The organism is Alcanivorax sp. VBW004 (assembly GCF_009718865.1).
Classification (GTDB): Bacteria; Pseudomonadota; Gammaproteobacteria; order Pseudomonadales; family Alcanivoracaceae; genus Alcanivorax.
This window is the reverse complement of sequence record NZ_WNHC01000001.1, coordinates 1,304,648-1,362,318: the sequence shown is the minus strand read 5'-3', so window position 1 is coordinate 1,362,318 and position 57,671 is coordinate 1,304,648. Positions and strand designations below refer to the sequence as shown.

At 57.0% G+C, this 57,671-nt stretch carries 53 protein-coding genes, 1 tRNA gene and 1 pseudogene (2 of these 55 running past the window's edge); 22 read left to right on the top strand and 33 right to left on the bottom strand.

Translation table 11 applies throughout. The annotated features are described in order from the left end of the window. The 3 genes in view from F1529_RS06210 to F1529_RS06200 are tightly spaced (at most 15 nt apart) and all read left to right on the top strand, a layout consistent with a single transcriptional unit that may run on beyond the window. Positions 1 to 681: the 3' portion of a TolC family protein gene (locus tag F1529_RS06210; RefSeq protein ID WP_062817553.1), read on the top strand. It extends 612 nt beyond the left edge of the window; 681 of the gene's 1,293 nt are visible here — the last part of the coding sequence; its start codon lies beyond the left edge, outside the window; the stop codon is at positions 679 to 681. Between the two features lie 15 nt (positions 682 to 696). Then, positions 697 to 1,650: an efflux RND transporter periplasmic adaptor subunit gene (locus tag F1529_RS06205; RefSeq protein ID WP_062817554.1), complete on the top strand. Its 954-nt coding sequence runs from the start codon at positions 697 to 699 to the stop codon at positions 1,648 to 1,650. Positions 1,651 to 1,662: 12 nt separating this feature from the next. Next, positions 1,663 to 4,776, top strand: coding sequence for an efflux RND transporter permease subunit (locus tag F1529_RS06200; RefSeq protein ID WP_062817555.1), 3,114 nt, complete (start codon positions 1,663 to 1,665; stop codon positions 4,774 to 4,776). Positions 4,777 to 4,935: 159 nt separating this feature from the next. Here F1529_RS06200 and lspA read toward each other — a convergent pair whose 3' ends face one another. After that, positions 4,936 to 5,445: a signal peptidase II gene (gene lspA / locus F1529_RS06195; protein ID WP_063508760.1), complete on the bottom strand. Its 510-nt coding sequence runs from the start codon at positions 5,443 to 5,445 to the stop codon at positions 4,936 to 4,938. A 3-nt stretch (positions 5,446 to 5,448) separates the two neighbouring features. Further along, positions 5,449 to 6,345, bottom strand: coding sequence for a cation transporter (locus F1529_RS06190; RefSeq protein WP_063508761.1), 897 nt, complete (start codon positions 6,343 to 6,345; stop codon positions 5,449 to 5,451). A 95-nt stretch (positions 6,346 to 6,440) separates the two neighbouring features. Here F1529_RS06190 and cadR point away from each other — a divergent pair, with 95 nt between their 5' ends. Beyond that, a complete protein-coding gene (gene cadR, locus F1529_RS06185) occupies positions 6,441 to 6,848 on the top strand; it encodes a Cd(II)/Pb(II)-responsive transcriptional regulator (protein ID WP_004364961.1) in 408 nt (135 codons plus the stop codon). A gap of 64 nt (positions 6,849 to 6,912) precedes the next feature. Here the strand turns inward: cadR and F1529_RS06180 are convergent, their stop codons facing one another. From F1529_RS06180 to merR, 7 genes and pseudogenes are all read right to left on the bottom strand, one after another. Continuing rightward, complete coding sequence (locus tag F1529_RS06180; protein ID WP_230457727.1) at positions 6,913 to 7,083, bottom strand: BlaI/MecI/CopY family transcriptional regulator; 171 nt, start codon at positions 7,081 to 7,083, stop codon at positions 6,913 to 6,915. 266 nt (positions 7,084 to 7,349) lie between these two features. Next, entirely contained in the window at positions 7,350 to 10,478 is a 3,129-nt protein-coding gene (locus F1529_RS06175) for an efflux RND transporter permease subunit (RefSeq protein WP_062817558.1), read from the bottom strand. Continuing rightward, a complete protein-coding gene (locus F1529_RS06170; protein ID WP_063508763.1) occupies positions 10,475 to 12,214 on the bottom strand; it encodes an efflux RND transporter periplasmic adaptor subunit in 1,740 nt (579 codons plus the stop codon). Before F1529_RS06170 ends, F1529_RS06175 begins: the two co-directional genes overlap by 4 nt. Further along, positions 12,204 to 13,499 (bottom strand): TolC family protein, encoded by a 1,296-nt coding sequence (locus F1529_RS06165; protein ID WP_063508764.1) that lies wholly within the window; start codon positions 13,497 to 13,499, stop codon positions 12,204 to 12,206. Before F1529_RS06165 ends, F1529_RS06170 begins: the two co-directional genes overlap by 11 nt. A gap of 724 nt (positions 13,500 to 14,223) precedes the next feature. Next, positions 14,224 to 14,358: pseudogene (locus F1529_RS06160) on the bottom strand (Cd(II)/Pb(II)-responsive transcriptional regulator); the annotation flags it as partial. A 129-nt stretch (positions 14,359 to 14,487) separates the two neighbouring features. Next, positions 14,488 to 15,798, bottom strand: a complete 1,311-nt coding sequence (locus tag F1529_RS06155) for an ISL3 family transposase (protein ID WP_155132999.1) — start codon at positions 15,796 to 15,798, stop codon at positions 14,488 to 14,490. A gap of 78 nt (positions 15,799 to 15,876) precedes the next feature. Continuing rightward, positions 15,877 to 16,323: an Hg(II)-responsive transcriptional regulator gene (gene merR / locus F1529_RS06150; RefSeq protein ID WP_006911920.1), complete on the bottom strand. Its 447-nt coding sequence runs from the start codon at positions 16,321 to 16,323 to the stop codon at positions 15,877 to 15,879. Positions 16,324 to 16,396: 73 nt separating this feature from the next. On the opposite strand from merR, the gene merT reads away from it, so the two are divergent. From merT to merA, 5 genes are all read left to right on the top strand, one after another. Continuing rightward, positions 16,397 to 16,747, top strand: coding sequence for a mercuric ion transporter MerT (gene merT, locus F1529_RS06145; protein ID WP_027965778.1), 351 nt, complete (start codon positions 16,397 to 16,399; stop codon positions 16,745 to 16,747). A 13-nt stretch (positions 16,748 to 16,760) separates the two neighbouring features. Then, positions 16,761 to 17,057: a mercury resistance system periplasmic binding protein MerP gene (merP, locus tag F1529_RS06140; RefSeq protein ID WP_022519794.1), complete on the top strand. Its 297-nt coding sequence runs from the start codon at positions 16,761 to 16,763 to the stop codon at positions 17,055 to 17,057. Positions 17,058 to 17,059: 2 nt separating this feature from the next. Then, the gene (gene merF, locus F1529_RS06135; protein ID WP_033988342.1) at positions 17,060 to 17,317 is read left to right on the top strand and encodes a mercury resistance system transport protein MerF; all 258 of its coding nucleotides are present in this window, start codon (positions 17,060 to 17,062) and stop codon (positions 17,315 to 17,317) included. Positions 17,318 to 17,390: 73 nt separating this feature from the next. Further along, positions 17,391 to 17,627: a mercury resistance system transport protein MerF gene (locus tag F1529_RS06130; RefSeq protein WP_062817350.1), complete on the top strand. Its 237-nt coding sequence runs from the start codon at positions 17,391 to 17,393 to the stop codon at positions 17,625 to 17,627. Further along, the gene (merA, locus tag F1529_RS06125) at positions 17,620 to 19,269 is read left to right on the top strand and encodes a mercury(II) reductase (RefSeq protein ID WP_082051506.1); all 1,650 of its coding nucleotides are present in this window, start codon (positions 17,620 to 17,622) and stop codon (positions 19,267 to 19,269) included. The genes F1529_RS06130 and merA overlap by 8 nt, the downstream gene beginning before the upstream one ends. A 156-nt stretch (positions 19,270 to 19,425) precedes the next feature. Here merA and F1529_RS17510 read toward each other — a convergent pair whose 3' ends face one another. The 6 genes from F1529_RS17510 to F1529_RS06100 all read right to left on the bottom strand — a co-directional run bounded on the left by F1529_RS17510 (position 19,426) and on the right by F1529_RS06100 (position 26,871). Continuing rightward, on the bottom strand, positions 19,426 to 19,890 hold the full coding sequence (locus F1529_RS17510) for a hypothetical protein (RefSeq protein ID WP_062817351.1): 465 nt from the start codon (positions 19,888 to 19,890) through the stop codon (positions 19,426 to 19,428). A gap of 9 nt (positions 19,891 to 19,899) precedes the next feature. After that, positions 19,900 to 22,209 carry a heavy metal translocating P-type ATPase gene (locus F1529_RS06120; RefSeq protein WP_063508766.1) on the bottom strand — a complete coding sequence of 770 codons (2,310 nt, stop codon included), beginning with the start codon at positions 22,207 to 22,209 and terminating at the stop codon, positions 19,900 to 19,902. 30 nt (positions 22,210 to 22,239) lie between these two features. Further along, positions 22,240 to 23,592 carry an APC family permease gene (locus tag F1529_RS06115; RefSeq protein WP_082844683.1) on the bottom strand — a complete coding sequence of 451 codons (1,353 nt, stop codon included), beginning with the start codon at positions 23,590 to 23,592 and terminating at the stop codon, positions 22,240 to 22,242. A 129-nt stretch (positions 23,593 to 23,721) separates the two neighbouring features. Then, positions 23,722 to 24,471 (bottom strand): copper resistance protein B, encoded by a 750-nt coding sequence (locus tag F1529_RS06110; RefSeq protein WP_011588644.1) that lies wholly within the window; start codon positions 24,469 to 24,471, stop codon positions 23,722 to 23,724. Continuing rightward, entirely contained in the window at positions 24,468 to 26,249 is a 1,782-nt protein-coding gene (locus F1529_RS06105) for a copper resistance system multicopper oxidase (RefSeq protein ID WP_063508768.1), read from the bottom strand. The genes F1529_RS06110 and F1529_RS06105 overlap by 4 nt, the downstream gene beginning before the upstream one ends. A gap of 88 nt (positions 26,250 to 26,337) precedes the next feature. Continuing rightward, positions 26,338 to 26,871: a plastocyanin/azurin family copper-binding protein gene (locus F1529_RS06100; protein ID WP_022985569.1), complete on the bottom strand. Its 534-nt coding sequence runs from the start codon at positions 26,869 to 26,871 to the stop codon at positions 26,338 to 26,340. Between the two features lie 203 nt (positions 26,872 to 27,074). Between F1529_RS06100 and F1529_RS06095 the strand changes: the two genes are divergently transcribed. The 8 genes from F1529_RS06095 to F1529_RS06060 all read left to right on the top strand — a co-directional run bounded on the left by F1529_RS06095 (position 27,075) and on the right by F1529_RS06060 (position 34,176). Continuing rightward, positions 27,075 to 27,743 carry a response regulator transcription factor gene (locus F1529_RS06095; RefSeq protein WP_007151491.1) on the top strand — a complete coding sequence of 223 codons (669 nt, stop codon included), beginning with the start codon at positions 27,075 to 27,077 and terminating at the stop codon, positions 27,741 to 27,743. A gap of 19 nt (positions 27,744 to 27,762) precedes the next feature. Then, positions 27,763 to 29,097 (top strand): ATP-binding protein, encoded by a 1,335-nt coding sequence (locus F1529_RS06090; RefSeq protein ID WP_011588647.1) that lies wholly within the window; start codon positions 27,763 to 27,765, stop codon positions 29,095 to 29,097. 674 nt (positions 29,098 to 29,771) lie between these two features. Further along, the gene (locus F1529_RS17585; protein WP_230457875.1) at positions 29,772 to 29,966 is read left to right on the top strand and encodes a hypothetical protein; all 195 of its coding nucleotides are present in this window, start codon (positions 29,772 to 29,774) and stop codon (positions 29,964 to 29,966) included. 82 nt (positions 29,967 to 30,048) lie between these two features. Continuing rightward, entirely contained in the window at positions 30,049 to 30,543 is a 495-nt protein-coding gene (locus F1529_RS06080) for a RadC family protein (RefSeq protein ID WP_062817356.1), read from the top strand. A gap of 99 nt (positions 30,544 to 30,642) precedes the next feature. Beyond that, entirely contained in the window at positions 30,643 to 31,611 is a 969-nt protein-coding gene (locus tag F1529_RS06075; protein WP_063508769.1) for a DUF932 domain-containing protein, read from the top strand. A gap of 84 nt (positions 31,612 to 31,695) precedes the next feature. Next, complete coding sequence (locus F1529_RS06070; RefSeq protein WP_230457726.1) at positions 31,696 to 32,196, top strand: hypothetical protein; 501 nt, start codon at positions 31,696 to 31,698, stop codon at positions 32,194 to 32,196. Further along, positions 32,193 to 33,200: a YqaJ viral recombinase family protein gene (locus F1529_RS06065; protein ID WP_063508770.1), complete on the top strand. Its 1,008-nt coding sequence runs from the start codon at positions 32,193 to 32,195 to the stop codon at positions 33,198 to 33,200. The genes F1529_RS06070 and F1529_RS06065 overlap by 4 nt, the downstream gene beginning before the upstream one ends. A 94-nt stretch (positions 33,201 to 33,294) precedes the next feature. Beyond that, entirely contained in the window at positions 33,295 to 34,176 is an 882-nt protein-coding gene (locus F1529_RS06060) for a hypothetical protein (RefSeq protein WP_063508771.1), read from the top strand. On the opposite strand, the gene F1529_RS06055 is transcribed toward F1529_RS06060, so the two are convergent. Next, entirely contained in the window at positions 34,173 to 34,502 is a 330-nt protein-coding gene (locus F1529_RS06055) for a helix-turn-helix domain-containing protein (protein WP_230457725.1), read from the bottom strand. The genes F1529_RS06060 and F1529_RS06055 overlap by 4 nt on opposite strands. A gap of 250 nt (positions 34,503 to 34,752) precedes the next feature. On the opposite strand from F1529_RS06055, the gene F1529_RS06050 reads away from it, so the two are divergent. From F1529_RS06050 to F1529_RS06040, 3 genes are all read left to right on the top strand, one after another. After that, positions 34,753 to 35,313 carry a DUF4339 domain-containing protein gene (locus F1529_RS06050; RefSeq protein WP_063509630.1) on the top strand — a complete coding sequence of 187 codons (561 nt, stop codon included), beginning with the start codon at positions 34,753 to 34,755 and terminating at the stop codon, positions 35,311 to 35,313. Between the two features lie 39 nt (positions 35,314 to 35,352). Next, a complete protein-coding gene (locus F1529_RS06045; RefSeq protein ID WP_063509631.1) occupies positions 35,353 to 36,141 on the top strand; it encodes a hypothetical protein in 789 nt (262 codons plus the stop codon). 84 nt (positions 36,142 to 36,225) lie between these two features. Further along, positions 36,226 to 36,582, top strand: a complete 357-nt coding sequence (locus tag F1529_RS06040; RefSeq protein WP_063508260.1) for a hypothetical protein — start codon at positions 36,226 to 36,228, stop codon at positions 36,580 to 36,582. A 233-nt stretch (positions 36,583 to 36,815) separates the two neighbouring features. Here the strand turns inward: F1529_RS06040 and F1529_RS06035 are convergent, their stop codons facing one another. The 3 genes from F1529_RS06035 to F1529_RS06025 all read right to left on the bottom strand — a co-directional run bounded on the left by F1529_RS06035 (position 36,816) and on the right by F1529_RS06025 (position 39,535). Then, the gene (locus F1529_RS06035) at positions 36,816 to 37,013 is read right to left on the bottom strand and encodes an AlpA family transcriptional regulator (RefSeq protein WP_063508261.1); all 198 of its coding nucleotides are present in this window, start codon (positions 37,011 to 37,013) and stop codon (positions 36,816 to 36,818) included. 49 nt (positions 37,014 to 37,062) lie between these two features. Then, positions 37,063 to 37,773, bottom strand: coding sequence for an inovirus Gp2 family protein (locus F1529_RS17775; protein ID WP_082844632.1), 711 nt, complete (start codon positions 37,771 to 37,773; stop codon positions 37,063 to 37,065). 376 nt (positions 37,774 to 38,149) lie between these two features. Beyond that, positions 38,150 to 39,535, bottom strand: coding sequence for a winged helix-turn-helix transcriptional regulator (locus tag F1529_RS06025; RefSeq protein WP_230457724.1), 1,386 nt, complete (start codon positions 39,533 to 39,535; stop codon positions 38,150 to 38,152). 152 nt (positions 39,536 to 39,687) lie between these two features. Here F1529_RS06025 and F1529_RS06020 point away from each other — a divergent pair, with 152 nt between their 5' ends. Beyond that, positions 39,688 to 40,386, top strand: coding sequence for a hypothetical protein (locus tag F1529_RS06020; protein ID WP_035249049.1), 699 nt, complete (start codon positions 39,688 to 39,690; stop codon positions 40,384 to 40,386). A gap of 346 nt (positions 40,387 to 40,732) precedes the next feature. Here the strand turns inward: F1529_RS06020 and F1529_RS06015 are convergent. The 10 genes from F1529_RS06015 to guaB form a co-directional block, all read right to left on the bottom strand. Beyond that, positions 40,733 to 40,809, bottom strand: a tRNA-Pro gene (locus tag F1529_RS06015). A gap of 365 nt (positions 40,810 to 41,174) precedes the next feature. Then, the gene (locus F1529_RS06010; protein ID WP_007149838.1) at positions 41,175 to 41,534 is read right to left on the bottom strand and encodes a MerR family transcriptional regulator; all 360 of its coding nucleotides are present in this window, start codon (positions 41,532 to 41,534) and stop codon (positions 41,175 to 41,177) included. Beyond that, a complete protein-coding gene (ihfA, locus tag F1529_RS06005; protein WP_007151347.1) occupies positions 41,515 to 41,817 on the bottom strand; it encodes an integration host factor subunit alpha in 303 nt (100 codons plus the stop codon). Before ihfA ends, F1529_RS06010 begins: the two co-directional genes overlap by 20 nt. 25 nt (positions 41,818 to 41,842) lie before the next feature. Beyond that, positions 41,843 to 44,233: a phenylalanine--tRNA ligase subunit beta gene (gene pheT / locus F1529_RS06000; RefSeq protein WP_155132996.1), complete on the bottom strand. Its 2,391-nt coding sequence runs from the start codon at positions 44,231 to 44,233 to the stop codon at positions 41,843 to 41,845. A gap of 33 nt (positions 44,234 to 44,266) precedes the next feature. Beyond that, positions 44,267 to 45,286 (bottom strand): phenylalanine--tRNA ligase subunit alpha, encoded by a 1,020-nt coding sequence (pheS, locus tag F1529_RS05995; protein ID WP_007150288.1) that lies wholly within the window; start codon positions 45,284 to 45,286, stop codon positions 44,267 to 44,269. Between the two features lie 165 nt (positions 45,287 to 45,451). Next, positions 45,452 to 45,811, bottom strand: coding sequence for a 50S ribosomal protein L20 (rplT, locus tag F1529_RS05990; protein WP_007151143.1), 360 nt, complete (start codon positions 45,809 to 45,811; stop codon positions 45,452 to 45,454). Positions 45,812 to 45,836: 25 nt separating this feature from the next. Then, complete coding sequence (gene rpmI / locus F1529_RS05985; protein WP_007149690.1) at positions 45,837 to 46,031, bottom strand: 50S ribosomal protein L35; 195 nt, start codon at positions 46,029 to 46,031, stop codon at positions 45,837 to 45,839. 38 nt (positions 46,032 to 46,069) lie between these two features. Further along, complete coding sequence (infC, locus tag F1529_RS05980; RefSeq protein WP_039927233.1) at positions 46,070 to 46,615, bottom strand: translation initiation factor IF-3; 546 nt, start codon at positions 46,613 to 46,615, stop codon at positions 46,070 to 46,072. Positions 46,616 to 46,979: 364 nt separating this feature from the next. After that, positions 46,980 to 48,551 carry a glutamine-hydrolyzing GMP synthase gene (guaA, locus tag F1529_RS05975; protein ID WP_155132993.1) on the bottom strand — a complete coding sequence of 524 codons (1,572 nt, stop codon included), beginning with the start codon at positions 48,549 to 48,551 and terminating at the stop codon, positions 46,980 to 46,982. Between the two features lie 176 nt (positions 48,552 to 48,727). Continuing rightward, on the bottom strand, positions 48,728 to 50,209 hold the full coding sequence (guaB, locus tag F1529_RS05970) for an IMP dehydrogenase (protein WP_039926277.1): 1,482 nt from the start codon (positions 50,207 to 50,209) through the stop codon (positions 48,728 to 48,730). Between the two features lie 170 nt (positions 50,210 to 50,379). Between guaB and xseA the strand changes: the two genes are divergently transcribed. After that, the gene (xseA, locus tag F1529_RS05965) at positions 50,380 to 51,726 is read left to right on the top strand and encodes an exodeoxyribonuclease VII large subunit (RefSeq protein WP_155132990.1); all 1,347 of its coding nucleotides are present in this window, start codon (positions 50,380 to 50,382) and stop codon (positions 51,724 to 51,726) included. Here xseA and F1529_RS05960 read toward each other — a convergent pair. From F1529_RS05960 to der, 4 genes are all read right to left on the bottom strand, one after another. Continuing rightward, complete coding sequence (locus F1529_RS05960; protein WP_230457723.1) at positions 51,683 to 53,623, bottom strand: ATP-binding protein; 1,941 nt, start codon at positions 53,621 to 53,623, stop codon at positions 51,683 to 51,685. The genes xseA and F1529_RS05960 overlap by 44 nt on opposite strands. Further along, complete coding sequence (locus tag F1529_RS05955) at positions 53,620 to 54,489, bottom strand: hypothetical protein (protein ID WP_050760121.1); 870 nt, start codon at positions 54,487 to 54,489, stop codon at positions 53,620 to 53,622. Before F1529_RS05955 ends, F1529_RS05960 begins: the two co-directional genes overlap by 4 nt. 4 nt (positions 54,490 to 54,493) lie before the next feature. Next, on the bottom strand, positions 54,494 to 56,536 hold the full coding sequence (locus F1529_RS05950; RefSeq protein WP_155132987.1) for a TonB-dependent siderophore receptor: 2,043 nt from the start codon (positions 56,534 to 56,536) through the stop codon (positions 54,494 to 54,496). Between the two features lie 128 nt (positions 56,537 to 56,664). Continuing rightward, a protein-coding gene (gene der / locus F1529_RS05945; RefSeq protein ID WP_007150450.1) for a ribosome biogenesis GTPase Der crosses the window boundary here: on the bottom strand, positions 56,665 to 57,671 show its 3' portion. The gene runs 403 nt beyond the window's last position; 1,007 of the gene's 1,410 nt are visible here — the last part of the coding sequence; its start codon lies beyond the right edge, outside the window; its stop codon occupies positions 56,665 to 56,667.

The window sequence follows — 57,671 nt, the reverse complement described above, 5'->3', positions numbered from 1 at the left end:
GAGCAGTCCCGCGTGTTAAGCGAATACGAGAGCCGGAAAATAGCTCTGGCTTCGCTCTGGGGTGATACCCGTCCGGACTTTCAGAGTCTGGAGGGCGACCTGTTCCAGTTCGGGTCCTCCGACAGTTTCGAGATCCTGTACCAGCGGGTCAGTGAGAGCCCGGCCATTCAAATCTATGCCAGCGAGCGGCGCGTCCGTGAGGCGGAAGTCCAATTGGCACGGAGCCAGTCCGAGAGCGATATCCGCTGGCAGGTGGGTGTCCGGCAGTTCGAGGAGACGGATGACTCGGCGCTGGTCGGCGGGTTTTCCGTACCGCTGTTTTCCGGACGGCGCAATCGCGGCGAAGTGCAAGCCGCTCTGGCGGCGCGGGATGAAGTCCGGTACCGCCGGGAGGACACCCTGCTTCGCCTCCACTCGCGCCTGTTCGAGGCTTACCGACAGCGGCAGCAAAACATCGAGGCGGTTGAGCAGATTCGCGGCCAAGTGCTTCCCGATCTGAGTGATGCCCTCAGCCAGACCCGCGAGGCCTACGAGAAAGGTCGCTACAGCTATGTGGAGTGGACCGCCGCGCAGCGGGAATTGCTCTCCGCCCGGCAGGCGCTGGTCGACGCCGCCACCACGGCGCTGCTCAACCAGTCGCTGATCGAACAACTGACGGCGCAGCCTCTGGCTGGCCGCTGAACAAGGATTACTACCATGAAAGTCGTTAACTATTTACTCATACTTGCCAGCGTTTATGTGCTGACGGCCGGACCGACTCATGCCGCGGAAGATGATCACAGTGATGATTCGCATGCGCACGGTGACGTCAACGAAGAGCGCGGCGAGCACGAGGAGTCGGAGAGCACTCACGCGGAAATCTCCGCCGAGATGGCGGAGCAAGCCGGTATCCGAAGCAAGGCCGCAGGTGCCGGCATCCTGGAGCGCACCATCAGCAGTTATGGCCGCCTTGTTCCCAATCCCGACGGGATTGCCCTGATCAGGGCACGCTTCCCGGGTCAGGTTACGAAAATCAATGCCAGTCTCGGTGACGCGGTCAAGGCTGGCGAGCCACTGGCCAGCATCGAATCCAACGACAGCCTCCAACCCTACACCTTGCGTGCGCCTTTCGCCGGTACCGTTATCCAGCGCAATATCAACGTCGGCGAGCTGGCCGGGGAGCAGGCGCTGTTCACCATCGCCAAGCTCGACCCGCTATGGGTGGAATTGAAAATCTTCCCGGGGCAGCGCCGCGAAATCGCACCAGGACAGCTGGTGCGAATTGACACCGGAGATGCCCAGCACGAGTCCAGGATCAGTCATATCGTGCCGCAGAACAGCGGCTCGCCCTACGTCATTGCCCGGGCAGAAATTGCCAACGCAGAGGAGCTGCTTTCACCGGGCCGGCTGGTTTCGGCGAGCATCGTGGTAGAGCGTATCGAAGTGCCGCTGGTGATAGAAAATCGGGCCCTGCAGTTGCTCGACGAATCCCAGGTCGTGTTTGTGCAAGAAGGCAATAGCTTTGAGCCCCGGCCTGTCGAGTTGGGCCGCACGGATGGCCAGTTCACCGAAATACTTTCTGGCCTGAAGCCCGGCGAACGCTACGTGGTGGAGAACAGCTATCTCATCAAGGCGGATATCGAAAAATCCAGCGTGTCAGACGACGATTAACAGGAGGCCACTATGATCGACGCTATCGTGCGCCTCTCTGTAGAACGGCGCTATCTCATGCTTTCGCTGATTCTGGTGCTGATCGGTGTCGGTGTCTGGAGTTTCCAGCGCCTGCCCATCGACGCGGTACCTGATATCACCAATGTCCAGGTGCAGATCAACACCGAGGCACCCGGTTATTCACCCCTGGAGACAGAGCAGCGCATCACGTTCCCGGTGGAGACGGCGCTGTACGGCCTGCCCAGCCTGTCCTACACCCGATCCCTGTCCCGTTACGGCCTGTCCCAGGTGACCGTGGTGTTCGAAGAAGGCACGGACATCTATTTCGCCCGCAACTTGATCAACGAGCGCCTTGGCGCCATCAAAAGCGTCCTTCCGCCTGGGCTGGAGCCGGAGATGGGCCCCATCGCCACCGGGTTGGGCGAGATTTTCATGTACACCGTGGATGCGGCGCCCGGCGCCACCCGGGAAAATGGTGAGCCCTGGGATGCCACTGCCCTGCGGGAAGTGCAGGACTGGATCATCAAACCTCAACTGGCCCAGGTGCCCGGGGTGATCGAAATCAATTCCATCGGCGGCTACGACAAGCAGTATCACGTCACGCCCTCCCCGAAAAAATTGTTGGAGCTCGGCGTCAGCCTCGAGGACTTGGTGGCGGCACTGAGGGCCAACAACGCCAACCGTGGCGCTGGCTATATCGAACGCAATGGCCAGCAGCTGCTGGTGCGCTCCCCCGGCCAACTGAAGACCATCGGCGACATCGAACAAGTAGTGATCGCCAACCGCGATGGCGTGCCCCTCCGGGTGAAGGATGTCGCGGAAGTGGCCATTGGCAAGGAGCTGCGCACCGGGGCTGCCACCCGCGACGGCGTGGAAACGGTGATCGGCACCGCCATGATGTTGATGGGAGAAAATTCCCGTAGTGTCGCCCGGGCCGTTAGCGAGCGGCTGGAGGATATCCGGCCATCCCTGCCCGAGGGCATTCGCGTGGAAGCCGTCTATGACCGCACCACTCTGGTGGACAAGGCCATCGCCACGGTGGAGAAGAATCTGCTTGAGGGTGCGCTGCTGGTGATCGTGGTGCTGTTCCTGCTGCTGGGCAACCTGCGGGCCGCCCTTATTACCGCGGCGGTGATCCCCCTGTCGATGCTCGCCACCATCACTGGCATGGTGAGGACCGGCGTTTCCGCCAACCTGATGAGCCTGGGGGCACTCGACTTCGGGCTGATTGTCGATGGCGCGGTGATTATCGTGGAGAACTGCATCCGGCGCCTGGCCGGGTCTCAGCAGGCTACGGGTGCGCGCCTGCCGCTCAAGGAACGGCTGCAGGTCGTCTATGAAGCCACGACCGAGGTGATACGTCCGAGCCTGTTCGGGGTGGCGATCATTACCGTAGTTTACATCCCCATCTTCTCCCTCACAGGGGTAGAGGGCAAGATGTTCCATCCCATGGCCGCCACCGTGGTCATGGCCCTGGTGTCAGCCATGGTGTTTTCGCTCACCATCGTCCCCGCCGCCGTTGCGGTGTTCCTCACAGGCAGGATCCGCGAAAAGGAAAGTGCCGCCATCAGTGCGGCCAAAGGGATCTATCGCCCGGCGCTGGAGCTGGCCCTGAAATTCCGCTGGCCGGTACTGGGGGGCGCCGGCGCCCTACTGGCGGTCTGTATCTGGCTAGCAACCACCCTGGGGTCGGAATTCATCCCCCAGCTCAGCGAGGGTGATATGACTGTGCAAGCCCTGCGCATTCCCGGCACAGGTCTGGAGCAATCCATTGCGATGCAGAAACCTTTGGAGCGGCGCATCAAGGCCTTCCCCGAGGTAGACAAGGTATTCTCGCGAATCGGGACACCGGAGGTGGCCACCGACCCCATGCCACCGAATATCGCGGACAGTTTCGTGATTCTCAAGCCGCGCGAGCAATGGCCGAACCCGGACAAACCGCGAGATGAGCTGATTGCCGAGATTCAGGCGGCGGTCGGGCAATTGCCCGGGAACAACTACGAGTTCACCCAACCCATCGAGATGCGCTTCAACGAACTGATCTCCGGTGTGCGGGCGGACCTGGGCATCAAGGTATTCGGGGACGACCTAGACCAGATGCTCAATGCCGCCAATGTGGTGCTCGAAGTCGTGGAGTCAGTGGAAGGGGCCACCGATGCCCGGGTGGAGCAAATCACCGGGCTGCCCATGCTGTCGGTGCACCCCAAACGCATGGCGCTATCCCGCTACGGCCTGACCGTGGATGATCTTCAGGATCTGGTGGCAGCGGGTGTAGGTGGCGAAAACGCCGGCCTGATCTACGAAGGGGATCGCCGCTTCCAACTGGTGGTGCGCCTGCCCGAGGTCATCCGCCGGGATGTGGACAGCCTGGCGGATCTGCCGGTGCCCCTGCCGGGAGGCGGCTATGTGCCACTGTCAGAAGTGGCGGCGCTGGAGTTGGCTCCGGCCCCCAACCAGATCAGCCGGGAGAACGGCAAGCGACGGGTGGTGGTCACCGCCAATGTCCGGGATCGCGATCTGGGCGGCTTTGTGGAGGAGATCAAAGGAAGAGTTCGACAGGAAGTGGATCTGCCCGCCGGGTACTGGCTGGATTACGGCGGTACCTTCGAGCAACTGGAATCCGCCAGCCAGCGCCTTGCCATTGTCGTGCCCGTGACCCTGGCGATCATCATTGCCCTGCTGGTGATGGCATTCAGATCGCTGAAAGATGCGCTGATCATCTTCAGCGGCGTCCCCCTGGCCCTGACCGGTGGCGTGCTGCTACTGTGGCTGCGGGACATGCCGCTGTCGATCTCCGCCGGTGTGGGCTTTATAGCCCTGTCGGGGGTGGCGGTACTCAATGGTCTGGTGATGGTGGCGTTTATTCGGGATCTTTGGCACAACCAGGGTGATCTGGTTTCCGCCGTGGTGGAAGGTGCTCTTATTCGTTTGCGTCCGGTCCTGATGACCGCACTGGTCGCCAGTCTTGGCTTCGTGCCCATGGCCCTCAATACGGGTACCGGCGCTGAGGTTCAAAGGCCGCTGGCCACAGTGGTGATAGGCGGGATTATCTCATCGACGCTACTGACGCTGTTTGTACTGCCAATTCTGTACACATTGCTGCACCGCCAGGATGAAAAGGTGTAATTGCATCCGGGTAGCCCGCTCTTGGCCGCCATTTGGCCGGGAGCGGGTCGTTTTCGAGAAACAAGTTCGGCATTGATTGCCGGCCAGGAAATGCAGCCTTACCGACTGGCAAGCACGGTCAAACCGAGCGCATTTTTAAGGCTTTTTTCCGCTAAGGTTTCAGGAAGATCCATCCAACTCGGCATTGGGATTTTCTTTTCGCAGTAAGCCTACGAAAACGAGAAGCAATGCACCGAGGACAATTGCAATATCGGCAAGGTTGAAGGCTGGCCAGTGCCAGTCTCGCCAATAGAAATCGAAGGCATCTACAACATAGCCGCGAAAGATCCGGTCAATCAGATTGCCCATGGCGCCACCGAGGATAAGACTGTAAGCGATGGCGTCTCCATTATGACCTTTTTCACGAATCAGCTTGATCAGCACGACCGAGACCACTACCGCGATTCCGATAAAAAAATAGCGCTGCCAGCCCCCAGCATTTGCGAACAGACTGAATGCGGCACCGGTGTTCCATACGTGCACCCAGTTAAAGAACGGGGTCACCGCGATCGACTCGCCATAAGCCATTGTTTGTTGAACCAGCCATTTTACAGTTTGGTCCGATGCTGCTATCAGGCCGGATATGGAAAACAGGACATACGGCGAGAGATTGTTGCCAATAAAGGGCATGCTTTAACCCTTGAGCGCCAGAATGCGCCTGGCACCGTTAAGCACGACGAGCCCCGCGATGCTACCGATAACCAGATCCGGATAATTGGAGCCGGTCCACGCGACCAGAACGCCGGCGGTAATGACCCCCAGGTTGATCACCACGTCGTTGGCCGAGAATATCCAGCTTGCCTTCATGTGCGCTCCGCCCTCCCGGTGTTTGGCTATCAGCAGCAGACAACTGGTATTGGCAATCAACGCGACGAATGCGATAGCCATCATCACCAGCGATTCAGGCTCACTACCGAATACAAAGCGTCTCACCACCTCTATGAGTACGCCAACAGCCAAGATCAGTTGCAGGACACCCGCAAGATGGGCAGCACGTAGCTGCATTTTCACGCTGTGACCAACCGCATAAAGGGCAAGCCCGTACACGGCCGCATCGGCAAAATTATCCAGGGACTCTCCAATCAGGCCGGTGGACTGGGCGATCAGACCGGCAGTCATTTCCACCACGAACAGAAGTGCATTGATGCCGAGCAACCAGCGCAGGGTCCCGGATTCTTGCTTAGCAGAAGCTGCCGAAAACTCGGCGGCCTTGATGGTCTCCGGATTTGCAGCGACGGTTTCCTGAAGCGAGGCGCCTAGCCCCAAGGTCTTCAGTTTCGAGGTGACGGGCTCGACCTCGCCGTCATGCACGACCTTCAGCCGGCGGTTCGACAAGTCGAAGGACAGCGCCCGAATCTCCTCAAAGCCGTTCAGGGCTAGGCGAATCATTCGTTCTTCTGATGGACAGTCCATCTTCGGCACGGCATAAACACTGACCCATCTCCCTGGCGCCTCGGAGGAGGCCTGTATATCGGTATCCGCTGCGGACGTTGCATCACCGCCACAGGCGCCACCACAGGATTTGCTCATGATACGACTCCACTTGAACAATGTTGTGGTACCATTTAAAACTATAAAGCTACTATAAGGTCAATAGAGTAAAGAATCCGTTGGGGAGGAGGCTGATGCGCATTGGTCAGTTGGCGCAGTTGGTAGGGGTCGAAACACAGACGATCCGCTTCTATGAACAGCAGGGCTTGTTGCCGCCGCCTGATCGGCAGGACAACGGTTACCGTGTCTATACCGAGAAGCATGGTGAGGGGCTGGCCTTCATCCGTCGCTGCAGAATCCTGGGCCTGTCACTGGCTGAGATTCACGAACTACAGAGCTATCAGGACGACCCTCATCAGCCTTGTACCGCCGTCAACGCCTTGCTCGATGATCACATCTCTCATGTGCGGTCGCAGATAACCGCTCTGCAAGCGCTTGAGAAACAACTCGTTTCACTGAGAGCGAGTTGCAACGATGACCGGGAAGTTGAGGCGTGTGGGGTTCTTGCTGGAATTAGCGAAGGAAACATGCACCAGCAGTAGGTGAAGCATCAACCAGATAATCCGATGAGATGCCGGTCTGTCTCACTCTCATGCAAAGGTAAGATCAACCATTTAATCCGCTTACCCTCTTGAACAATCGATCCAGCGTGCTCTGGATAGTATTCAAGGTACCTCCGCGCTGCTTCTCGAAATGCGCATAGACAGATTTTGCGTCTGCCGTGCGCCCCTTCCAGAAGTATTGCAAGACTTGCTTTTCTAGTTCACCCAGCTGCATGAATCCTGACCACTTAGAGATTATCAATCTGGCAATCAGACTGACACACATAAAACCGATCGTCAATCGGCTTTTGTATGGCTAGCCCCCCCCCTCCCAGCATCACACGGAAAAATTTTGTCTTTAACACCTGTAACCCCCGCCGATTATTAGTGTCAGATCAGTGCTGATCTGACACTAAGCAGGGTGCCAAGACCAAAAGATTGCGATCCTTATGTGCTCTATTTACTTATTCACAATCGCAACCACCCAAGCTTTAAGCTTGGTTAACCCGGATTCCTGTTGCGTCGTTGCATCAGCAGATAGGCTGCGGGCAGCACGAAAAGTGATAACAAAGGTGCTGTTACCATCCCTCCTACCATGGGCGCAGCAATGCGGCTCATGATCTCGCTACCTGTGCCTCCCCCCCAGAAAATCGGAAGAAGACCGGCAATAATAACAGCTACAGTCATCGCCTTAGGTCGAACACGTAATACCGCGCCATCACGGATAGCACCCATCAAGGCAGCTTCATCCTTTTGGCCCTGCTCCTGCCTCTCCTGCCACGCCTGCTTTAGGTACAGCAACATGATCACGCCAAACTCGGCAGCGACACCCGCCAGGGCGATGAAGCCGACACCAGTAGCCACCGACAAGTTGTAGTCCAGCAGATACAAGAACCAGATACCGCCGGTCACCGCAAACGGTAACGTAGCCATAATCAGCAAGGCTTCACCGATACGGTGAAAGGTCAGGAATAACAGTACGAAAATAATCAGTAAGGTCGCCGGCACCACCACTTTCAGTCTCGCATTGGCCCGCTCCAGGAACTCAAACTGACCGGCAAAGGACAAGCTGACCCCCTCTGGCAGCCTGACTCCATCATTCACTGAGGCACGTAGATCATCCACTACCGAGGCTAGGTCACGCCCCCGAACATCGATATACACCCACCCAGACAGTCGGCCATTCTCACTTTTTAACATCGGTGGCCCATCGGTAATCTTGATATCCGCCACGGTTCCGAGGGTAATTTGTTTTCCTTCGGGAGTGACTATGGGCAAATCGCGTAAGCGATGCACCGTGTCGCGCCACTCGCGAGGATATCGAAGGCTGATCGGGTAACGCTCCAGCCCTTCCACTGTCTCACCGATGTTTTCACCACCAATCAAACCACTGACAACCGACTGAATATCCGCGATGTTGAGGCCATACTGAGCCGCAATGCCACGCCGAATATCGATATCCACATAACGACCACCAGTCAACCGTTCAGCCAATGCTGAGGAAACACCGGGTACTTGTTTGGCTACCTGTTCGATTTGACGACTCACCTGGTCAATGATCTCTAGGTCATTACCCGCTACTTTGATGCCAATTGGGCTCTTGATGCCAGTGGCAAGCATGTCGATACGATTGCGTATCGGAGGAATCCAGATATTTGCCAGTCCAGGCACGCGTACAATACGGTCCAGCTCCTCGACAAGCTTCTCCGTTGTCATGCCTTCACGCCATTGGTCCTTGGGTTTGAAACGGATGGTGGTTTCAAACATCGTCAATGGTGCAGGGTCAGTCGCTGTCCGCGCACGCCCCGCCTTGCCGAACACCTGCTCCACCTCAGGCACCGTTTTGATCAACCTATCGGTCTGCTGTAGAAGCTCGGTAGCTTTTTGTGCTGACAAGCCTGGTAAGGCACTTGGCATATACAGCAAATCGCCCTCATCCAGCGGTGGCAAAAATTCACCACCAAGCTGACTTAGCGGCCAAAAGGCGGTAACAAAAACTAAACCGGCAACCAGCAAGGTGGTTTTCGGCCACGCCAAGACTCGCTCTAGTACGGGTTGATAACAACTAATCAAAAAGCGACTGATTGGATTACTTTCCTCGGAAGGTATCTTTCCCCGAATCCAGTACCCCATTAACAGTGGAACCAATGTCACCGATAGGCCGGCTGCCGCCGCCATAGCCCAGGTTTTGGTAAATGCCAGTGGGCCAAATAGCCGCCCTTCCTGTGCTTCCAAGGTAAAGACAGGAATAAACGACAAGGTAATAATTAGCAACGAGAAGAACAGCGCTGGCCCCACTTCGACAGCTGCTTGCTCTATGACTCGCCAATGCGCATTACCAGTCAGAGATTGCCCTGGGTTATCCCGATGCCAAATCTCAATTTTCTTGTGAGCGTTCTCGATTAACACCACTGCTGCATCCACCATAGCGCCGATAGCGATAGCAATGCCGCCAAGCGACATGATATTGGCATTGATGCCCTGGTAACGCATCACAATAAAGGCAGCAAGGATTCCCAGCGGTAGGGAAATGATGGCCACCAGTGACGAACGCAAATGGCCAAGAAACAATACGCACACCAGTGCAACTACAATGAACTCTTCAATCAATTTGTAACTGAGGTTTGTTACCGCTCGATCAATCAGCTCACTTCGATCATAGGTGGTGACGATCTCAACCCCTTCCGGCAAGCTTTCCCGCAGTGTCTCAAGTCGCTCATGCACGGCAGATAGCACGGCGCGGGCGTTCTTGCCTGAACGCAGAATGACGACCCCGCCGACGACTTCCCCTTCACCGTCCAGCTCGGCAATACCACGCCGCATCTCCGGACCAAGGCGAATCTGCGCCACATCTCCAAGCTGTACTGGCACTCCATCAACCAGTTTTAGTGGGATTTTTCGGAAATCCTCGAGTGACTGAAGGTAGCCACTGGAGCGCACCATGAACTCCGCTTCGCCCAGCGTCAGCACTGCTCCCCCGGTTTCCTGGTTAGCTTGTTCTATCGCCTTGCGTACTTGTTGATGACTGATCCCATGGCTGGCGAGTTTGACCGGGTCAGGGACTACCTGATACTCACGTACCATGCCGCCTATGGTTGCCACTTCTGCAACGTCAGGCAGAGTCTGCAGCTCGTATTTTAGAAACCAGTCCTGTATCGAGGTTAGCTGCGATAGATCATGCTGGCCGGTGCGATCGATCAATGCGTACTGATAAATCCAGCCGACACCGGTAGCGTCTGGCCCAAGTGATGGTCGTGCTGTACGCGGCAATTCAGACTGGACCTGACTAAGGTATTCCAACACCCGTGAGCGTGCCCAATACAAGTCGGTACCATCTTCAAACAACACGTAAACATAACTATCACCGAAGAACGAGTAACCACGTACTGTGCGCGCACCTGGCACGGCCAGCATGGTGGTGGCAAGTGGATAGGTAACCTGTTTTTCCACCAGCTGCGGTGCCTGACCTGGGTAACTGGTGCGGATAATCACCTGTACATCGGACAGATCCGGTAAAGCATCTACGGGGGTATTGTTGATAGACCAGATTCCCCACGCACTCATGAACAGCGTCGCCAGCAGCACCAAAAATCGGTTAGCCAACGACCAGCGAATCAGGGTAGCGATCATGGTGCAACCTCCTGTTTGTCGAGAGACACCACAGTCAAGCCATTATCGGTATCTTTGACGCCGACGCGCACACGATCGCCCACTGCTATATCGCTGGCCACCTGTTCGCTGGCAAGACGAAAGCGCATGGTCATGCCAGGCATACCGAGCGTCTTAAAAGGACCGTGTTTAAGCTTGACCTTGCCGTCGGATAGCCCCTCGATAACCCCCTCGGCGTAATGCAACGAATTCACTTGGGTGTCTTTTTGTTCCGCCACCTGCTTTTCTAGGCGCTCCACAATCAACCCTTTGTCTGTATCACGAATGCCAATGCGCACGCGATCACCTACCGATATCCCTTTGCCTACTTGTTCATTCGCCAGGTTAAAACGCATGGTCATGGCAGGCATGGACAAGCTCTTGAAAGGGCCATGGTCCAGCATTATTTTGCTGCCATTCAGTTGCTCGACAACACCTTCGGCATAGTGCAGTGCGTTCATCATTTCCGTCTCATCTGACATAGCCAGCTCCTGAACGGCAATGCCTTGCAGGCTGGCTTCGGAATCGAGCAGGAACTGACCACTGACAACCACCTTCTGGTCTTCCTTCAGCCCTGCCAGGATCAGCGTTTGGTCTCCCAGCTCGCCCCCCGGCAACACTGCCTGCGGACGATATCGACCCTCCCCCTCATCAAGCATCACCAGGCTGCGCTTTCCTGTATGCAATAAGGCTGCGGTTGGTACGGCCAATGCTTTCTGTGTGGCTTCGCCATGAATGCGTACCTGAGCGCTCATGCCCGGACGCAGATCACCCTCGTCATTGGACAAGGTCACTCGCACCGGCACAGTTCGGCTGGACTGATCCACCAGAGGCAGAATGTCGGCAACTTGCCCCTCACGCAGTGCTGGCTTCACTCCTTGAACGGTCACGTCAACAGCGTTACCACTACTGACTTGCCCCAATTGGCGTTCCGGGACTGCTATCTCCACCCACACGGGGTTGAGTGACTGAATCTCCGCCACGGGAGCACCGGCCGACAGCGTCATGCCAGCACGAGCATTGAGACTGCGTATCACGCCATCATGCGGAGCTGTCACCGTCCAGGTTTCCAGCGGTTTACGTTGGCGTTCAATACTTCGGATCAGGGATGCAGGCATGCCCAATGACAACAGGCGCTCCCGCCCGGCGACGATCAGTTCGTTGTTGCCGCTGCCGAGCACGGCCAGCCATTCATGCTGAGCTCCAGTCCAGGCCGGAACTCTCAATTGCATCAGCGGCTGACCACTGGAGATGGTGTCGCCCTCAGCCAGAGGCCAGACCTTGTCTACGAAGGAAGGCGCGGGGCTTTGCAGGCGTGTCAGGGCGCGGTCGTTGTAAGCAATCAACCCCGTGACATCAAGCTGAGATTGTGACTGAGCCACGACCACCGAGGCACTGCGAATTCCCAGATTTTGTACCATGGCTGCATCAATACGGACCGTTGGCTGATCGCCATCATCACCACCATTGGCATAACGGGGCACCAACTCCATATCCATGAAAGGTGAGGGCCCGGGCTCGTCAAAGTGCTGCTGGGGATACATAGGGTCATACCAGTACAGCACTTCCTTTTCATCCGCTTTGCTGTTGGTTTCACTGCTGTCCATCGCCATCGATATACTGCTCTGCGAAGGGGTGACGTAACGGCCCAAATATATTCCGGCTAGCAACAACAGCGAGGCAGCCAAACCGATCAAGGCATTGCGTTTAATGTTCATCATCTTGCTCCTCGCCCACCATGCCGTGGTGGTCGTAGGTAAAATGGAGGGCGGCTGCCTGCTGGTCATACTGCCCGCTGAGATCAATTTCTTTCAGTTTGGCGTCCAGCCATTCGCTACGTGCCCGTACAAGATCGGCCAAACTGCCATCACCGCCGCGCCAAGCTGCCCTAGCCAATCCCACTTTCTCTTTTGCGAGAGGCACCAGTTGCTCCCGTTGCCGGGCAAGCGTGCGTTCCTGGCGTTCATATTCGGCCAGATCGCTCTGCAGCATCGCTTCATGTTCGCGACGTACCGCCTCTGCACGAGATTCCAGTGCTTGCCACTCAGCTTCCGCCGAGGCAATGCGAGGCCCCTGGCGCGACCGGCTGAACAATGGCAGGTCCACATTGACCTGTAGCATCGCCATGTCACTGAATTCTTCACGATTCATATAAGCCAGAGTTAAAGCCCAGTCCGGCTTCTTGGCGGCACGAGCCTCGTCCGCGTTAGCCTGGGCGACAGAAGCCTGACGCGACGCTATCTCAAGTTCAGGGTGCTTATGCAGGCTATTCAGTAACTGTTCAGCATTGATGGCGAAATCAGGTGCTTGGCCAGCCGGTGATTGCCGGCCGGCTTCCCCCAGCCAGCGTATTAAACGAGCCTTAGCCTGGCGTTGCCTGGCCAGAAGAGCATCTCGCCGATCCAGTAATGTCACGGCTTCCTGCCTGGGTGCCACGCTATCAATAGCCTTTCCTTGACCCGATGAAAGTCGGGCACGCACTGCCTTGTCGAACAAACGATTTTCAGCAATGAGTTCTTCCAGCAGGACTAGTTGACGATCCAGAGTGTGGAGCTCGATCCAGGCTTGAGCGGTCTGACGCAGCACGGCCAGACGAGTCGCCTCTTTCGTGGCCTCCGTTAAGCCGATTTGCTGTCTGGCACCTTCTGCCCTTGCTGTGCGTTTGCTGCGATTGGGGAAACGCTGGGTTACACCAATACGCTGCATGGTCATGAAATCACTCGACAGGCTGTAACGATCGGCACCATCCACAGGTACATTGTCGAGGCCAAGAATCAGGGTGGGATCAGGCAAAGCATCGGCAGGCCCTTCTGCCTGCTGAGCGGCCTCGACGCGGGCCGATTCCGCCCGCAGTTCCGGTGATTGACGTAAGGCGAGCTGTAGCGCCTGATTAAAAGTCAGGCCTTCTGCCCCAAACGCCTGGACACTAGCTAGCAGCAGGGAGGGCGCTAGCCAGCCGAGTGCGCGCCGATACCGGCCGGCGCTCAGAAATATCCAATACATGTGTCACTCCAACACGGATCATGGCGCGCAACGCGCCCTCAGTGGGCCCAGACCAGGCCGGACCCCGAAAAGATCAGTGAGAAAGTGCTAGTGGCGGTCGCCAGATGGTAGATAAGGCAAGGGGGAGATAGAGAGGGTCAGAAAAATGAGGGGCAGCCGGATTTGCTGCCTGAAAAGAATTCGCCGGTGGCGTATTCATGATCGAGAGCTGCCCAGCATGGCACTCCTGACCAGGCTTGCAAACCGGGCCACTGTGCGTGCTGGATTGACCATCCAGACAACAATCGTTTTGTGGCATGGCGGACATCATGCTGCAACGGTCATCCATGTCTGCCTGCATCATGGTCTGTTCCATGGGGCAAGGCTGCACCAATTGCACCGCTGCCATCCCCTGCAAGGAGATGCTAAGCAGAAATAGGCAGCTAATGAATAACCGGGCAATAAACATATGGTGTCAGCATAGTCCGAAGTGATGTGCTGTAGGCAACATAAACCTTGGGGTAACCCCCATGTCAACGTTTAATATCGAGCTATATAACTATTGATCACCAGCTCTGCTCCCTCTGGCATGCTCTTCTCTACGCCACAGCCTTCAATAGCATTACTTGATGAAGCGTGAAAGTGTCTCTCGATGCCATTCCAGGCGCCTGTTGGCATGCTGGGTACCGAGGCTTATGTCGACAGGTGGCGGCGTGGTTAAGAACTATAAAATCGACACTTTGATCTATTGCGGTTGTAAGATGCCCTCGCTGATGCCAGCAAGAACCCCGCAAGCATCAACTTCACGGCCATCGTTGCACCTCGCTCTCAGGGAAACGAGTTGCTTCTCAAGCGATTGCAAAGCCGTTATCTGCGACCGCGCATCAGCAGACTTCCTGTTATAAGCAACCTGTTGGCTTTACACACCTAGAGAGTTAATCACAATGAGTTGGATTAAAGGGGTATCCGGATTAAGTGGTAGATGGAGCCCCCTTGCTCCTTCGAACCCTTAACTCTCCCAGAAGGTTGATAGATCGACGCCGTAGTTTTTCTCAGGCTCGGGAAGACCCATGCTGTAGGTCATGGTGGCCTTGCCCAGGAAGGGGGATTCCTTGATCTGCGGCACCTTCTTCTTGTGCTTGGTGGTGTAGAGCATCCGGGCCCGCATCACCTCGAATGAGTAGCCCCGGCCATCGCGGTTCTTGTCCTTGGCCAGCCGATTGATCGACTCCGTGAAGGCGTTGGTGATTGGGGTGTCGGTTTCGAAGTAGGCCAGCACCTCCTCGCGCCATCCGCTGACGGCGCTGACGGCGCTGACGAGATCCTTCCACACCTCTTTCTGCCCCTGTGGAATGTCGTCAATCCAGCGGGCCAGCGCCTTTTCGGCATCACGCCGGGTGGTGCTGTCCCAGATGTGGTAGAACCGCTCCTTGTGCTCGTAGGCCGCCAGGAGCTGAGGGAAGGCCCCTGTCCATGTCTCCATGATAAGCCGCTCGCGATCTGAAACGTCGTGGGCACGCTTCAGCAGGATCTTCCTATCGCCCTTGAGGGTCCGCCGCTGGTTTGGCTTCAGATCCTTCCTGAGTCCCTTACGCACCTTCTCCAGGGCTTCGTTGGCCATCCGCACCACATGGAACTTATCGACCACAATGCGAGCCTGCGGCAGTACCGCCTGGACAGCACGGCGGTAGGGTTTCCACATATCCATGCTGACGATCTCGACCTGGTGGCGCTCGGTCATGCTCATGAGGCGCCTCGTCACCGCGTCCTGCTGGCGACCGGGCAGCAGGTCCAGTAGGGTACGCTCCTCCAGGTTGGTCAGGATGCAGCGGTAGCGGCGGTTCAGGTACAGCTCGTCGATCCCCAGGCAGCAGGGTGTCTCGAAACGATGCCAGGCTGCCAGGAACTCAGCCTTCTTCTTGAATATCTCGCGGACAGTCTTCTCGTCGAGGCCCGTGGTATCAGCCACGTAGGCGTAGGGGTGATTGAAGGCTTCCTTCTCGACGTGGTTGTAAAGCCTCCGCGTCATGCGGTGATCGTCTACCATTTCCGGAAGAGCTGGCCGGAACGTCCTTCCACACGCCCGGCAGGTGTAGCGGCGACGGACCACCCAGAGGGTGACCCGCTTTCCGTGGATGGGTAGGTCGCGATAGGCCACATCGCGCTTGCCGAACCTGACAAACTCACTCTCAACGCCGCATTCCTCGCAAGCTAGAGGCTCAGGAGCTTCGACCTGGTAGTGGAGATCATGCTCTTCCATCTTGGTGCCTAGGACGTGGTACTCGGGAAGGTGAAGGATGTTGTCAGGCAAGCTAGTCATGCAAACTTTCCTTGTCGACATGGTCCATAGATGATCGCGACTCTTTGACCGCGTTGTTTTCAACGAACTGAAGGTGAGTTACTCCCTTGGGTCTTCTGCTTCTCTGAGCCCTTCATGCAATGACGCAATTAGCGGGCAAGTGATATTGCCTTGTTGTGCATGGCATCTGTCGACCATTTCGCTCAGCACCTTCTCAATTCTTTCAAGCCTGTCGATCTTCTCGCGAACGTCCCCTAACTTGTGCTCTGCGAGAGCACTGGCTTCTTGACAGTGGGCGCCATCTTCCAGCCGAAGTAGGTCACTGATCTCATCCAGACTAAAGCCCAGCTGCTGCGCCGTTTTCACGAACGTCAACCTGTCGATATCGGCGGCACTATAGCGTCGAATACCTCCGGGAGGGCGTTCGGGCTCCGATAATAGCCCTCGTCGCTGGTAATAGCGGATTGTCTCGACATTGACGCCGGCCGCCTTGGCCAGGCCGCCAATGGTCATGGTGTCCGCCACTTTATCTGCATGTCTCTTCATGATGCTTGACTCCGTACCAAGCTACGGAAGTAACCTTATCGTAGCTCCCCCCATCCCGAAAGGAGAATCGTCAATGCGGACATCTAAAACGGGGCGAGGGCCCCTGGCCGCCGGAGGAGTCGCGGCCCTCCTGGCCTCGGCGTGTTGCCTCGGCCCGCTGGTGCTGATCACGCTGGGCGTTTCCGGCGCCTGGATCAGCAATCTGGCGGCGTTGGAGCCCTATCGCCCGCTCTTTATCGGCGTCGCGCTGGTGGCGATGTTCTTCGCCTGGCGTCGCGTCTTTCGGCCAGTGGAAAAGTGCCAGCCGGGAGAGGTGTGTGCCGTGCCACGGGTCAGGACGGGCTACAAGGCGATCTTCTGGCTCGTATCGCTGCTGGTGCTAATCGCCCTGGTATTCCCCTACATCTTGCCCCTGTTCTATTAAAAGGAGATCTACCATGAAAGCTCGTTTCGCCTTCATCGCGCTACTCGCCCTGCTCAGCACGCCCGCCTTAGCGGCCCTGCAGACCGTGACGCTGTCGGTGCCGGGCATGACCTGTGCCGCCTGCCCGATCACCGTCAAGGCCGCCCTCAACAAGGTGGACGGCGTCTCGCAAGTCGACGTGAGCTACGCGGATCTCGAGGCCGTGGTCACCTTTGACGACGCCCGAACGTCGGTGGAGGCATTGACCGAGGCCACCATCAACGCTGGGTATCCATCAACCCCGACATCCTCGCAAGCGGATCGAGAGTGATCATGAAGAATCCCAAGCCCCTGCTGCGCGTGAGCGTGATCGGCACCGTCCTGGTGGCATTGTGCTGCTTTACGCCGATCCTGGTGATCCTGCTTGGCACGGTGGGCCTGGCGGGGCTGACGGGCTATCTCGACGTTGTGTTATTGCCGGCCCTGGCCTTCTTCATCGGCCTGACCATTTATGCGATTTGGCGTAAGAAGCAGTTCGACGCCTGTTGTGACAACGGCTCTATCAAATCAAGGAATACGCCCCCTGAGTGACATCAAGCAGCTGCACATCGCGGTCATCGGGTGAGTTGTTTACGAGCTTGCCCGCCACGGTGAAGGAATAAGCGTGAAAGATTCGCAGAAATTTTTAAGCGTCGTGCTTGGCACCGGGTTGATGGTGCTGTGTTGCGCGCCAATCGCCCTGGTGCTATTCGGTACGGCGGGCCTGGCCGCGTTGGCAGGCTATCTCGATTACCTGCTGTTTGCCGCCCTGGCCATCGGCTTACCTCTCTACGCGCGATACCACAAGCGGAAGCAGGATGCCGGCTTTACTAATGAAGACTCGGAGAAACGTGATGATTGAACTCAACGTGAGTGGCATGACCTGTGACCGCTGTGCGGATCATGTCAGGGAAGCCCTGGAGAAGCTGCCCGGCGTGCAGTCGGTGGAGGTATCCTATCCTCAGGGGACGGCATCGGTAGCCGTTGATCCGGAGACACCGGCCTCGGCGTTGACGTTTGCCGTGACCCGACTTGGCTACCAAGCTCGACTGGCCAACAGTGGGCCCACTTCCCCGGCAGGCGCATCGGTGTCCAAGGGCCGTGATGAAGACGCCCCGCACATCGCGGTGATCGGCAGCGGCGGCGCCGCCATGGCGGCGGCCCTGAAAGCCGCCGAGCGCGGCGCCCGGATCACCCTGATCGAACGCGGCACCGTCGGCGGTACCTGTGTCAATACAGGCTGTGTGCCTTCGAAGATCATGATTCGCGCGGCCCATATTGCCCACTTGCGTACGGAAAGTCCCTTCGATGCAGGCCTGAGCGCCCAGGCGCCGGTGGTGGATCGGGCCAAGCTGCTCGAGCAGCAGCAGCGACGTGTCGAGGAACTGCGTGACGCCAAGTACGAGGGGATTCTGCGCGACCACCCGGCCATCACGGTCCTGCACGGCGAGGCCCGGTTTATCGATGCCCATAGCCTGATGGTCAAGCTGAACGAGGGCGGCGAGCAGGTCGTCCACTTCGACCGCGCCTTAATCGGTACTGGCGCCCGACCGGCAGTACCGCCGATCCCGGGTCTTGCCGACACCCCCTACCTGACCTCTACCAGTGCGCTGGCCCTGGACACCCTTCCCGAGCGGCTGATTGTGATCGGCGCCTCGGTGGTGGCCCTGGAACTGGCCCAGGCCTTCGCCCGGCTGGGCAGCCGGGTCACGGTGCTGGCCCGCAGCCGCCTGCTCTCCCAGGAAGACCCGGCGGTAGGGGATGCGGTGGAGGCGGCGTTTCGCCGCGAGAGCATCGAGGTCCTCAAGCAGACCCAGGCGAGCCGCGTGGACTACACCGACAATGAATTCATTGTCGACACCAACGCCGGCACCTTGCGGGCGGATCAACTGCTGGTGGCCACCGGACGGACACCCAATACCGAGGCCCTGAACCTGGCGAGCCTCGGCGTGGAAACCGCACGTGGGGCGATTCTGGTCGATGAGCATCTGCACACCACGGTGCCGGGGCTCTATGCCGCCGGTGACTGCACCGATCAGCCGGAGTTCGTCTATGTCGCCGCCGCCGGGGGCAGCCGGGCTGCCGTCAACATGACCGGGGGCGAAGCCACCCTGGACCTGAGCGCCATGCCGGCGGTGATCTTCACCGACCCCCAGGTGGCCACCGTCGGCCTGACGGAAGCCGAGGCCATCGAGCAAGGCTTCAGCGTCGATACCCGCGAGCTGGACCTGGAAAACGTGCCGCGTGCGCTGGTGAATTTCGACACCGGTGGTTTCATCAAGCTGGTGGCCGAACGCGACTCGGGCCGGTTGCTGGGGGTGCAGGCGGTGGCGGGGGAAGCCGGTGAGCTGATCCAGACGGCGGTGATGGCGCTACGCGCACGCATGACCGTACACGACATCGCCAATGAGCTATTTCCCTACCTGACCATGGTGGAAGGGCTCAAGCTCTGTGCCCAGACTTTCACCAAGGATGTGACGCAGTTGTCCTGCTGTGCCGGGTGAACGATATGAGCGCGACCGTGGTGCCACTGGGCGGCGGCACCACGGGTTTTGGGCATGGACACCACAGGGAGCTCTGTCACGATGAACACGACACTACCCGATTGCGGGATGATGGGGGCGATGGGCTGGATAATGCCAGTGATCGGAATTGCCCTACTATTGCTGCTGGTCCTGGGCATCGCCTGTTTGGTGAAGTATCTGCTCTCTAGCAAGTGAGCGTACTGAGCGAGCCATCAACCAGCTAATCCGTTGTGGGTTGAGTTTGTCGGCCACCTTTCTCTCTCGCATACCAACCAGATAATCCGGATACCCGATTAAAGTTGAACGGGCTGAGCAAACCCCGTGGAACTTGATCACGGTCAACAGATCACGGATGAAGTCGCTTAAGGCGCCAGCTATGGCAAAATAGCCCCTACTCGAGGCTCCACGCCGATGGCCTAGGATTGCATGCCCAAAGATCCGGTAGGCAGGTATTTCCGTGCCCAGCTTCTCCTTCATCGTGGTTTTGACGTCGATTTCGATCAGCACCCCGAAGCAGTTATCCGTGAGAGACTGACGCGCTCGTTTGTCAACCGCCTCAAAATCAGCATCTTCTATGGTTCGATCAATAGTGTACGGCACCAGCTATTATTACTTAGGGCCAAGCTTGATAACTCGCAGGCGCAATGCATTCACAATCACGCTGAAAGACGACAGCGACATTGCAGCAGCCGCGAAGATCGGTGAAAGCAGTATCCCGAAGAACGGGTACAAAACCCCCGCCGCAATCGGAACGCCCGCGGAGTTGTACACAAAAGCAAAGAACAGGTTCTGTCGGATATTGCGCATGGTCGCCAGCGACAGACGACGCGCTTCTACAATACCCATCAAGTCGCCGCGCAGCAGCGTAATGCCCGCGCTTTCGATGGCCACATCTGTGCCGGTGCCCATGGCCACCCCCACGTCCGCCGTTGCCAATGCAGGCGCGTCGTTAACGCCATCACCCGCCATCACGACAACACCCCCTTCATCTTTCAGACGCTGGACGATCTTGCCCTTATCTTCCGGCAGTACCTCCGCTTCCACTTCATCGATATGCAATTTGCGAGCAACCGCCTCGGCCGAGGTGTAGTTATCGCCAGTCAGCATGACCACTCGAATGCCGTCTTTTTGCAGCGCGACAATAGCAGCGTGGGTCGTTCTCTTGATGGGATCGGAGATGGCCAACAGCCCAGCGATTTTTCCATCGACGGCGGCAAAAATCACGGTAGCACCATCTTTGCGATGCTCGTCGGCATCGCTGTCAAATTTAGTGGTGTCGACATTCTCCGACTCCATGAGAAGACGATTACCAAGCAGCACCCGCTTGCCGTCGATTTTTCCTGTTACCCCTTTACCGTTGGGAGAATCGAAGTCTTCCGCATCCGGCAGCTTCAGCTCCATGCCCTTGGCTTTGTCCAGAATGGCGTGGGCCAGTGGATGCTCACTGCCTTTCTCGAGTCCGCCCGCAAAACGCATCAAAGCATCGTCATCGTACCCATTCGCTGTAACAATTCGGGTGATTTGTGGCTGCCCCTCTGTCAACGTGCCGGTCTTATCCACTACCACCGTATCTACCTTTTCCATGCGTTCAAGGGCTTCCGCATCGCGGATCAGCACACCACTTTGGGCGCCGCGGCCAACACCTACCATGATCGACATCGGCGTTGCCAGACCCAGTGCGCAAGGGCAGGCAATGATCAGAACACTGACCGCCGCAATCAGCCCGAACGCCATGGGCGGTGTCGGCCCAAGGAATGACCAGGCTATAAAGGCAACAATGGCAATTAGGATCACGGTGGGCACAAACCAGCTCGCCACCTTATCGGCAAGCCCCTGGATCGGTGCGCGGCTGCGTTGGGCGCTAGCCACCATCTGCACGATTTGGGAAAGCATGGTGTCCCGGCCAACCTTGTCGGCCCGCATGATAAAGCTGCCCTGTTGGTTAATACTGCCGCCAATCACTTGGTCGCCAGACTTTTTGCTGACTGCAAGAGGCTCACCGGTCACCATGGACTCATCCACGTTGGAGCTGCCTTCAAGTAACTCACCGTCCAGCGGCACCTTGTCCCCCGGGCGCACTCGCAGGCGATCACCCACCTTGACCTGATCCAGCGACACATCGGACTCGTCGCCCTGGTCATCCAGCTTTCGGGCCGTCGCCGGTGCCAGATCCAGCAGCGCCTTGATCGCGCCCGAGGTTTTCTCCCGGGCCCGCAGTTCAAGCACCTGGCCTAACAGAACCAGCACCACGATGACCGCAGCCGCCTCGAAGTAGACGGCGACAGAACCGTCTTCCTGCCGAAAGGCGTCGGGGAAAATCTGGGGCGCCAGTGTCGCCACCAGGCTGTAGATCAGCGCCACGCCAGTACCAATGGCAATGAGCGTGAACATGTTCAGATTGCGGCTGACGACGGACTTCCAGCCTCTGACAAAGAAAGGCCAGCCACACCAGGCCACTACTGGCGTCGCCAACACCAGTTGAATCCAGTTGGACATTTGTGGGGCAACGATCTGGTCAAGGCCGGTGAGATGTCCGCCCATTTCCAGCACCAATACCGGCAGGGCCAGCACCAGGCCAATCCAAAATCGACGGGTCATGTCTTTGAGCTCTGCCGAGGGCCCGTCATCCAGACTTACCTGCTCGGGCTCCAGGGCCATACCACAGATAGGGCAATCTCCGGGGCCCTGCTGGCGAATTTCCGGATGCATCGGGCAGGTGTACATGGTGCCCGGAGCCACGGGTTCGTCCTGTTTCTGTTCTCCACTGAGGTAGTGTCCCGGGTCGCCGTCAAACTTCGATTTGCACCCCGAAGAACAGAAATACCAGGTTTTCCCGCCATGCTCGCTGCGATGTTCCGCCGAGTGTGGATTCACCGACATGCCGCAAACAGGATCTTTGACCGTGTGCTCAGCCGTCATGGCCGATCCCTCCCTATCGAGTTCTGGTGATTAGTGATGATGAGCATGAGATTCTTTGTGTCCCGCTTCTTCGGCTTCTGTGGCCTTTTTCAGGAACAGTTGCTCGGCCACTGCGATAACAATCATGGTGACAACCGCCACGCCAATAACAAACAGGTCAGTATTCAGTTTGACCCAAACGAAGCCACCAAGAGCGAGCAAATCCAGAACAATTGCCACCGTGGGCACCCACACATTGGCCTTCACATCCTCCCGTAAATAGCGCAGAACGCCCCAATGGATAGCAATGTCCATGATCAGGTAAAAAATGATGCCCAGCGCTGCAATTCGGGACAGGTCGAAGAAGGCCGTGAGGATAAGCCCAAGCACCACGGTATAAACCAGCGTGTGCTTCTGGATGCTACCGGGCATGCCGAAATGACTGTGGGGGACCAGCTTCATTTCAGTCAGCATGGCCAACATGCGTGAGACGGCGAAAATACTGGCCAGAATGCCACCGGCGGTGGCCATCATCGCAATGGCGACGGTAAACCAGACGCCGTAGTCGCCCAATGCGGGACGCGCAGCGGCCGCCAGAGAGTAGTCCTGCGTTTTGATGATTTCCGCCAGGGACAGGTTACTGGCAACGGCGAAACCGACCAGGGTGTAGATCACCACGCAGGCTGCGATGGAAATAATAATCGCTCGCCCCACGTTTCTCTTGGGGTCTATGACTTCCGAGCCGCTGTTGGTGATGGTGGTAAAACCTTTGAAGGCCAGAATGCCAAGGGCCGTTGCCCCCAGGAAATTGCCAAAGGTTCCAGCCTCACCGGGGCTAGAGAAATCAACAGAAACACTGTCGGCAATCCAGATACCCACCATCCCGAAAACCAGAATGCCTCCGATCTTCAGGATACCTATAAAGGAAGCCACGCCCTGAATCATTCGGTTGCCCAACAGATTGATCAGAAACGCGGCCAGAATTAGTGAGACGCCAAGAATGGGCACCATGCGGCCACTTTCATCGCCATCGAACAGTTGCATGGTGTAAGAACCGAAGGTTCGCGCAAGAAAGCTCTGGGCAATCACCATCGAGAAATACATCAGCAAAGCATTGAAAGCCGTCGGTAACCGATTGCCATAGGCTTTGTGCAGGTACATGCCTATGCCCCCGGCTGACGGGTAGGCATTGGAAATTTTGATGTAGGAATAGGCACTGAAGCTTACGATTACCGCCGCGGCCAGAAACGCCAACGGGAAAAGAACGCCAGTCATCTGCGCCATCTGCCCGGTAAGGGCGAAGATACCGGCGCCAATCATGACACCGGTGCCCAGCATAACAGTTCCCGGAAGTGTAAGACTGCCTTTCTGATAGCGCGTGGTTCTGTCGTGCGTGCTGCTCATACAACCTCCTGTTGTTTTGAACGGCGTTTGATACTCAATAAATAGCCAATGCTAGCTTGGGTAGATCTCACTTGCATCAATGTCGAGAAAAACGGGCCAAAGAAATATCTTTAGCCCCTAAGTACCTGATCAGAGTGCGATGCGCGCTCCAATCACAGCAAACCAATCTGCTGTACTGCCGCCGTCCGCTTCGGCAAAGTCGGCACTATCGCCGTATTTGCGCTCATGCACCACGCCCACATAAGGCGAGAACGCACGGTCGATCAGATCATAGCTCAACCTGAGTCCGGTTTCGGTAGAAACCAGTCCTTTACCAACGCCAATTTCCCGGTCCTCGCTAAACGCAACCGTGGCATCCAGCGTTGCCGCCAGAATCCAGTAGTTGGTGAGAAGCAGCTCGTACTCTGCATCCAGTTCGGCTGACGTATCGCCATCCTTACTGACATACAGGTTTGCATCGATCTCAAACCATTGGGGAGCCAGCCCGGCTACACCGAGAACGGCATATGTACGGTCCGGCCCCTCGGGCGTATCGAAACGTACGCCCGCTTTGGCGTCGAAGAACTTGGAGATGGGGATCTGGCCGACCAGCTGGTTTTCCAGTGTTTCGTAGGCCTGCTCCTCTATCTCGTACTCCCCGGTTGTGAGCAACCGGACTTTGAACTCGTCGGTGCCATAGAAAGCATCCGCATTCCAGACGCCCAGTTCCTCGTCATCGTCGCTGTAGCGGTATTCAAACTCCTCGAATTGAACACCCCAGGTTGTGAGCGGCTGTTTACGAGCGGTGGTGTCGGAGATCATTTCCTGAGCTGTCACCGCCGTTGAGACACCAATAGAGGCAAGGAAGCTGACTGCGACAATTGATCGAATACAGCTCATACCTCACCTCCATCTTTGGCAATCACGTCTGTTTTGGCCTGCGTCGACTCTGGCCCACCTTCAACAATGACCTTGCGGAACATACCAGCGGCCGCGTGATAGGACAGGTGACAGTGGAACGCCCACTGACCGGGCGCGTCGACCTCGGTTTCCATGTAAACGGTGGTGCCGGGCTGCACACTGACCGTGTGTTTGATCGGGTTCCACTGGCCTGCGCCAACATCAAGGATGGACCACATACCGTGCAGGTGCATGGGGTGAGTCATCATGGTTTCGTTGACAAACTTGAAACGGACCCGCTCACCGTATTTGAGACGAATCGGATCGGCGTCTTCATACTTGACGCCATTAATGCTCCAGGTATACCGCTCCATATTGCCGGTCAAACGAAGCTCAATTTCCCGGGTCGGCTCGCGAACTTCATACAACGGATCCTGAGCCTTCAGGTCAGCGTAAGAGAGGAACTTTCCGCCATTGGCAGCTTTGGGCATGAGGCCACTGCCCTTGGCGTAAAAAGGATCGCTTTTTTCTTCTGTCCCCATCGCCATGGAACCATGGTCCATGCCGGACATGCCCGAATGATCCATATCTTTCATGTTGGAATGATCCATACCTTCCATATTGGAATGATCCATGCTGCCCATGTTGGAGTGGTCCATCCCGGACATATCTCCCGAGCTGCTCATATCCATGTTCCCATGATCCATGCCAGACATGCTGCCATGGTCCATACCGGGCATACCGCTCATATCAGCCATGGTCAGACGCGCTGGTTCACGCATTGGTGGCACAGACCCTTCCATACCCTTTTCGGGGGCCAGCGTCGCTCTTGCATAGCCTGAACGTCCCATGGATTCGGCAAAAATGGTATAAGCCTGCTCATCTTTCGGGCGCACGATCACATCGTAGGTTTCCGCTACACCGATCCGGAACTCGTCCACACTGACCGGCTGAACGTTGTTGCCATCAGCCTGGACAACCGTCATATCCAGACCGGGAATCCGGATGTCGAAGTAGGTCATCGCCGAAGAGTTGATAAAACGCAGCCGGATGCGCTCGCCCGGCTCAAAGAGTCCGGTCCAGTTCTGGTCCGGCCCTTTACCATTGATCAGGCCCGTAAAGCCATGCACGTCTTCGACGTCTGCTTTCATCATGCGCATGCCACCCCAGGCCATGCGATCCCGAACTGTGTTCATAAAACCGTTCTCGGACACATCCGAGAAAAACTCGCCCACGGTCTGCTGATCGCGGTTGTAATAATCAGTCATCATTTTCAAGTTGCGCATGATGCGATCACCGGAATGCGGGTGTTTGTCGGTCAATTGGACGACGTATTCGCGGTCGTAACGGAACGGTTCACGCCCCTCGGGTTCGATAACGATGGAACCGTAGGCGCCATCCGGCTCCTGAAAACCAGAGTGGCTGTGGAACCAGTAGGTGCCCGCTTGCTGGATGGGAAATTCGTAGGTAAAGGTTTCACCCGGCTTGATGCCCGGGAAACTGATACCTGGTACTCCATCCTGATCGAAAGGAAGGATCAGACCGTGCCAGTGAATGGACGTCATCTCATCCAGATTGTTGGTCACGTTGATCCTGACGTTTTCGCCTTCTTTGAAGCGCATCACCGGCCCCGGAGATACGCCATTGTATCCAATGCCTTCTTTCACGAAATCGCCAGTATCAATTTTTACCCGGTCGACCGTCAGGTCGTACTCACCAGCCATAACCATGGCTGGCATCAGCAGGCTTAAAAGTCCTGTCAGTAGGCGTGTTTTCATCTTTTTCTTACTCCAAACTGCACTTCGTTGAAGCAGGGCTGGAAAACAGTCCCAACCCGTGCATTCGCGGGGTTGTCAGTACGCCGGTTTACTCAAAGTTAACGTCACCGTACATGCCGGCCTGGTAGTGGCCTGGCACGTTGCATGCGAACTCAATGTCGCCTTTTTCCGTAAACTTCCAGACAACTTCCTTGCTCTGTCCGGGCTCAAGCAACACGCTGTTTGGATCGTCATGCTTCATGGTTTTTCCGTTGCCCATGTCCATGCTCATCATGTCGTGATTCAGCTTCCCGCCCTGAATCACGCCGTGCTCTACCATCATCATCATTTCCTCCTGATGCCCCTCATGCATCTCAGGTGTGCCGATGTTGAACTCGTGAACGAGGTTCCCCTTGTTCTCCACCACGAACCGCACCGTTTCCCCGGGGCTTACGATGATTGATTCCGGTTCATAGTAATTGTCGTACATTTCGACTGTTATGGTTCGGCTGGCCTCTGAGGCTTTGCCGGGCTCACCACTCGCAGCGCCGTGATCATGTCCTCCACCATGGGTTCCAGCGGCAAAGGTGGTCGCCGACAATAAGATAGTTGCGGCAGCAACGAGGAATTTTGATACGGTCATATATCTTCTCCTTTGAACAGCTTTGGCCCTGAGGGCCGGGTTGTCTCACTCAAAACTTGAGCAATATCCAGAAGCGGTTGCTACCATCGCTCAGCAACCTGAATCCAGGCTGAAAATCGGAATTATTTTTTGTTCTGGCACAATTCAGCTTGGGCAGCGACACTGACGGACTCTGATGCTCAATTTAGAAAGGCAGTTCAGGAATGAGATTACTTCTGGTGGAAGATGACTACCTGCTGACAAATGGGCTAAGCGCCCAACTGGAAAAGGCCGGTTTCAGCGTGGATACCGCCCGTACAGCGCGGGAAGCCCGGCACCTCGGGCAGCAGGAAAGTTACCGCGCCGGTATTCTTGACCTGGGCCTGCCCGACGGCAACGGCCTGGACGTACTGAAACAGTGGCGGACGCATAAGGTCAGTTTCCCGGTGTTGATCCTGACCGCCAGGGGAGACTGGCAGGACAAGGTCAATGGCTTGAAGGCCGGCGCCGATGATTACCTCGCGAAGCCTTTCCAGACCGAAGAGCTGATTGCCCGACTTCACGCCATCGTCCGGCGAAGCGAAGGCAGAATAATGGATACCCTGACAGCGGGCCGGTTCGAGCTGGACGAAAATCGCCAGACGTTAAGGGCCGGTGACGAGACCGAACATAGCCTGACCGGTACGGAGTTCCGTTTGCTCCGATGTCTGATGAGTCGTCCCGGGCAGGTTTTCTCGAAAGAACAGCTTCTCGACCAGCTATACAGCATCGACGACATACCCAGCGAGAACGTGATCGAAGCGTATGTGCGGCGGCTCAGGAAGCTGGTGGGACCGGACACCATCAAGACCCGACGTGGTCAGGGGTACCTGTTCGATGCCGATAGCCGTTAGACCTCGCTCAGTCAGGGGGATGCTCCTGATTCTGCTGCTTCCGGCCGGCATTGGTCTGATGGCACTGGCTTGGATCATCCATGGGGCCTTGCTGGAGAGGATGACCATGGACTTAGTAGAACGCCGCTTGAAAGATGAGGTAGCTTTTCTGGAACACCAGATCCGCCAATCCGGTGGCCAGATTGATACACTCCAGACCGGCGACTATTTTCAGGAAGTGCTCCTCCACGCCTTCGCCATCGCCATCGCTTCTCCGTCTGGGCAGTCCATCTCACCGGAGACCTGGACTCCGATTCTGAGGCCGTTGCTCACCTCCGGGCAGGAGGGAGCCGTGAGAGCCAGGGATGCTGAGGTACCAGCTGCGCCTTCCCAAATGCTTGGGTATCGCCGTGCCTTCACGGTCGACGGAAACCCCTTCGTGATCATTGTTGCCGAGGATATGGAGGCGCTTCATCGGAGCCAGGCCAAACTCCATATCTGGACTGCCGTCGTCTCGGTTTTACTGGTCATTCTGATGATCGGGAGCATATGGCTGGGAATCACTCTGGCCCTGCGGTCAATAGCGGGCCTTCAGATGAACCTGAAAAAACTTCAGTCAGGCGAGCTCTCCCGTATTAACGCAGACGGCCCGGAGGAGTTCCAGCCCCTCGTCCGGCAACTCAATCGACTGCTGGATTCACTGGATGACCGGCTGGAACGCTCCCGTGACGCACTTGCCAACCTTTCCCACAGCGTGAAAACCCCCATAGCGGCTGTCAGACAGATCCTGGAAGACACCAGTCGCCCGCTCGATGAGAAGCTGAGATGGGAAATGGCGGCGCGCCTCGACGACATAGATGCTCAGCTTGAGGCCGAAATGCGGCGAAGCCGGTTTGCGGGTCCACAGGTCGGCCAAAGTGTATGTCCGATCAAACAGGCCCGGGATCTGCTGTGGATGCTTGGCCGCCTCTACCCCGATAAATCTTTTGAATTGTCAACGGATCTGCCTGAAAACCATCGCTGGCCTGTCGAGGAGCATGATCTGAACGAAATCCTTGGCAACTTGCTGGATAACGCAGGCAAATGGTCATCCCGCTGGGTGGAGCTCACGCTGAGTGAAGATCAAGAGCAGTTAAAAATTATCATCAGCGACGACGGAGCGGGCGTATCAGAAACAGCCCACTCACAATTGGGCAAGCGAGGATTGAGGCTGGACGAGCAAACACCCGGTCATGGATTGGGGCTGGCTATTGTCCACGCAATAGTTGAGCGTTATCAGGGACAGGTTCATTACACGTCCAGTAAGGTAGGAGGCCTTACTGCAGTTGTTGTAATCCCTGGTTCTGATCGATTCGGCGACCGGTCAGACAACTGACACCTTCACCCTCCATTCTCTATGCTTCAAGTCAAATTCATCAATAGTTGGGATGATGATTTGGAGTCTCGTCCAGCCTGTTCAATCTCGACCGCTCTATAATGAGCTTTCCCTGAAGGATACTGAATCTACACCCACTAACACTACTTGCTCTACTTGCAACCCAAAACAGCAAACCGATGCTTTTGATCATGAATTTTATACCCCCCCCCCTTTCACTGCATGCCAGAGCCCGCCTTGTGCGGGCTTTTTCATGCCGTTTTGGAGTTTCTATGGATATTCGAGCGAGCTGGGCCTGTACCACGTACAGGGCTACGTTAATCCTGAGGAGATTATCAGTACGGCGGCCACCATTTTGTATGGCTGAAAGGTGTCTAGCAAACCGGTGGCGATTCACACACCTGAACTGACTTCCCACTTAGTAATTTCATTTCTGTTACCTAGTCTACGTCTCGATTCCAGATTTTTTCACCTACATATCACCCCCATGAAGCCAGGAAGGAATGACCCTCCTGGTCCCATTTCATGGAGGTTTAATGATCATTCAATGTCCCAGCTGCCAATCTATCCGGATAGCGGCGCTCCACACCGGGCGCAGGGTATGCGGCTCTGTCGGCACAGCCGCGGGTGCCGCGAGTGGAGTTGCGGCGGCCACAAGTGGCGCTCGTGTGGGTATGACGCTGGGCTATGTCGCGGGCCCTGGAGGATCGCTGCTCGGCGGCATAGCCGGTGCCGTGATCGGCGGCCTGATCGGAGGTGTTGCCGGCGGAGAGGCCGGTGCCGCTCTCGGTGACAAGCTCGACCAAACCTTTCTCGACAACCTGAAGTGCCTGGCTTGCGGCCACACCTTTCGACTCGACACCGATTAACCCGTATTTCGCACTTGCCCCCCCTTCACTACATACCAGAGCCCGCCTTGTGCGGGCTTTTTTATGCCGTTTTGGAGTTTTTATGGATATTCCCACTTTCGTGAAGAACGAGCAGGGCCTGTACCACGTGCAGGGCTGTGTTAAACCCGAGGAGATTGTCAGTACGGCGGCCACCATCCTACTGGATGAACTCACCGGTCGAGATACGCTCACTGCGCCCACCGATGTTGCCCAGTTCCTGCAGATGGCTCTGGCCCAGGAAAAAAACGAGGTCTTCGCGGCCATCTTCCTCAACAACAAACACAAGGTGCTCAGTTTCGAGCCCTTGTTCAACGGCACCATTGATGGCGCGGCGGTGTATCCCCGTGTAGTGGTACAGCAGGCGCTGGCCTGCAATGCCGCTGCCGTAATCTTTGCCCACAACCACCCCTCCGGGTGCTGTGAGCCCTCCCAGGCTGATCGCACCATCACCACCCGACTCAAGGACGCTCTGGCCCTGATCGATGTACGGGTACTGGATCACTTCGTCGTGTCCCGCTCCGAGTGGGTCAGCCTGGCCCAGCGTGGCTGGCTCTAAGCCTTCACTCTTCTGCTTTTGCTCTACCCCTGACTCACCCCCTCTTCTCATTCGCCAATCCGCCCGTTTCGGGCTCACCGTTTTTCTTGGAGATTTACCATGGCACATCTTGTCGAAAGCATGGCCTATGCAGGCCGCACCCCCTGGCACGGGCTGGGCAACCAGCTCGCCGCCCAACAGCCCCTCAATGTCTGGATGCAGGAAGCCGGCATGGACTGGGAGATCCGTGAGACTCCTGTTCGCTTCATTAGCAGCGAGGCTGGATCCCTGGGACAGATCTCATCCTTCCCGGATCAGAAGGTGCTGTTCCGATCAGATAATCAGGCGCCTCTGTCCGTAGTGAGCAACCGCTTCAAGGTGGTTCAGCCCCGGCAGATCCTGGAGTTTTACCGGGACCTCACCGAGCGCTCCGGCTTTGAACTGGAAACCGCTGGCGTCCTTAAAGGTGGCCGCAAGCTCTGGGCGCTGGCCCGCACCGGGCAAACAGGTTCTTTGGCTGGCAATGACCAGACCAACGGCTATGTGCTGCTGGCCACCGCCTGTGACGGTACCTTGGCGACCACTGCCCAGTTCACCAGCATCCGGGTGGTGTGCAACAACACCCTGGCGGTAGCCCTCAATGGCGCCGGCCAGGCGGTGAAAGTCCGGCACAACACCACCTTCGATGCTCAGGCGGTCAAGAAACAGCTGGGTATCTCCGTCTCTGCCTGGGATGACTTCATGTATCGCTTGAAAGCGCTGAGCGAACGACGGATCACCCGCAAGACCGCCGAGAAGGTCATGCGTTCGGTCTTCACCGATGTGAACTACTCCTCTGGGGACATGCTGGTGAAGCCCAACGAACAGGCCATGAAGAAGGCTATGGCGCTGTATGACGGGGCCGGTCGCGGCGCAGAGTTGCCGTCAGCCAAGAACACGGCCTACGGCCTGCTCAATGCAGTCACCGAGTTCGTGGACCACGAACGTCGCGCCCGCAGCACCGACAACCGGCTGGATTCCGCCTGGTTCGGCAAGGGTGCCCAGATCAAGCAGCGGGCCCTGAGCCAGACTCTGGAACTGGTGACCTGACTGATTCCCGACTCACTCTTTTTCCTCGACTAAAGCCCGACCCGCTCTGTGCCGGTCGGGCTTTTTATTGTTTGGAGCCTGACCATGACAGAACGTAATCACGATAGCCGTGTGAACCCGGAAGCCAGACTCTCTGCGCCACCCCTCTCCCCGCATCTGGCCGCCATCTGGGGCGCCTTTCTCCATGAAGGGGTGATGCTGAACAAGGAGCGCGGTACCCGGCTTCTGGAGATCTGGGGTAATGGATGCATTGAGCTGATCAGCACCCTGTGTGACTTCATCCCCGATATCTGGAAACAGGTGCAACCCTACTGGTATGGCCCGCAAGGGTTTCCTGGGGTGTTCGAGTACGAGGTGGTGTCTATCCTGGGCGAACAGCTGGGCACCTATCTGCTCGAGAATGATGGCGATTTACCGCCCAACACCGACATCCAACAGATGATCACCGAGCTGGTGGTCACTTTCTTCAGCCAGGGCGGTAGTCATGAGATCCCGTCGGATCAGACACCCCAGACCCACCGGCTGATCAATCTTCATGATCGCTTTACCGAGCGGCTGACCCAACTGGAAGGAGGACACTCATGAGCACGCCCCGCTCCATCAAATCCTCATCCCGCCCAGCCCTGCGCCTGGTGTCCACCAAGGGCATGAACCGGGAACAGTGGCTCAAGGTCCGCAAGCAAGGTATCGGGGCCAGCGATGCCGCTGCGGCCGTGGGACTTAATCCGTACCAATCGCCGCTTGAGCTGTGGATGATCAAGACCGGGCGGGATGGGCTGTTACCGGCCCCCGATCCTGACGACATCCATACCCCGCTGTACTGGGGCAATCTTCTTGAACCCAAGGTGGCCGAGGCCTATGCCAAGGCGACGGGCAACAAGGTACGGCGAGTGAATGCCGTGCTCCAGCACCCGGATGCAGACAAGCCCTGGATGCTGGCCAATCTGGATTACTCGGTAGTGGGAAATCCAGAGGTGCAGATCCTGGAGTGCAAAACCACCGGCCTCAATGGCGCCAGGCTCTGGGCCGATGGCGTACCAGAGTACATCCAGTGCCAGGTGCAGCATCAACTGGCCGTCACCGGCAAGCAGGCAGCGGACGTGGCGGTGCTGATCTGCGGGCAGGAGTTGCAGGTACACCGCATTGAGCGGGATGACGCCGTCATCAAGCAACTGATCGAGCTGGAACGGGCCTTTTGGCACTTGGTGGAAACCGATACGCCACCCGAGGCCGATGGCTCCGACTCCGCCGACCAGGCGCTGCGAGCGCTCTACCCTCGTGACGATGGCGAAGCGTTGGATCTCATTGAAGACACCGCACTCAACGGCGATTTCAGTGAGATGCTGGATATCCGGGAACGCCTAGCCCGTCTGGCCGAACGGGAAGCCCGGCTCAAGCAGCGCATCCAGCAACGCATGGGTGACGCCGCTCGGGCTTACTTCATGGATGGCCAGGTGAGCTGGAAGCGCAGCAAGGACAGTACAGTGCTCGACACTGACGCCCTGCTCAAGACTCAGCCCGCGCTACTGCAGCAATTCCCCAAGCATCGCGCTGGCAGTCGCCGGTTCCTCGTCAAACCCAACACCTGATCGTTCTCGCATCACCTCACTCAACACCCCACGCCTAACAGCATAAACGCCGGGCCCAGCCCGGCGGCTGTGCTTTTTATAACAGGAGATTCCCATGATCAAAGGACTCGCCATTACGCCCCCCGTGATTGGCCGTATCAGTATTGGCCGCATAGTAGAAAAGAACGGCAAGCGTCTGCCGGAGAAAGACGACCAATTCACCATCACTACCCAGATCCAGACCCGGGAGGGCTGGCTACCGCACCCACTGGATGAGGCCCTACGCCAGGAGGTACAAGGCAAGAAGCTACGCAGCATTCCCGTCACCCTGCCCTTCAATGATCCGGACCTGAACCTGCGGGCGGAGTACACCTTCTTCGAGCGCAAGAGTGGCCGGCCCCTGTGCAGTGGCGACGGGGAGACCTGCCGACGCCGCACCGACCAGGGCCTGGAGCAGTTACCCTGCCCCTCACCCGACCTATGCGAATTCGGTGCCCACGATCTGTGCAAACCCTACGGGCGGCTCTATGTACGGATCGGAGAGGAGGATGGACTGGGCTGCTTCGTGTTTCGGACCACCGGCTACAACAGCATCCGCACCCTGGCTGCTCGGCTGCGCTACTTCCATGCCATCAGTGGCGGCAACCTAGCCACCCTACCCCTGGAATTGAAGCTACGCGGGAAGAGCACTACCCAGAGCCACCGGGCACCGATCTACTACGTGGATCTGACGCTGCGCGCTGAGCAATCCATGGAGGATGCCGTCAGCCACGCCAGGGAAACGGCCAAGGTCAGGGAAGACCAGGGCATCAACCAAACAGAGCTGGACAAGGTAGCCCATGCAGGGCTGCTCAACGCTCAGTTCGAATACTCGGAGGAGGAAGGGTTACAGGTCGTGGAGGAGTTCGTGCCGGAAGGGTCGGCCCCACCGGGCAATACTCAACCGCAGTCGGCACAGGGACTCAGCCAGAAGCTGGCCGGACAACAGGCAGGCTAATCAATCATAGCCAGCAGGCCTTGGCGACGTTTAACGGACAGGCGCCGGTAGCCCTTGAGCAGTTGAGCTTCGGCGTCATTACGTACCTGGGCGTCATACTTGGACTTCAGCTCTGAGGCACCCTCAACCTGATCACCGCAGATCAGATGATCCAGCGATACACCGAGGACCGCCTTCAACTTCGGCAGTAAACGAAATCCGGGCGAATCACGGCCATTTTCCCAAGCGGATATCGTGGATTTGGTCACATGAAGCTCGTCGCCCAACTGCTCCTGGGTCAGACCCAACGCCAACCGTGCCGCCTTCAGGCGCTCGGGGAAGCTCATCACGCCCACTCCATCAATCTGATAGAGCAACGCTACGGCAGTGCCATACCTCTGTCGTACCGGAATACTTGACCCCCAAGGTGCAGCGTTGCAATACTTTGCGAGTCTTGAATTACATAACACTCAAACTGAGACACACCTTCCAAACCAACGGACACAGCGCCTGGGGGAGACCGCTCTTCCCAGGCACAGCACTCGACCTGTGCTTGGCTAAAAACCATGGAAGGACAGCCACTACAAGGAATGAACAATGGAAAACAGCACCACGGGGAACGAGATCTGGTTCTACGAACTCAACGGAGAAAGGAAGGGGGGCGTTTCTGAAACCGATCTCATCACCCTGATCAGCAACGGCACACTACGCCACGGATCATCCGTCTGGAAGAAGGGGTTCGCGGACTGGACCAACATCGAAGATACCCAGCTTCGGGAACACCTTGATGATACGACCCCACCGCCGCTAACCGGAGCCAAAGTCAACAACACCGTTGTATGGATTCTAGCGTTTGCCCCACTGATCGGCCTCACCCTGGAATACTTTGTGGCCTACATGGTTCACAGCAGCGAGTACCGTGCCGAGCAAGCCGTTGCCAGCGGCCATTTCATTTACATCACTCTCATACTCAATATCGCCCTGTCTTTCCTGGATGAAAAGAGACTCAAGAAAGCCGGCACTGATACCAGCACATTTGGTGGATGGGTGTGGCTGGTGCCCGTCTATCTCTACCAACGAACCCAAGCCCTGAAGCAGAACCTGGCGTACTTCATCGTCTGGATCGTCTGTTTCCTCTTAATTGTGGTTGGTGCTTAAGCCAATCACCTCATGGAAAGATTTTAAAAGAGAACCATCATGAAAAACCTCAAAGCAGCCCTAGCATGCATTTCCCTGGCAGCCCTATCCGGGTGCTCTTCTGAAATAGACGTCATCCGGGAGGGGCGTCTTGAATTACTCCCTGAATATACGGTTGGCCAGGCGCTGGATAACCGTAAGCTTTGTGAGAGCACAGACTGGTCTGTCATTGAGGACGAACGGGGCCGAGATGTCGTTCGTTACACCTGTGATTTCAAGGACATAGAAAAGAATTACAGGGATACAGCAAATGAAATGATCGATGCTGCAAAAAACGACAGCAGGCTGATCACATTGCAGGAAAGGTTAAACGAACTCGAATCAGAAATAGCGAGAGAAAAACAACTATTAAAGAAAGCCCAAAATCATATCGATAACGGGAATTCTTGGACTGAAAGGAAAACAGAAAACGGCTCCAGCTACACGGTTTGGCCTCGTGTGAAACAGCAATCAATAACCGATATAGAAAATCACGAAAGAGGGGTCCGGAGCATAAAAAACCAGATCTCGATGATTGAAAAAGAAAACCAGGACTCCCTCTCTCTGGCTCAGGAGACTCTTGAGAAATACAAAGGAGCCAGGGCCTTTGAAACCATTGACTGGGTGGTAATGGAGGACGAAAGCTTCATGGTGCTTTCCGGAAGCATGCATCATACCAACATATTCAAAGATACCATCGAAGAAACGCCACACGAGAACATACAGTCCGCCCTCTACCTAATTTACAACGAAAACTTCGACACACTATTTGCTTATGAAGATGCCCTACAGCAAATAGCGGAGCTTTGATCATACTTCAATAAGACCCAGTCGCTGACTAGAACGGGCAGCGAATCTGCCCGTTTTATCATCTCCTCAAACTAGGACAACTCAATGAGCAAAGATATTGACATCGAAAAATACACCTCCGAAGACATCACTACTGAAAAGCTCTCCGAACTCATTGCCAAGAAAGCTTCCTTTCAAATTGTCGCGGTCAAGAACATCAGCTCCGTGGTAAATAAAGTCGAGGGAGCCATTGAAAAAAAAGGGCTACGTTGCCGCGTGTACACAGAATACAGAGCGGCCTCCTTAGCCAGCTTCGCTATCCCGACTGGCTTTACCCAGGTTACTGGCTTTGCCTCAGTGATTGGCATCGCCGCTCATAATCTCGCCACTTTCAACCCTGATTATGAGATAGGCAAGAACAAACCTGCCGGCAAAGTGACAGTGCTGTATAAGAAAGATTAGCGCCTTATTGGTAACAGCACCGTCACGTCGTGTGTGGATACCCGAGCAGAACATCCTCTCGGATAGTCCCCGTTTTCCTCGCCTACTACGCTCCAAGGTCTCGATCAATTGGCATTAAACCTCCCCGGTCCTATTGGTACCGGGGTCTACCATTACAAATTGGAGCCCCCTCCTGCTTTCATCTGATACAAAACCTCGCAGCCATCCATGAACCACGAAAGCCCAATAGCCGGTCAATGAGGCACTTCCTGGCAATCCCTCTCCTCAATCCTCTCCAAAATCCAGGCCTCGATTTCATCAGATACCCAGCCAACCGTTCTTCCACCAAGCGGTACTGGCTTGGGGAATACACCCTCAGCAATACGCTTGTAGATCGAAGAACGGCCAAGACCGGTATCTCGTATCACTTCTGTTAGCCTCATGAATCGCATGAAATTCTCCTCGTCATTCGTTCATGCGATAGCGCAGCAACGTAAAAACTTACTCACCTCCTCTCTGGCTACAGCCAAAGTTCCTAAACCCATCGTCATAAAGCTTGGTATCCACCTTTGCCAAGTAGCTCATGCGCCTGAACACCTCATGATATTGCGCGGTATACATAGACGATCCTTTTGAAATCAGCTGGACCGGGCTATCAGGGAAATGGACTAAACCGATTCCTTGACTCCCAGTCAGACCAAGAGTGCGACCCCAAGCTCGCTGAATACGCTCTGCCATGTTGCTAACTGCTTGTTCTTCCGCCAACCACCAGGGGAAGTCCGGCTCTTGCTGACCTAAGATACGCCCCAACGCGGAGTAAGCATCCCTATTGACCATAATGGCAATATGATAATGGGGCTGCCCTTCCCCACCGAACTCGCGACACCAGATCATACGAACATGGCAGTCATGAACCCGTTTTCCCTGGCCGCGCTTACGCTTCGAGTCGCACCTGATCTGCGAACGAAGAGAGTTGATGAAGCCGCTTGCCTGCCCCCCTTTGGGACCTGACCAACCGTACGGCAGCCTAGCAACGAAATGGATGACACAGGTTCGTGGATGCTCATTTAAGGCCCGGTCCAAAGTAGACCGGATAGATTTGAGGTAATTCACCGCGAGTGGACGGTCAGGCCTTGCCAGTACCGGCAAGCCCTCCCAGACTGATTCATAGTGGAGTTTGAGGTTGGTGTTGCTTGAATGTCGTTTTCTCATTGTCTGGCACCTATGGTTTCTTCATAGGTACCAGCGCACTGGTTGAAATTTACTCATGAGCAGGCTGGTTTGGTCCAGCCTGCCTGTTACTCAACCAACTGCACTTACCAGCCTTCACAAGTGGGCTGGCTAAGTGACTTTATGACTATATATATCTATTACCGACACTCAGAGCGGGTTATCAAGTACTGAAAGCCCACAACAGGGCCTTTACCCCACAGACGGGAGCCCAAATAGCGCTATCCAGTTAAAACAATCGATTACGAGTTCTGGAACGGGGTTATCGTACCCAGAAGGCCCACAAACCAATAACACTATTGAGCTTGAAGGCTGACATCAATTCACAGCTTAAATCAGTGCTATCCACGGTATGTAACTACCCCTCATCCTCAATACCAACTTCCGTGTCTACAACCTCCTTTTTGGTCTTTACACTTGGCTTAACAAGCAGGCCAATTTCATACTGCTCTTTTGTAGACAAGTCTACACGGTTGATTTCCTTAGTTGATTTTACATAATCGATTGAAGCCCCTTGGTAAATCCCCGGAGTAACATTTCTGCCTGGCGGCGGCGCAACCACAGCCTTTAAAATCAACAACTTACCATTCTCTGTTGATCGCAATATCGATATCCTACCATCTGGTGGCATAAGCAAACGCATCACCCCTAGTTTTTTGCTTAGCACTTCAGATTTCATGCACGCAGCCCTCCATATCCAGCCAGATAGGAACATCGCCGCTCTAGAGGCCGCCTCATCGCTACCCTTTCTCTCCTTTACACATAGCAATGCCTCCATTTCTAAGCGCAGATTGATGCTTGGTTCTGGTAGAAATTGACTGCCAATGAATAAGTATCTATCGGTCAATATTTGACCTACATAATCGTCTAAAACAGCCTGCAGATATTCTTCAAGCCCATCGAGCACAGCATCTTTGAGTCTTTTAGCAACGTCATCTTCACACTTCACCGGCAACAAATAGTTTCTACGGTCATATTCAATGGCAACGTAGGAATCATCCTCACAACCATTACTGAGAATCCTTATCAACTGAGGAATCTCTCGGCCCGGGTGGTACTGATCTTTTTTTTGTATATGAAGGACAAACGCCCGACCACACCAGCTAGCCTCAAAAATAGGGTGAGCCAGGTTGAGAAAATAGATGCTCGGGCACTTGCCGATTCCTATATCACTCACAATCCCAGCAACCACATCTCGCATGTACCCTAAGCGCCAAAGCTTCCTCAAATGCCGGCGTACTCTTTGAACTGACATCCCCACCTGCTTGGCCAAGCCAAAAGTCGAACAATTTCTGACTACACCGCAGGAATCCGCCTCAGTCAGCAACACTATAAGAACCAGCTTGCTACCGACACTCAGGGCATCAGGGTTGGGAGGGCCAAAAGTACGACCTTTCTTTCTCGTGACCTCCAACCCTCCAGGTGAGGGAATACTGAGCAGTGACTTTACCAGCCCCTCATGTCCCACACTCACTGGCCCAACCTGGAGATTCAACCGATCGGCAACGAGCTTTGAAAGTCGATAATCGTAAGACGGCCTTCCGGTCCTACCTTCAACGCGCCGGGCATCAAGAAGACCTTGGTCAACCAGTACCCCTATCGAATGACGGGCTAATCTCTCACTAACTCCCAACTTCCCCGCCAAACGGTCCAGAGACGTTTGAGCCCATTCGCCTATACCAAATTGATAGATAAAGGCAGTCAAAAAATATCGCTCAGCGGCCTGCAGCTCTTCAGACGACAAGCAGTTAAAGCTGGATACTAGAGCATTGCCAAGGTACATATTTGCACAAATGATATCTATTTTTGCCCATTATCAATTATGATCATATTTACGTCAATTCATACGGTATGATTTACTTGTCATGAAAATCTCAAGCATTAGGAGCATTGAAAGTGAAGAAACCAATCCCACCGAAAGAGTGGCTTGGCTCCGACAAGGACAAGTCAGATTGGGCCAGGCACTATTTGCGAAACAACCCCCCATCAGCCCTTTCAGTAAAAGCTCCCCACGAAGAGAACGAGCCGACCTTGATGACACTGGAAAGAATTTGGAATAACGGATTGGGGGCAGATGCTTTTGCACGCATCAAACGAGCATGGAATGCTTACAGCTACCGGAAGAACAAAAACAAGCGGACTTTCAGTTTTGTGCTACCCGTAGAAGAAGCTCTGTTTTTGAAACGTACGTCCAAATATCTAAAGGTGTCACAAAGCGCCCACCTGACAGCTCTGATTTGCCAGGATAGAACACATATCGAGAAACTGAGAAATGAGCATCAACAAAGACTCGAAGGCGCCAGAAAAACGCGCAATTCACTGGTAGAGGACAGAAAAACCAAAGAGCTAGGTCGCCTGCGGAAAGAAAATACGAGGCATGCGGGCATTCTCAAGCAATATGAAGAACTTATAAGAAAGCTAGTAGAGAAAGACCTTGTAAGGCAGGAATTAGAAAGGCAGGGATTGCAGGACCCCATACAACTCGATGCGAACAAAAGGGACGACCTGGACTCTCAAGCCAAAAAGCTGGCAGCAAGACACCTTGAGGATGCTCGAATTGACGCGTCTCGCACTTCTAACTACTCAGCGCCCTGACACCACCTCCAAGTGATCCACCCAACGCTGCAACTACAAGCGTCACCCAGCCTCATAGCTATGGAGTACCCTCAACCCCTTTTCTAGAGTGATCCGGCACAGCTTCAGCCATCTTGCCGGGCATCCAATACGCGCCAGGCCTTTGTAAACGGACCGCCTGACCAATCAGGGAAAACTAAAGGTCAGTGGCGCGTAAAGTAAAGGAGACAGGCCAGCCACAGGGATTAGCTATTGAGAAACGGTGACGGAACGGTGACGAAACACAGAAAAGCATAAGCGACGCCTAAAAACCAAAAAGGCCAGTCATCCATGACTGGCCTATCTCTTTGTTTTTCCGACCTTAATTTGGTCGGGACGGGAGGATTCGAACCTCCGACCCCTTGCACCCCATGCAAGTGCGCTACCAGGCTGCGCTACGCCCCGAGATGTGCTTGGCAGACAGAGCGACCAAAGCGGCGAGCATAATAGCGGATTTGATTGGGGGATGGAACCAGTAACGTGTTGGTTGCTCAGGGTTTAAGCGATAGGGGGATGCTCGGGTTTGCCGCTGGCAGGTTCGCGCCTCGAGAGGCGTACGCGCTGCGCTCACCCTGCGGGCGTTACTCCGCTTCGCTGCGTTCCTGCAGAGGATGGTTGCTTTGTAGAGAGGCTCTTCATCATGCAAGCATGATTTCCCACTGGGGCCGCGGGGCTATCAGTTGGTTACGGAGGGCATGAAAAAAGCCCCGGGAGCGAGGCTGCCGGGGCTTTTTCGCCATCGGAGATGGCGGGGAGCGGTTGGTGCTGGATCAGGAGGCCTTGAGCACGTCGAGGACCTCTTCCATCTCCACAATCATCTGCTTGATAAGCTGATGGTACTGGGTGGCCTGTTCCGCGTTGGCGCCGCCGGATAGCTGTTGACGGGCGCCACCGATGGTGAAGCCCTGATCGTACAGCAGGCTGCGGATCTGGCGGATCATCAGCACGTCCTGGCGCTGATAGTAACGACGATTACCACGGCGTTTCACGGGCTTGAGCTGGGGAAATTCCTGTTCCCAGTAGCGCAGCACGTGCGGCTTTACGTCACACAGGTCGCTGACTTCACCGATGGTGAAATAGCGTTTTCCTGGAATCGCCGGCAATTCGTCGTTATGACTTGGTTCCAGCATAGGCCTCAACCCGTTGTTTTAATTTTTGTCCTGGACGAAAGGTAACAACCCGGCGGGCGGTGATGGGGATTTCCTCACCGGTTTTCGGGTTGCGCCCTGGTCGTTCGCTCTTGTCCCTGAGATCGAAATTGCCGAAGCCGGAGAGTTTCACCGGGATATTGTTTTCCAGTGAATGGCGGATCTCTTCAAAAAACATTTCCACCATTTCTTTTGCTTCACGTTTGTTCAGGCCTAACTCTTCGAACAAACGCTCGGCCATATCCGCTTTGGTCAGCGCTCCCATTAATAGCTCCCTGCCCTTCCTTAATTCAGTCCCTTAAGGCGGCGTTAAACTGTTGTTTTAACTGGGATACTACGGCATCCACCAGGTCATTCACCTCTTGATCCTTAAGAGTGCGTGAACGGTCCTGGAAGGTCAAGCCCAAAGCAAGGCTTTTACGATTTTCACCAATGCTATCGCCTTGATATATATCGAAAATCTTGACCCCGGTGAGACGTTCGTCACAGGCTGAGCGGACCGCAGCGATCAGCTCCCCTGCGGGGACGCTGTCTTCCACCACAAAGGCCAGATCACGACGCATCCGAGGCTGATCAGACACGGCCGCAAAGCTGGGCAGGCAACCTTGTTGCAACGGCGCCTGTGCCAGTTCGAAAGCGTACAATTGACCCGGCAGATCCAGATCAGCGGCCAGGCGCGGATGAATCCGCCCCAGGAAACCCACCACCTCACCATCACGTTTCAATGCCGCGGTCTGGCCCGGATGCAGCGCCGGGTGCTCGGCAGGCTCAAAGCTGAACGCCTGCGCATCGGACAACGCCAGCAACGCTTCCACGTCCCCTTTCAGGTCGAAGAAATCCACCGGGCGTTTGCCTTCCCAGTTCTGCGGCTGGGCACTGCCGTACAGCAGGCCGGCGATCATCGGCGTCTGCTCCAGGCCGCCTTCCACGTCTGGCGCATCGGTGGGCACAAACCGTAGACCCGTTTCGAACAGACGCAGGCGGTCAGCCTGTCGGTTCAGGTTGTGGCGCGCAGTGCTGAACAGGCCTGCCAGCAGCGTGGTGCGCATGACGCCCAAATCCGCAGAGATCGGATTGAGCAACGGCAGCGGCTCCACGCGGGGCTCGACTTTCGCCAACAGGCCCGGCTCCACAAAGGTGTAGGTAATCGCTTCCTGATAGCCGCGATCCATCAACGTATCCGCCAGACGACGCACAGCCACGATCTGTTCCGGCACGGTCTCGCCGGAAGGCGAACCCGCCGGCACCCGGCTGGGCAGCTTTTCGTAGCCATAAATGCGCGCCAACTCTTCGATCAAATCCTGCTCGATGGCCATGTCGAAGCGCCAGCTGGGGGCCAGCACGGTCCACCCCAGGCCGTCTTCATTCGAGGAGATATCCATGCCCAGGCGGCTGAGAATGTCTTCCACCTGCTGGGCGGGCAAACCCATGCCCAACAAGCCTTCGATCCGCTCAGCGCGCAATGTCAGCTCGGCCTGCTTGGGCAGCTGCGCTTCATCCACCGCTTCAGTGACGGGACCCGCCTGACCACCCGCAATTTGCTGGATCAGGGCGGTGGCGTACTCAATGGCATCGCTCTGCAGTTGCGGATCCACACCGCGCTCGAAGCGGTGAGAGGAGTCGGTATGCAGCCCATAGGAGCGAGCCTTGCCGGCAATCGCCAGGGGGGCGAAGAAGGCGCATTCCAGGAAAATATCCTGGGTATCCGTGGTCACGGATGACGGTTTTCCGCCCATGACCCCAGCCAGAGCAAGCGCCGCGCTGTCGTCCGCGATCACCAGGGTATCGTCCCGTAGAGTCAGCTCCTGATCATCCAGGGTAGTAAGCGCCTCATCCGTTTTGGCCTTACGTACGGTGATACCACCGCTGAGCTTGGCCAGATCGAACGCATGCAACGGTTGCCCCAGCTCCACCAACACATAGTTGGTCACATCGACGATGGGGTCGATGGTACGCAGGCCCGCACGGCGCAGGCGCTCCACCATCCACAGCGGGGTGGCCGCATTGACATCCACGCCCTTGATGACCCGGCCCAGGTAGCGAGGGCAGCCGGCGTTATCCGCCAGCGTTACGGTCAATGCATCATCAATGGCCGGCGCCACCTTGCTGATGGCTGCCTCGGTGAGCGGGCTCTGGTTCATCACGCCCACTTCCCGGGCGATACCGCGCAGGCTCAGACAGTCAGCCCGGTTAGGGGTCAGGTCCACTTCGATAACGGTGTCGTTCAGGCTCAGGTAGTCGCGGAAATCGGAGCCCACGGGGGCGTCTTCCGGCAGTTCCATAAGGCCATCGATCAGGTCTTCCAGACCCAGTTCCGACGCGCCGCACAGCATGCCATTGGATTCCTGGCCGCGCAGCTTGGCTTTCTTGATCTTGAAGTCACCGGGCAGCACCGCGCCGACCTGGGCGAAGGGCATCTTCAGGCCTACACGCACATTAGCCGCACCACACACCACCTGCACCGTGTCCGTGCCATTGGTCACCTGACAGACACTGAGTTTGTCGGCATCCGGGTGCGGTTCGCAGCTTTCCACCTGCCCGACCACCACGCCGGTAAAACCCGGTGCGGCCGGTTCCACCGAGTCCACTTCCAGGCCGGCCATGGTCAATTGCTGCACCAGGGTGTCGGTATCCACGGCGGGGTTTACCCACTCCCGCAACCAGGCTTCGTTAAAACGCATGTCGTGATTCCTTTAACTTGTTCGCGGGAGGCGTTAGCTGAACTGGGACAAAAAGCGGGTGTCGTTTTCGAAAAACAGCCGCAAGTCGTTCACGCCATAACGGAGCATGGCGATACGCTCGATCCCCATACCAAAGGCAAAGCCGCTGTACTCTTCCGCATCAACGCCACCCGCTTCCAGCACCTTCGGGTGCACCATGCCGCAGCCCATGATTTCGATCCAGCCGGTGTGCGAGCACACCCGGCAGCCATCGCCACCACAGCTCACGCAGCCCACATCCACTTCCGCGCTGGGCTCAGTGAACGGGAAATAGCTGGGCCGAAACCGGACCGGCAAATCTTCCACTTCAAAGGTAAAGCGCAGGAATTCCGCCACGGTGCCACGCAAATCGGCGAAGGTAATGCCCTTGTCTACCAACAGGCCTTCCACCTGATGGAACATGGGGGTGTGGGTCAGGTCTGAATCACAGCGATACACCCGGCCCGGCGCAATAATCCGGAACGGCGGCTTGCCCTGCTCCATCACCCGCACCTGTACCGGTGATGTATGGGTGCGCAGCAGGCGCCCATCACCGAAATAGAAGGTGTCGTGCATGGCCCGTGCCGGGTGGTGACCGGGGATATTCAAGGCCTCAAAATTGTGGAAGTCATCTTCCACTTCCGGCCCCTCGGAAATATCAAAACCCAAACGCAGAAAGAAATCTTCAATGCGACGGCGCATACGGTTCACCGGGTGCAACCCGCCCGGCAACTCTCCTCTGCCCGGCAAGGTTACATCTACGGTTTCACTGGCCAGCTGCTCATTCAGGGCCGCCTCTTCCATGGCGCTTTTGCGCCCGGCAATAGCGTCCTGAACCTTCTGCTTGCCTTCGTTGATGACGGCGCCGGCCTGCGGGCGCTCTTCTGCGCTCAGCTTGCCCAGCCCCTTCATCAAGGCACTGATTTCACCTTTTTTGCCCAGGTACTTCACCCGCACATCGTCCAGCGCCCGAATGTCGCCAGCCTGCTCGACCTCTGCCAAGGCAGCGTCAACCAGGGCATTGAGATTTTCCATTTCAATTCCTCCGCTACACGCAGCGCGCTTCGTGCAATACGGCACCCCTTCCCCGTGTTGCACGAAGCGTGTTGCTTGTTGCGTCTCTTTTACCAACAAAAACGGGGGAAGAGCGCGAACTCTTCCCCCGTTGAATGCACTACTACGCAGCTGCGTAACAGTCGATCAGGCGGTGAGACTCGCTTTGGCTTTTTCGGCCAAAGCGCTAAAGGTTGCCTGATCACGGACAGCGATGTCCGCCAGTACTTTACGGTCGATGTCGATGGACGCTTTCTTCAGCCCATTGATCAGACGGCTGTAAGACAGGCCGTTCAAACGCGCAGCGGCGTTGATACGAACAATCCACAGACGACGGAACTGACGCTTGCGAACCTTACGGTCACGGTAGGCGTACTGACCGGCTTTGGTAACGGCCTGTACCGCTACACGGAATACACGGCTGCGGGCACCGTAGTAGCCTTTAGCCTGCTTGAGAATCTTCTTGTGCCGACGACGCGCCTGCACACCACGTTTTACTCGTGCCATTGTTTAGTCTCCAGATCCGTAAAAGTTATGCGTAGGGCATCATGCGTTTAACAAGAGCCACATCATTTTCGTGGACTTCCTGCTTCGGACGCAGTTTACGAATAGTCTTGGAAGACTTTTTGGTAAGAATGTGGTTTTTAAATGCCTGCTTGCGCTTGAAACCGGAGGCGGTTTTTTTGAAACGCTTGGCAGCCCCACGGTTTGTCTTGATTTTAGGCATGGTACCTTCTCAAGTTGATGAATTAATTAAACAGTCGATCAGGACTGCTTCTTCTTTTTGCCCGGGCCGAGCACCATGATCATCTGGCGCCCTTCCATGTTCGGACGTTGCTCCACGTGAGCGTACTCTTCGAGATCCTTCTCGACGCGTGCAAGCAATTCACGGCCCAATTCCTGGTGAGCCATCTCACGACCGCGAAAGCGGATAGTGATTTTCGTTTTGTCACCGGCCTCGAGAAAGCGGATCAAATTACGCAGTTTTACCTCGTAATCGCCTACATCTGTGCCAGGACGGAATTTGATTTCCTTGACCTGAGTCTGGCGCTGTTTTTTACGCCCCTCTTTGGCCTTCTGTTTTGCTTCAAACAGATGCTTGCCGTAATCCATGATTCGGCAAACCGGCGGTTCCGCACCAGGGGAGATTTCTACCAAATCCAGCTGCTGTGAAGTGGCCTTTTCCAAGGCGTCCTGCAGGCTGACGATACCGACCTGCTCACCGTCCACATCAATCAACCGAACTTCGGTTGCCTGGATTTGCTGATTTGTATTGGCGCGCTGCTCGCGGCCTTTGCCTCCACGCTTAATGTCGTGAACCTCCAATCTGTGATCGAAAACGAGGCGAGTAGCCTCACCGCCTCAGTAAATAGGCGCGCATTGTATGCCACCACAACGGGCACAACAACCCCAGCCGCACTTGGCCGGCGTACGCAACTGACTGAAACGGAATGAATTCTGGCTGGCTGAGAGACGGATCTCATTTCAGGCAACTGAGTACACAGGGCCTGAATGCCAGCAAGGGAGCGTATTTTAAGCAAATCTGGACACTTTTCAAGCATCCAGACCCGAATATTCACGTTGCAGGAGCGTCGCTGGCGGCGCGGTCATTATCGCCTGGAGCGCGAATCGCGCCGCCAGCGACGCTCCTACGGCACAGACTGTGCCGTTTGCCCTACTCCCACTCAATCGTGGCAGGCGGCTTGGACGAGATATCGTAGGTCACCCGGCTGATGCCCGGGATCTCGTTGATGATGCGACTGGAAACCAGCTCCAGGAAATCATACGGCAAGTGCGCCCAGCGGGCGGTCATGAAGTCGATGGTTTCCACGGCGCGCAGGGCCACCACGTACTCATAACGGCGGGCATCGCCTACCACACCCACGGACTTGACCGGCAGGAACACGGCGAAGGCCTGGCTGGTCTTGTGGTACAGACCGGCGGCGCGCAGCTCCTCAATGAAGATATGGTCCGCCAGACGCAGAGTGTCAGCGTATTCCTTCTTCACTTCACCGAGAATACGCACGCCCAGACCCGGCCCCGGGAAGGGGTGGCGGTAGACCATGTCGTAGGGCAGACCCAGCTCCAGGCCGATCTTGCGCACTTCATCCTTGAACAGTTCACGCAGGGGCTCCACCAGCTTGAGCTTCATGTCTTCCGGCAGGCCGCCCACGTTGTGGTGACTCTTGATCACATGGGCCTTGCCGGTCTTGCTGGCGGCGGATTCGATCACGTCCGGGTAGATGGTGCCCTGGGCCAGCCAGTTGGCATTCTCCAGCTTGCCCGCTTCTTCGTCGAAAATATCAATAAAGGTGTTACCGATAATTTTTCGCTTCAGCTCCGGATCCGCCTCGCCGGCCAGTTTGCCAAGGAAGTTGTCTTCCGCATCCACCCGGATCACTTTCACGCCCATGTTGTCGGCGAACATTTCCATGACCTGGTCACCTTCCTGGTGACGCAGCAGGCCATTGTCCACGAACACGCAGGTGAGCTGATCACCGATGGCCTTGTGCAGCAACGCCGCCACCACGGAGGAATCCACCCCGCCGGACAGGCCCAGGATCACCTCGTCGGTGCCTACCTGCTCGCGGATGGTGTCGATGGCATCGCTGATGATATTGCTCGGCGTCCACAGGGCTTCACAGTCGCACAGTTCGCGGACAAAACGCTCCAGCAAACGGCCGCCCTGCAGGGTGTGGGTCACTTCCGGGTGGAACTGGATACCGTAGAAACGCTTTTCATCGTTGGCCATGCCCGCAATGGGGCAGCTGCCGGTGGTGGCGGTCGCCACGAAACCCGCCGGCATCTCGCCGACACGATCACCGTGACTCATCCATACGTCGAGGTATTCCTTGCCCTGCTCTTCATGGTCAACGATGCCGTCCAGCAGCGCATTGGCTTCCGCCTTTTCCACACGGGCGTAGCCAAATTCATGCTTCTCACCGGCGATGACCTTGCCACCCAACTGCTCGGCCATGGTCTGCATGCCGTAACAGATACCCAGCACCGGAATGCCTGCGTCAAACACGGCCTGAGGTGCCCGCGGCGTCTCTGCTGCCGTCACCGATTCCGGCCCACCGGAAAGAATAATGCCTTTGGGCGCAAACTCGCTGAGCTCTTCAGCGGTCATGTCGAAGGCACGAATCTCGCAGTACACACCGATTTCCCGCACGCGGCGTGCAATCAGCTGAGTGTATTGGGAACCGAAGTCCAGAATCAGGATGCGCTGGGCATGGATGTCTGTCATGGGGATCTATCCCGGTGATTGCCGGCGGATTGCAGCCGGATCTTGTTAAAACGGGCCTGACGCCAAATGCCTGGCGCCTGACGCTTTAAAAACAAAAATCGGTCGAGCACGGCTCGACCGATTTCAGCATCTGGCTCCAGGCATCAGGCCCTTGGCCAGTTACACCAAAGTCCAAATTACCCCACCGGGTAGTTCGGCGCTTCCTTGGTAATCGTTACATCGTGCACGTGGGACTCTTTCATCCCCGCGTTCGTTACCTTCACGAACTCCGGCTTGGTGCGCATCTCTTCGATGGTGGCACAGCCGGTGTAGCCCATGGAGGCACGCAGGCCGCCCATCAGCTGGTGCACGATAGCGCTCATCGGCCCCTTGTAAGGCACACGCCCTTCGATGCCTTCCGGTACCAGCTTCTCGATACCGGCAGCAGCATCCTGGAAGTAACGGTCGGAGGAACCGGTGGAGCCGGACATGGCGCCCAGCGAGCCCATGCCACGGTAGGCCTTGTAGTAGCCCCCCTGGAACAGCTCAACTTCACCCGGCGCTTCTTCAGTGCCGGCCAACAGGGAACCGATCATAATAGCGCTGGCGCCCGCGGCAACGGCTTTGGAAATATCACCGGAGAAGCGGATACCGCCGTCGGCGATCAAGGGCACGCCGGTGCCTTGCAGCGCCGCGGCCACGTCTGAAATGGCGGTAATCTGCGGCACACCAATACCGGCCACGATACGGGTAGTACAGATGGAACCGGGACCAATGCCCACTTTCACCGCATCGGCGCCAGCGGCCACCAGGTCTTTGGCTGCAGCGGCCGTAGCGATATTGCCGCCGATCACCTGCACCTCGGGGAAATGCTTCTTCACCCAGGCGACACGGTCAATCACACCCTGGGAATGGCCGTGTGCGGTATCCACCACGATCACGTCCACCCCGGCTTCCACCAACGCAGCAACGCGCTCGTCGGTGCCGGCGCCGGTGCCCACTGCCGCACCCACGCGGAGGCGACCCTGGGAGTCCTTGCAGGCGTTGGGATACTTGGCTGCTTTTTCGATGTCTTTCACGGTGATCATGCCGCGCAGGTCGCCAGCTTCATTCACCACAATGACCTTCTCGATACGATGCTTGTGCAGCAGTGCTTGCACTTCGTCAGCGCCAACACCTTCCTGCACCGTCACCAGCCGGTCCTTGCCAGTCATGATGTCTTTAACGCACTGGTCGTAGTTGGTGATGAAACGGGTGTCGCGGCTGGTGACGATGCCTACTACCTTGTCACCTTCTCCGTTTTTCTCAACCACCGGAACGCCGGAAATGTTGTTCGCATCAGTGATGCGGATCAATTCGGCCACCGTGGTATCGGGGCTGACAGTAATCGGATCTTTTACCACACCGGATTCGTATTTTTTCACCATGCGCACATTGCGCGCCTGGTCTTCGGTATCCATGCTTTTATGGAGGATACCAACGCCCCCTTCCTGCGCCATGGTAATGGCCAGGCGGTGCTCGGTGACTGTATCCATGGCTGCGGATACCAGCGGAATGTTCAGAGCGATGTCCCGAGTCAATTTGGATTTCAGGGACACGTCCTTGGGCAGCACATTGGAATGGGCAGGCACAAGCAAAACGTCGTCAAACGTTAATGCTTCTTGGGCAATTCTGAGCATATTGCACCGTAGGAAGTGAGGGGGGAGCCTGGCGGATGCCACCGGGCGGAGCGGCAGCACCTAGAATGAGACAGGCACCCCGTTAAATTAAGCGGGCGATTATACGACATTACCGGCTAACCACACAATCACCGCTGGCAGGGTACAAAAAAACGGGCTACCCTCCCGCGATGACCATTTCATCCCGCGCCGAACCACTGTCTATCAGCCAGTTGAACCTGGATGCCCAGGGCCTGCTGGAAAGCTCTTTCCCCCTGATCTGGTTACAGGGCGAACTGTCCAACTTTTCCCGCCCCGCCTCCGGTCACTGGTACTTCAGCCTGAAAGACACGCGTGCCCAGATTAATGGGGCCATGTTTCGAAATCGCAACAGGTTGCTGGATTTTGCTCCCCAGAACGGCCAGCAGGTACTGGTGCGCGCCAAAATCACCCTGTATGTGCCCCGTGGCAACTTCCAGATTGTGGTCGAACACATGGAGCCCGCCGGCCAGGGGGCTCTCAAGGCCCAGTTCGACGCGCTCAAGGCCCAGCTTCAGAGCGAAGGGCTGTTCGCCCAGGACCGCAAACAGGCACTGCCGGCCTGGCCCAGCCAGATTGGGGTGATCACCTCCCCCAGCGGCGCTGCCATTCGCGATATTCTGCAGGTACTGCAACGCCGCTGCCCGTCCATTCCCGTGGTGATTTATCCGGCAGCGGTGCAGGGTGCCGATGCGCCGGTACAGCTGCGCCAGGCGCTGGGGCTGGCTGTGACACGCAACGAATGTGACGTCCTGATTATCGGCCGGGGCGGCGGGTCTCTGGAAGATTTGTGGGCCTTCAACGACGAAGCCCTGACCCGGGCGGTTGCCGAGTGCCCCATTCCCATTGTCTCGGCCGTGGGCCATGAGGTGGACACCGGGCTGACCGATTTTGCCGCCGATCTGCGCGCTCCGACCCCTTCCGCCGCCGCGGAACTGGTGAGCCCGGATCTGTCGGTGGTCAGCCAGCGACTGGCCGGCCTGCATCGGCGGTTGCGATGGGTCATGGCGCAACAACTCCGTACCCCGCAGGAGCGCCTGCGCCATCTGAGTCAGCGGCTTCGCTCCCCTCGCCAGCACCTTGAGCAAAGCAGCCAGCGACTGGATGAATTGCACAATCGGCTGCAACGACAGATGCAGCACCGCCTCACTCTGCTCCAGGGCCGCCTGCAACCCAGCCAGCAACGCCTCGCGCGGTTATCGCCAGAGCGGCTTCTGCTGGACCGCCAGCAACAGCTGGCGGCCTTGAACAAGCGATTGCCACAACCGATACAGCGGCAGATTCAACAACAGCAAGTGCAGCTGGCCGGGCTAAGTAAGCGCCTGCAAACGGCCAGCCCGCTGGAAACCCTGGCGCGGGGGTACAGCATTACCTTCAAAGGGGACGACGCGGTGCGCTCCGTGAGCCAATTACAGCCCGGTGACACCCTGACCACCCGACTGGTCGACGGCGAAGTTACTGCCCGGGTGGAACACGTCCAGGAGTCAGATACGGACTGAGCACCCGCGCCAACTGTTGACGGCGGAACGGCTTGGCCAGGTGGGAGTTCATACCCACCGCCAGGCACCGTTCACGCTCTTCATGCATGGCATTGGCGGTCAACGCCACCACAGGCATGGGCGCCCGGCCCTGTTCCCGTTCCCACTGTCGCAGCCGCCGGGTAGCCTCCAGGCCATCCATCACCGGCATCTGCACATCCATGAGGATGCAATCAAAGTCACGCTGGCGCACTTTCTCCAATGCTTCCTCACCATTGCTGGCCGTCACCACGGTAACTCCCATCTGCTCAAGAATACGCCGTGCCACCATGGCATTGACCACATTGTCTTCCACCAGCAACACCAGCCCGTGCAGGGCCTGTTGCTCCGGATCAGCCGGACGGTGTCGCCCCGCCGACCCACCGGCCTCCGTCTGCTCGCGGAAGAACAGCCGCAACGACAGCGTAAAGACACTGCCCGCGTCCTCCTGACTGCCCACCGACAAGTTCCCTCCCAGCATTTCACTGAGCCTGCGCGCAATCGCCAACCCCAGCCCGGTGCCACCGAAACGGCGCGAGGTGGAAGAATCGATCTGTGAGAAGGCCTTGAACAGACTTGAACGTTTTGCCTCAGGAATGCCAATACCGGTATCGGCCACGGCAATACTCAAGTCCAGCCAGTCCCCCCGAACCGGCCGCACCGATACGGTGACAGTGACGCCCCCTTCCTGGGTAAATTTCACCGCATTGGAAATCAGATTGCTGAGCACCTGACGCAACCGCGTGGGATCACTCCGCGTCACCTTGCCTGCCAGCACCTCGTCGCCCTCAAGCCGCAGATACAGCCCCTTGCTTTCCGCCACATAGCGAAAGGTAGCAACACAATTCTGCAACAGGGGCTGCAGCTCGAAGAAAGACGGGTCCAGGTCCATGCGCCCGGCTTCGATACGCGAAAAATCGAGGATATCGTTAATCACATCCAGCAGATGACCGGTGGATTCCAGCGCCGCCTCGGTGTACTCCTGCTGCTCCCCGTTCTGGGCGGTTTCTTCCAGCAATTGCAGCATCCCCAGCACACCGTTCATGGGAGTGCGCAGCTCGTGGCTCATCATGGCCAGGAAGTCACTTTTCGCCTGGCTGGCGGTTTCCGCCTGGCGATGGGCCTGCTGCAATTCAGTCATGGCAGCCTGCTGCTTGTGCCGGGCGCCTTCCAGGGCGCCAGCCAACTCGTTGATGTTGTCCTGCAGTTCGCCCAACTCCCCCTGCAAGCGGCTGTTGCCTCGCACAGAATATTCGCCCTGGCGCAGGGTCCGCAGCAAACCGGACAGGTAACCCAGAGGCGCAGCGATCTGACGTGCCAGATAGTGGGCGATCCAGAGCCCCAGAATCATGGCAAAGAAGGCGGGAATCATACTGGCCAGCAAAATTTCCTTTTGCCGTGCCAACAACCTGGCACTGGACATCCCAAGCACCACCTCACCAATACGGTCGGGCCTGTCGTCACGCCCCACCACGCCTACCAGCATGCCTTCCGGTGCCACAGACTGGCGATAAATGCCGGAATGAAACTCGATGATCTCATTGCTTTTTTCCTGATGATCTCGCCCCTCGTACAGCAGCACCTGACCATCTCCATCACGGAACACCACGTACTGCAGATCCGCCCGCTGCATGGCCAGCTGCGCCTGACGGCGCAAGTCTTTGTAATTACCGGCCAGTACGCCGTATTCCGACGCCGAGGCAATCTGCTGGGCGAGAAAACGGCCCAGCTCGCGCAGGTCCCGATCGGCATCCTCAAAGCGCTGCCAGGTCAACGCCACCAGCAACAGCCCCAGCATGAACAGGGCAGGCACCAGCCCCAGCACTTGCAACTGCTTGCGAATTCCCGGGCCTTTGCGCGGCATACCGTCACGCGTCATGGCACCTCCCCGGCATTTTTCAGAGCATCCTCAAGCGCTCCGCTTTCCCGGTAATGCATGTCGAAACTGCTGGCGACGTGCTCGTTGACCACCACCGACGGGCGAGACACAAAAGCAGAGGCACCCCACTCGCCCGTGTCAGCATAAACACGCAGCCGCTGAACCGCTTCGCTGACCAGATCACTACCGCTGGCATAGTAGGATGCCACACTGCCCGCATTCACAAACGTCAGGTCCGGACCAAATACGGGCCGGCGCTGGCGGTAACTGGTCAGCAACACCAGCTTGGCTGCGTCCGGCCCCAGCAGGGCATCGTCCACGGGAAGCACAATAGCATCAAGATGATTGAGGTTTTCACGCAGGGTGTTGCCCAGCTCCCGGGTATCTTTTACCGACAGCAATTCCAGTTTGACCGGCCCGCGAAAACCACGCACCGCCTCCGCCGGCCAGACGCTGTCCGGCCCCTGCACCACGCCAATGCGGCGTGCCAAAGGCATGATGGTGTGCACCAATTGCACCTGATTCGCCAGGCTGACCCCCGCCCAGATGGCCGCACACTGACACCCCAGCCGCGCGGCCTTTTCACTCAGGGCACGGCTGACATGCACGCCCAGTAACGGTTTTTCCTGGCCCAAGGCACGGGTAAAAGCGGCATCACCGAGGGCAACCAGTAAATCGGCCGCGTCAGGCTCATCGACCACACGCAGGTTCGCCGGCAGATCCTGCGCCAGCGAAAGCACAAACACATCCTTGAAGGGGCTGGGCTCAGCCAGTACGTGTACGGTTTGCGCCGGCGCGGACAACGCACCACCGGCCGTTGCCAGCAGCAAGAGAAAAACCAGTACGCGTCCATGCTGACTCCGCATCCGGCTATATCCTCACCGTCACGCCCAGCCACATTCGATCTTGCTGGTAGTCATTTTCTGCAAAAACCACCGGGGCGCCATTCAGCCTATGCTGAACAACCGCCCGCCATTCCAGCTCCGTGGGGCCGGCACGGTGGCGAAAGCGAAATTGCACGTCCGCTCGCTCAAAAACGTTGTCGTTATAATCATTGGACAGATAATAGGCGGACGAAAACGCCCAATGGGGACTGAATTGCCAGGACCACAAGGCGCTGCCGGCATCCCGGGCGACCAGGCGTCGCTCGGTCTTCACATTCGTCCGGGTGTGTATGTGCGAGCCGGTGACGCGGAACAGGTGCGATACACTCGGCCGCCAGGAAAGCTGGGCTTCTGTGCCCTGATGGTTCACCCACCCCTCATTGCTCGGCTCAAATTCAAACGGATTCAACGCCGTGCTTAACAGGTCGGTCAGGGTTTCCTGGAAATAGCGCACATCCAGTTCTATCGCAGAAAACTGCCCGTAGTAGCCCGCCTCCCAGGAGCGGATACGCTCCGGCTCAAAAGTGCCCGGGCTTTGCTGGGTCACAAAAAAGTACGCCGGCGCCCAGCCCAGTAACGCCTGGGTGTTACTGGCAAACGGTGGCGACAGGGTTTGCGCCTGAATATTGATATTGGCGCGCTCTTCATAGATATCCGGTGTGCGCAGCGCTTCGGAATACACATAACGCAGGTGATGGCCCGGCAGCACCCGCCAGTTCACGCCGACGCGGGGACTAAAATGATCGCCGCTGATCTGATCTCGCTCCCAATAGCCCCCCAGATTCACCGTTACCGGATCCAGAACATCCAGTGCCAGATTGCCGAAGAACCGGTAGCTGATATTGTCTTGTGTGCCCCCCAGATAACTGTCGGACTGAACCCGGTCATGACGAATTTCAGCACCACTGACCAACCGGGCCCAGCGGGTCAGCTGCAAGGTGTCCTGGATTTCCAGGTCATAACGCACCTCCTGAATATCCAGCTCGCTGCCAGCACAGAAAGGCGCACCAGCACCCTGCAAGGTCAGATAACGGTTAGTAGCATCGGCATCAGACGGGAAGGCAGCAAAAGTGGCCCCCATGTCGCTGCCATTCTGCAGATACAAATCCCGCAGTTCCTGGCTGAAAAACAGGCCGCCACCGGGCCCGGTCTGGCCGGTTACAGGGTCGAGATAACAGACATCAAAATCGGTAATCTCCTGGTTGTACTGACCGTAAGTATGCACCTGAAGCTGGTGGGTCCGGCTAAAACTGTGCTGCCACTGCAGCGACACAAACGCCCGTTCGCCCTTTTGCACCGGGTCACCCTGATACTCACCAATATCGGCCACGCCTGCTTCCTGCTGGCGCTCCAGCCGGCTGCGGCTGCCGCCGGCCTGCATCGTGAGCGTATTGCGCGCATCCGCGTCCCAGACCCACTCGGTGTTGAGCGTATCGATGCGTTTGCCATCCGGCAGGGTTTCACCTTCGAAGGGTTCGTCATAGCCGTTATCTCCCCGACTCGACACGGAAGCACGCAGCGCTCCGTTTTCCAGCTGGTGGACACCGACCAGATGCGCATCGCGAATACCGTTATTGCCACCCTGCAGGGTCACACTGCTCTTGCTGATATCCCTGGGGTCACGGGTAATGATGTTGATCACGGCGCTAAAGGCGTTGGCCCCGTAAGCGGCCGCCGCCGGGCCACGGGTGACTTCGATGCGCTCCACGTCACGGATATCCACCGGCATGGCATTCCAGCTCACCCTCGACAGGCCCGGCTGATACTGGCTACGACCATCCAGCAGCACCAACATGCGCCGCTGATCGCGAGCCTGGGTGGGGTGGTAGGCCACCGAAGGGACATTGCCATCCACCTTCACGGCGGCCATGCCCGGGACCAGTTTCAGGACTTCATACAGCTCGCGGGCACCGCTGGCTTCGATCAGAGTGCGGTCGATAACGGTAACGCTGGCGGGGGCTTCAGACTGGGGCTGGCTGACACGGGCAGGAGTCAGCACCATGGCGGGCTGCTGGGCCGGTTCCATCATTGGTTCTATCGCTTGCGCAGACGCGCAAAACACGCCTAAGCAACCGGCTGTTCCCCAATACCCCCAGCGTTTGATGACTCACCCTCCGTGTTGCCGCCCCGGTCCCCTTCCCTGTTCAGCGAGGCGGATTATTTTTTCATTCGCTTGATCATCCGTTTGCGCTTGTGCACCTGTCGGTCGGTGAGCACATTCTTGCGCCCTTCATACGGATTAGTGCCGGACTTGAATTCCAGCCGGATCGGTGTGCCTTCCAGTTTCAGCAGCTCGCGGAAGCGGTTCTCCAGAAACTTCTTGTAGCTGGCTGGCAGGGCTTCCGTGCGATTGCCATGCAGCACCAGTGTCGGCGGATTGTTGCCGCCCAGGTGAGCATAGCGCAATTTTGCCCGGAAGCGCCCATTGCGGGGCGGCGGATGGCCGTTGGTGATTTCTTCCATCATCCGGGTCAGCTCGTTGGTACCGATCTTGATAAAAGCGCTGTCCCAGGCCTGCTCCACCATGCCCCAAAGGTCCCCCACCCCGGTGCCATGCAGCGCAGAAATAAACTTGATCTTCACCCAGGGGGCGAATTCCAGACGCCGCCCCAGGTTCACCCGTACCCGCTCTTTATGGTCCGCTTCGAGGCCATCCCACTTGTTCACGGCGATCATCAGGGCCCGGCCACTGTCCAGGGCGTAGCCCAGCAGATGCAGGTCCTGGTCGGTAATGCCTTCGCGGGCATCGATCACCACCACAACCACCTGGGCCGCTTCCATGGCCTGCAACGCCTTGATCACGGAAAACTTCTCGACCATTTCGAACACTTTACCGCGCCGCCGGACTCCGGCGGTGTCGATTAGGGTATAGGCGCGCCCCATGCGCTCGAATGGCACTTCAATGGAGTCCCGCGTGGTCCCGGCGTGATCGAACACCACTACCCGCTCTTCGCCGAGCATGCGGTTGATCAGGGTGGACTTGCCCACATTGGGGCGCCCCAGCACGGCCACACGAATGCTGTCTTCGCCGGGCTTCTTGGAGGTGCGGTGCTCGCCTTCCGGCAGCAGCTCCAGATCGGTAAAGCCTTCCAGAATATGCTCGATCATGCTGGTCACACCGCGACCATGGGCCGCCGCAATCGGCAGCACCTCGGTGAGGCCCA

Bases quoted from the DNA above. Each gene is read 5' to 3' on its own strand.
- F1529_RS06205 (WP_062817554.1), top strand. From the start codon at position 697: ATGAAAGTCGTTAACTATTTACTCATACTTGCCAGCGTTTATGTGCTG.
- F1529_RS06200 (WP_062817555.1), top strand. From the start codon at position 1,663: ATGATCGACGCTATCGTGCGCCTCTCTGTAGAACGGCGCTATCTCATG.
- lspA (WP_063508760.1), bottom strand. From the start codon at position 5,445: ATGCCCTTTATTGGCAACAATCTCTCGCCGTATGTCCTGTTTTCCATA.
- F1529_RS06190 (WP_063508761.1), bottom strand. From the start codon at position 6,345: ATGAGCAAATCCTGTGGTGGCGCCTGTGGCGGTGATGCAACGTCCGCA.
- cadR (WP_004364961.1), top strand. From the start codon at position 6,441: ATGCGCATTGGTCAGTTGGCGCAGTTGGTAGGGGTCGAAACACAGACG.
- F1529_RS06180 (WP_230457727.1), bottom strand. From the start codon at position 7,083: ATGCAGCTGGGTGAACTAGAAAAGCAAGTCTTGCAATACTTCTGGAAG.
- F1529_RS06175 (WP_062817558.1), bottom strand. From the start codon at position 10,478: ATGATCGCTACCCTGATTCGCTGGTCGTTGGCTAACCGATTTTTGGTG.
- F1529_RS06170 (WP_063508763.1), bottom strand. From the start codon at position 12,214: ATGAACATTAAACGCAATGCCTTGATCGGTTTGGCTGCCTCGCTGTTG.
- F1529_RS06165 (WP_063508764.1), bottom strand. From the start codon at position 13,499: ATGTATTGGATATTTCTGAGCGCCGGCCGGTATCGGCGCGCACTCGGC.
- F1529_RS06155 (WP_155132999.1), bottom strand. From the start codon at position 15,798: ATGACTAGCTTGCCTGACAACATCCTTCACCTTCCCGAGTACCACGTC.
- merR (WP_006911920.1), bottom strand. From the start codon at position 16,323: ATGAAGAGACATGCAGATAAAGTGGCGGACACCATGACCATTGGCGGC.
- merT (WP_027965778.1), top strand. From the start codon at position 16,397: ATGCGGACATCTAAAACGGGGCGAGGGCCCCTGGCCGCCGGAGGAGTC.
- merP (WP_022519794.1), top strand. From the start codon at position 16,761: ATGAAAGCTCGTTTCGCCTTCATCGCGCTACTCGCCCTGCTCAGCACG.
- merF (WP_033988342.1), top strand. From the start codon at position 17,060: ATGAAGAATCCCAAGCCCCTGCTGCGCGTGAGCGTGATCGGCACCGTC.
- merA (WP_082051506.1), top strand. From the start codon at position 17,620: ATGATTGAACTCAACGTGAGTGGCATGACCTGTGACCGCTGTGCGGAT.
- F1529_RS06120 (WP_063508766.1), bottom strand. From the start codon at position 22,209: ATGACGGCTGAGCACACGGTCAAAGATCCTGTTTGCGGCATGTCGGTG.
- F1529_RS06115 (WP_082844683.1), bottom strand. From the start codon at position 23,592: ATGAGCAGCACGCACGACAGAACCACGCGCTATCAGAAAGGCAGTCTT.
- F1529_RS06110 (WP_011588644.1), bottom strand. From the start codon at position 24,471: ATGAGCTGTATTCGATCAATTGTCGCAGTCAGCTTCCTTGCCTCTATT.
- F1529_RS06105 (WP_063508768.1), bottom strand. From the start codon at position 26,249: ATGAAAACACGCCTACTGACAGGACTTTTAAGCCTGCTGATGCCAGCC.
- F1529_RS06100 (WP_022985569.1), bottom strand. From the start codon at position 26,871: ATGACCGTATCAAAATTCCTCGTTGCTGCCGCAACTATCTTATTGTCG.
- F1529_RS06095 (WP_007151491.1), top strand. From the start codon at position 27,075: ATGAGATTACTTCTGGTGGAAGATGACTACCTGCTGACAAATGGGCTA.
- F1529_RS06090 (WP_011588647.1), top strand. From the start codon at position 27,763: ATGCTCCTGATTCTGCTGCTTCCGGCCGGCATTGGTCTGATGGCACTG.
- F1529_RS17585 (WP_230457875.1), top strand. From the start codon at position 29,772: ATGACGCTGGGCTATGTCGCGGGCCCTGGAGGATCGCTGCTCGGCGGC.
- F1529_RS06080 (WP_062817356.1), top strand. From the start codon at position 30,049: ATGGATATTCCCACTTTCGTGAAGAACGAGCAGGGCCTGTACCACGTG.
- F1529_RS06075 (WP_063508769.1), top strand. From the start codon at position 30,643: ATGGCACATCTTGTCGAAAGCATGGCCTATGCAGGCCGCACCCCCTGG.
- F1529_RS06070 (WP_230457726.1), top strand. From the start codon at position 31,696: ATGACAGAACGTAATCACGATAGCCGTGTGAACCCGGAAGCCAGACTC.
- F1529_RS06065 (WP_063508770.1), top strand. From the start codon at position 32,193: ATGAGCACGCCCCGCTCCATCAAATCCTCATCCCGCCCAGCCCTGCGC.
- F1529_RS06060 (WP_063508771.1), top strand. From the start codon at position 33,295: ATGATCAAAGGACTCGCCATTACGCCCCCCGTGATTGGCCGTATCAGT.
- F1529_RS06055 (WP_230457725.1), bottom strand. From the start codon at position 34,502: ATGAGCTTCCCCGAGCGCCTGAAGGCGGCACGGTTGGCGTTGGGTCTG.
- F1529_RS06050 (WP_063509630.1), top strand. From the start codon at position 34,753: ATGGAAAACAGCACCACGGGGAACGAGATCTGGTTCTACGAACTCAAC.
- F1529_RS06045 (WP_063509631.1), top strand. From the start codon at position 35,353: ATGAAAAACCTCAAAGCAGCCCTAGCATGCATTTCCCTGGCAGCCCTA.
- F1529_RS06040 (WP_063508260.1), top strand. From the start codon at position 36,226: ATGAGCAAAGATATTGACATCGAAAAATACACCTCCGAAGACATCACT.
- F1529_RS06035 (WP_063508261.1), bottom strand. From the start codon at position 37,013: ATGCGATTCATGAGGCTAACAGAAGTGATACGAGATACCGGTCTTGGC.
- F1529_RS17775 (WP_082844632.1), bottom strand. From the start codon at position 37,773: ATGAGAAAACGACATTCAAGCAACACCAACCTCAAACTCCACTATGAA.
- F1529_RS06010 (WP_007149838.1), bottom strand. From the start codon at position 41,534: ATGCTGGAACCAAGTCATAACGACGAATTGCCGGCGATTCCAGGAAAA.
- ihfA (WP_007151347.1), bottom strand. From the start codon at position 41,817: ATGGGAGCGCTGACCAAAGCGGATATGGCCGAGCGTTTGTTCGAAGAG.
- pheT (WP_155132996.1), bottom strand. From the start codon at position 44,233: ATGCGTTTTAACGAAGCCTGGTTGCGGGAGTGGGTAAACCCCGCCGTG.
- pheS (WP_007150288.1), bottom strand. From the start codon at position 45,286: ATGGAAAATCTCAATGCCCTGGTTGACGCTGCCTTGGCAGAGGTCGAG.
- rplT (WP_007151143.1), bottom strand. From the start codon at position 45,811: ATGGCACGAGTAAAACGTGGTGTGCAGGCGCGTCGTCGGCACAAGAAG.
- rpmI (WP_007149690.1), bottom strand. From the start codon at position 46,031: ATGCCTAAAATCAAGACAAACCGTGGGGCTGCCAAGCGTTTCAAAAAA.
- guaA (WP_155132993.1), bottom strand. From the start codon at position 48,551: ATGACAGACATCCATGCCCAGCGCATCCTGATTCTGGACTTCGGTTCC.
- guaB (WP_039926277.1), bottom strand. From the start codon at position 50,209: ATGCTCAGAATTGCCCAAGAAGCATTAACGTTTGACGACGTTTTGCTT.
- xseA (WP_155132990.1), top strand. From the start codon at position 50,380: ATGACCATTTCATCCCGCGCCGAACCACTGTCTATCAGCCAGTTGAAC.
- F1529_RS05960 (WP_230457723.1), bottom strand. From the start codon at position 53,623: ATGACGCGTGACGGTATGCCGCGCAAAGGCCCGGGAATTCGCAAGCAG.
- F1529_RS05955 (WP_050760121.1), bottom strand. From the start codon at position 54,489: ATGCGGAGTCAGCATGGACGCGTACTGGTTTTTCTCTTGCTGCTGGCA.
- F1529_RS05950 (WP_155132987.1), bottom strand. From the start codon at position 56,536: ATGATGGAACCGGCCCAGCAGCCCGCCATGGTGCTGACTCCTGCCCGT.